This window comes from Pseudoalteromonas amylolytica (assembly GCF_001854605.1).
Taxonomy (GTDB): domain Bacteria; phylum Pseudomonadota; class Gammaproteobacteria; order Enterobacterales; family Alteromonadaceae; genus Pseudoalteromonas; species Pseudoalteromonas amylolytica.
This window is the reverse complement of sequence record NZ_MKJU01000037.1, coordinates 1-57671: the sequence shown is the minus strand read 5'-3', so window position 1 is coordinate 57671 and position 57671 is coordinate 1. Positions and strand designations below refer to the sequence as shown.

Annotated in this window: 52 protein-coding genes and 1 pseudogene (1 of these 53 running past the window's edge); 16 read left to right on the top strand and 37 right to left on the bottom strand. The window is 44.3% G+C overall.

Annotated elements, in window-relative coordinates:
- A protein-coding gene (locus BET10_RS20600; protein ID WP_070987953.1) for a hypothetical protein crosses the window boundary here: on the top strand, window positions 1–136 show its 3' portion. 68 nt of this gene lie to the left of the window's left edge; the window shows 136 of its 204 coding nt (coding positions 69–204); its start codon lies beyond the left edge, outside the window; it ends in the stop codon at window positions 134–136.
- Here BET10_RS20600 and BET10_RS20595 read toward each other — a convergent pair.
- From BET10_RS20595 to gspC, 13 genes are all read right to left on the bottom strand, one after another.
- Complete coding sequence (locus BET10_RS20595; protein ID WP_070987951.1) at window positions 133–720, bottom strand: UPF0149 family protein; 588 nt, start codon at window positions 718–720, stop codon at window positions 133–135. The two genes, BET10_RS20600 and BET10_RS20595, sit on opposite strands and share 4 nt — an antisense overlap.
- Window positions 721–728: 8 nt before the next feature.
- Window positions 729–1487, bottom strand: a complete 759-nt coding sequence (locus BET10_RS20590; RefSeq protein ID WP_070987950.1) for a type II secretion system protein N — start codon at window positions 1485–1487, stop codon at window positions 729–731.
- A 1-nt stretch (window position 1488) separates the two neighbouring features.
- Window positions 1489–1965 carry a type II secretion system protein GspM gene (gene gspM, locus BET10_RS20585; RefSeq protein WP_070987948.1) on the bottom strand — a complete coding sequence of 159 codons (477 nt, stop codon included), beginning with the start codon at window positions 1963–1965 and terminating at the stop codon, window positions 1489–1491.
- Window positions 1962–3170: a type II secretion system protein GspL gene (gene gspL / locus BET10_RS20580; RefSeq protein ID WP_070987946.1), complete on the bottom strand. Its 1209-nt coding sequence runs from the start codon at window positions 3168–3170 to the stop codon at window positions 1962–1964. Before gspL ends, gspM begins: the two co-directional genes overlap by 4 nt.
- Window positions 3167–4147 carry a type II secretion system minor pseudopilin GspK gene (gene gspK, locus BET10_RS20575; protein WP_070987944.1) on the bottom strand — a complete coding sequence of 327 codons (981 nt, stop codon included), beginning with the start codon at window positions 4145–4147 and terminating at the stop codon, window positions 3167–3169. The genes gspL and gspK overlap by 4 nt, the downstream gene beginning before the upstream one ends.
- Complete coding sequence (gene gspJ / locus BET10_RS20570) at window positions 4144–4848, bottom strand: type II secretion system minor pseudopilin GspJ (RefSeq protein WP_070987984.1); 705 nt, start codon at window positions 4846–4848, stop codon at window positions 4144–4146. Before gspJ ends, gspK begins: the two co-directional genes overlap by 4 nt.
- Window positions 4848–5258: a type II secretion system minor pseudopilin GspI gene (gene gspI, locus BET10_RS20565; RefSeq protein ID WP_420820134.1), complete on the bottom strand. Its 411-nt coding sequence runs from the start codon at window positions 5256–5258 to the stop codon at window positions 4848–4850. The genes gspJ and gspI overlap by 1 nt, the downstream gene beginning before the upstream one ends.
- Entirely contained in the window at window positions 5255–5851 is a 597-nt protein-coding gene (locus tag BET10_RS20560; protein ID WP_070987942.1) for a prepilin-type N-terminal cleavage/methylation domain-containing protein, read from the bottom strand. Before BET10_RS20560 ends, gspI begins: the two co-directional genes overlap by 4 nt.
- Window positions 5852–5857: 6 nt before the next feature.
- Window positions 5858–6283, bottom strand: a complete 426-nt coding sequence (gene gspG, locus BET10_RS20555) for a type II secretion system major pseudopilin GspG (RefSeq protein ID WP_070987940.1) — start codon at window positions 6281–6283, stop codon at window positions 5858–5860.
- Between the two features lie 68 nt (window positions 6284–6351).
- A complete protein-coding gene (gspF, locus tag BET10_RS20550; protein WP_070987938.1) occupies window positions 6352–7578 on the bottom strand; it encodes a type II secretion system inner membrane protein GspF in 1227 nt (408 codons plus the stop codon).
- 2 nt (window positions 7579–7580) lie between these two features.
- A complete protein-coding gene (gene gspE, locus BET10_RS20545) occupies window positions 7581–9092 on the bottom strand; it encodes a type II secretion system ATPase GspE (RefSeq protein WP_170829192.1) in 1512 nt (503 codons plus the stop codon).
- A gap of 55 nt (window positions 9093–9147) precedes the next feature.
- Window positions 9148–11220 carry a type II secretion system secretin GspD gene (gene gspD, locus BET10_RS20540; RefSeq protein WP_070987936.1) on the bottom strand — a complete coding sequence of 691 codons (2073 nt, stop codon included), beginning with the start codon at window positions 11218–11220 and terminating at the stop codon, window positions 9148–9150.
- Between the two features lie 27 nt (window positions 11221–11247).
- Window positions 11248–12156 carry a type II secretion system protein GspC gene (gspC, locus tag BET10_RS20535; protein ID WP_070987935.1) on the bottom strand — a complete coding sequence of 303 codons (909 nt, stop codon included), beginning with the start codon at window positions 12154–12156 and terminating at the stop codon, window positions 11248–11250.
- A 209-nt stretch (window positions 12157–12365) separates the two neighbouring features.
- Here gspC and hslR point away from each other — a divergent pair, with 209 nt between their 5' ends.
- From hslR to hemN, 5 genes are all read left to right on the top strand, one after another.
- Window positions 12366–12776 (top strand): ribosome-associated heat shock protein Hsp15, encoded by a 411-nt coding sequence (gene hslR / locus BET10_RS20530; protein ID WP_070987933.1) that lies wholly within the window; start codon window positions 12366–12368, stop codon window positions 12774–12776.
- Window positions 12777–12787: 11 nt separating this feature from the next.
- Window positions 12788–13633: an Hsp33 family molecular chaperone HslO gene (gene hslO, locus BET10_RS20525; protein ID WP_070987931.1), complete on the top strand. Its 846-nt coding sequence runs from the start codon at window positions 12788–12790 to the stop codon at window positions 13631–13633.
- Window positions 13634–13885: 252 nt separating this feature from the next.
- The gene (locus tag BET10_RS20520) at window positions 13886–15424 is read left to right on the top strand and encodes a phosphoenolpyruvate carboxykinase (RefSeq protein WP_070987929.1); all 1539 of its coding nucleotides are present in this window, start codon (window positions 13886–13888) and stop codon (window positions 15422–15424) included.
- 268 nt (window positions 15425–15692) lie between these two features.
- A complete protein-coding gene (locus BET10_RS20515; RefSeq protein ID WP_070987926.1) occupies window positions 15693–17723 on the top strand; it encodes a methyl-accepting chemotaxis protein in 2031 nt (676 codons plus the stop codon).
- A gap of 118 nt (window positions 17724–17841) precedes the next feature.
- Window positions 17842–19212, top strand: coding sequence for an oxygen-independent coproporphyrinogen III oxidase (hemN, locus tag BET10_RS20510; RefSeq protein ID WP_070987924.1), 1371 nt, complete (start codon window positions 17842–17844; stop codon window positions 19210–19212).
- A 39-nt stretch (window positions 19213–19251) separates the two neighbouring features.
- Here the strand turns inward: hemN and BET10_RS20505 are convergent, their stop codons facing one another.
- On the bottom strand, window positions 19252–19704 hold the full coding sequence (locus BET10_RS20505) for a tellurite resistance TerB family protein (RefSeq protein ID WP_070987922.1): 453 nt from the start codon (window positions 19702–19704) through the stop codon (window positions 19252–19254).
- A 60-nt stretch (window positions 19705–19764) separates the two neighbouring features.
- Between BET10_RS20505 and BET10_RS20500 the strand changes: the two genes are divergently transcribed.
- Entirely contained in the window at window positions 19765–20145 is a 381-nt protein-coding gene (locus BET10_RS20500; RefSeq protein WP_070987920.1) for a hypothetical protein, read from the top strand.
- Between the two features lie 31 nt (window positions 20146–20176).
- Here the strand turns inward: BET10_RS20500 and BET10_RS20495 are convergent, their stop codons facing one another.
- The 14 genes from BET10_RS20495 to fabR form a co-directional block, all read right to left on the bottom strand.
- Window positions 20177–20596, bottom strand: coding sequence for a globin family protein (locus BET10_RS20495; protein ID WP_070987918.1), 420 nt, complete (start codon window positions 20594–20596; stop codon window positions 20177–20179).
- 280 nt (window positions 20597–20876) lie between these two features.
- Window positions 20877–21473 (bottom strand): hypothetical protein, encoded by a 597-nt coding sequence (locus BET10_RS20490; RefSeq protein ID WP_070987916.1) that lies wholly within the window; start codon window positions 21471–21473, stop codon window positions 20877–20879.
- Window positions 21474–21565: 92 nt separating this feature from the next.
- A complete protein-coding gene (leuD, locus tag BET10_RS20485) occupies window positions 21566–22165 on the bottom strand; it encodes a 3-isopropylmalate dehydratase small subunit (protein WP_070987914.1) in 600 nt (199 codons plus the stop codon).
- Window positions 22166–22170: 5 nt separating this feature from the next.
- Window positions 22171–23565 (bottom strand): 3-isopropylmalate dehydratase large subunit, encoded by a 1395-nt coding sequence (gene leuC / locus BET10_RS20480; RefSeq protein ID WP_070987912.1) that lies wholly within the window; start codon window positions 23563–23565, stop codon window positions 22171–22173.
- 57 nt (window positions 23566–23622) lie between these two features.
- Window positions 23623–24699: a 3-isopropylmalate dehydrogenase gene (gene leuB, locus BET10_RS20475; RefSeq protein WP_070987911.1), complete on the bottom strand. Its 1077-nt coding sequence runs from the start codon at window positions 24697–24699 to the stop codon at window positions 23623–23625.
- Window positions 24696–26243, bottom strand: a complete 1548-nt coding sequence (leuA, locus tag BET10_RS20470; protein WP_070987909.1) for a 2-isopropylmalate synthase — start codon at window positions 26241–26243, stop codon at window positions 24696–24698. Before leuA ends, leuB begins: the two co-directional genes overlap by 4 nt.
- Before the next feature lie 337 nt (window positions 26244–26580).
- The gene (locus tag BET10_RS20465; RefSeq protein WP_070987907.1) at window positions 26581–27213 is read right to left on the bottom strand and encodes a PKD domain-containing protein; all 633 of its coding nucleotides are present in this window, start codon (window positions 27211–27213) and stop codon (window positions 26581–26583) included.
- Window positions 27214–27224: 11 nt separating this feature from the next.
- The gene (locus tag BET10_RS20460) at window positions 27225–28286 is read right to left on the bottom strand and encodes a hypothetical protein (RefSeq protein WP_070987905.1); all 1062 of its coding nucleotides are present in this window, start codon (window positions 28284–28286) and stop codon (window positions 27225–27227) included.
- 53 nt (window positions 28287–28339) lie between these two features.
- A complete protein-coding gene (locus BET10_RS20455; RefSeq protein ID WP_070987903.1) occupies window positions 28340–29806 on the bottom strand; it encodes an internalin in 1467 nt (488 codons plus the stop codon).
- A gap of 10 nt (window positions 29807–29816) precedes the next feature.
- Entirely contained in the window at window positions 29817–30647 is an 831-nt protein-coding gene (locus BET10_RS20450; protein ID WP_070987901.1) for a GEVED domain-containing protein, read from the bottom strand.
- A gap of 10 nt (window positions 30648–30657) precedes the next feature.
- On the bottom strand, window positions 30658–31917 hold the full coding sequence (locus tag BET10_RS20445) for a hypothetical protein (protein WP_070987899.1): 1260 nt from the start codon (window positions 31915–31917) through the stop codon (window positions 30658–30660).
- Between the two features lie 40 nt (window positions 31918–31957).
- Entirely contained in the window at window positions 31958–33982 is a 2025-nt protein-coding gene (locus BET10_RS20440) for a Hint domain-containing protein (RefSeq protein WP_070987897.1), read from the bottom strand.
- Between the two features lie 105 nt (window positions 33983–34087).
- The gene (locus BET10_RS20435) at window positions 34088–37345 is read right to left on the bottom strand and encodes a M4 family metallopeptidase (protein ID WP_070987895.1); all 3258 of its coding nucleotides are present in this window, start codon (window positions 37343–37345) and stop codon (window positions 34088–34090) included.
- Between the two features lie 292 nt (window positions 37346–37637).
- Window positions 37638–38243 (bottom strand): HTH-type transcriptional repressor FabR, encoded by a 606-nt coding sequence (fabR, locus tag BET10_RS20430; RefSeq protein ID WP_070987893.1) that lies wholly within the window; start codon window positions 38241–38243, stop codon window positions 37638–37640.
- 107 nt (window positions 38244–38350) lie between these two features.
- Here fabR and BET10_RS20425 point away from each other — a divergent pair, with 107 nt between their 5' ends.
- On the top strand, window positions 38351–39496 hold the full coding sequence (locus BET10_RS20425) for an acyl-CoA desaturase (protein WP_070987891.1): 1146 nt from the start codon (window positions 38351–38353) through the stop codon (window positions 39494–39496).
- Between the two features lie 35 nt (window positions 39497–39531).
- Window positions 39532–40977 (top strand): Si-specific NAD(P)(+) transhydrogenase, encoded by a 1446-nt coding sequence (gene sthA / locus BET10_RS20420; protein ID WP_083330634.1) that lies wholly within the window; start codon window positions 39532–39534, stop codon window positions 40975–40977.
- Window positions 40978–41010: 33 nt separating this feature from the next.
- Here the strand turns inward: sthA and BET10_RS20415 are convergent, their stop codons facing one another.
- Together BET10_RS20415 and BET10_RS20410 are read right to left on the bottom strand one after the other, a co-directional pair.
- Window positions 41011–42240, bottom strand: a complete 1230-nt coding sequence (locus tag BET10_RS20415) for a hypothetical protein (protein WP_139158533.1) — start codon at window positions 42238–42240, stop codon at window positions 41011–41013.
- Window positions 42233–42871, bottom strand: a complete 639-nt coding sequence (locus tag BET10_RS20410) for a methylamine utilization protein (protein ID WP_070987887.1) — start codon at window positions 42869–42871, stop codon at window positions 42233–42235. Before BET10_RS20410 ends, BET10_RS20415 begins: the two co-directional genes overlap by 8 nt.
- Window positions 42872–43056: 185 nt before the next feature.
- Here BET10_RS20410 and BET10_RS20405 point away from each other — a divergent pair, with 185 nt between their 5' ends.
- Together BET10_RS20405 and BET10_RS20400 are read left to right on the top strand one after the other, a co-directional pair.
- Window positions 43057–45099, top strand: coding sequence for a glycoside hydrolase family 97 protein (locus tag BET10_RS20405; protein WP_070987885.1), 2043 nt, complete (start codon window positions 43057–43059; stop codon window positions 45097–45099).
- A 229-nt stretch (window positions 45100–45328) separates the two neighbouring features.
- Window positions 45329–46000 carry a DUF1707 SHOCT-like domain-containing protein gene (locus BET10_RS20400; protein ID WP_070987883.1) on the top strand — a complete coding sequence of 224 codons (672 nt, stop codon included), beginning with the start codon at window positions 45329–45331 and terminating at the stop codon, window positions 45998–46000.
- A 40-nt stretch (window positions 46001–46040) separates the two neighbouring features.
- On the opposite strand, the gene BET10_RS20395 is transcribed toward BET10_RS20400, so the two are convergent.
- Together BET10_RS20395 and BET10_RS20390 are read right to left on the bottom strand one after the other, a co-directional pair.
- Window positions 46041–46562, bottom strand: coding sequence for a GNAT family N-acetyltransferase (locus tag BET10_RS20395; RefSeq protein ID WP_070987881.1), 522 nt, complete (start codon window positions 46560–46562; stop codon window positions 46041–46043).
- A complete protein-coding gene (locus BET10_RS20390; protein ID WP_070987879.1) occupies window positions 46562–47752 on the bottom strand; it encodes an MFS transporter in 1191 nt (396 codons plus the stop codon). Before BET10_RS20390 ends, BET10_RS20395 begins: the two co-directional genes overlap by 1 nt.
- Window positions 47753–47852: 100 nt before the next feature.
- Between BET10_RS20390 and BET10_RS20385 the strand changes: the two genes are divergently transcribed.
- Window positions 47853–48746: a LysR family transcriptional regulator gene (locus tag BET10_RS20385; RefSeq protein ID WP_070987877.1), complete on the top strand. Its 894-nt coding sequence runs from the start codon at window positions 47853–47855 to the stop codon at window positions 48744–48746.
- Window positions 48747–48770: 24 nt separating this feature from the next.
- On the opposite strand, the gene BET10_RS20380 is transcribed toward BET10_RS20385, so the two are convergent.
- Window positions 48771–49955, bottom strand: coding sequence for an MFS transporter (locus BET10_RS20380; protein ID WP_239032332.1), 1185 nt, complete (start codon window positions 49953–49955; stop codon window positions 48771–48773).
- Window positions 49956–50232: 277 nt separating this feature from the next.
- Here BET10_RS20380 and BET10_RS20375 point away from each other — a divergent pair, with 277 nt between their 5' ends.
- Window positions 50233–51042, top strand: a complete 810-nt coding sequence (locus BET10_RS20375) for an AraC family transcriptional regulator (protein WP_070987875.1) — start codon at window positions 50233–50235, stop codon at window positions 51040–51042.
- A gap of 48 nt (window positions 51043–51090) precedes the next feature.
- Here the strand turns inward: BET10_RS20375 and BET10_RS20370 are convergent, their stop codons facing one another.
- Window positions 51091–51984, bottom strand: coding sequence for a bifunctional GNAT family N-acetyltransferase/hotdog fold thioesterase (locus BET10_RS20370; RefSeq protein WP_070987873.1), 894 nt, complete (start codon window positions 51982–51984; stop codon window positions 51091–51093).
- Window positions 51985–52141: 157 nt separating this feature from the next.
- On the opposite strand from BET10_RS20370, the gene BET10_RS20365 reads away from it, so the two are divergent.
- Window positions 52142–52831 (top strand): spermidine synthase, encoded by a 690-nt coding sequence (locus BET10_RS20365; protein WP_070987973.1) that lies wholly within the window; start codon window positions 52142–52144, stop codon window positions 52829–52831.
- Here the strand turns inward: BET10_RS20365 and dtd are convergent.
- The 3 genes from dtd to BET10_RS20350 form a co-directional block, all read right to left on the bottom strand.
- Window positions 52828–53265 (bottom strand): D-aminoacyl-tRNA deacylase, encoded by a 438-nt coding sequence (dtd, locus tag BET10_RS20360; protein ID WP_070987971.1) that lies wholly within the window; start codon window positions 53263–53265, stop codon window positions 52828–52830. The genes BET10_RS20365 and dtd overlap by 4 nt on opposite strands.
- A 77-nt stretch (window positions 53266–53342) precedes the next feature.
- A complete protein-coding gene (locus BET10_RS20355; RefSeq protein ID WP_070987871.1) occupies window positions 53343–54284 on the bottom strand; it encodes an alpha/beta fold hydrolase in 942 nt (313 codons plus the stop codon).
- 15 nt (window positions 54285–54299) lie between these two features.
- Window positions 54300–55193, bottom strand: a complete 894-nt coding sequence (locus tag BET10_RS20350) for a virulence factor BrkB family protein (RefSeq protein WP_070987869.1) — start codon at window positions 55191–55193, stop codon at window positions 54300–54302.
- 85 nt (window positions 55194–55278) lie between these two features.
- Here BET10_RS20350 and BET10_RS20345 point away from each other — a divergent pair, with 85 nt between their 5' ends.
- Window positions 55279–55923, top strand: coding sequence for a DUF2959 domain-containing protein (locus tag BET10_RS20345; protein WP_070987867.1), 645 nt, complete (start codon window positions 55279–55281; stop codon window positions 55921–55923).
- A 742-nt stretch (window positions 55924–56665) separates the two neighbouring features.
- Window positions 56666–57118: pseudogene (locus tag BET10_RS22100) on the top strand (winged helix-turn-helix domain-containing protein); the annotation flags it as partial.
- Window positions 57119–57671: the final 553 nt, after the last annotated feature.

Here is a 57671-nt window from a genome sequence, read left to right as displayed (position 1 = left end):
ACTGAGTGCAGGGCAAACCATTTGCTGTGAGCAGTGCCAAAAACCACTCAAACTCAATCTTGCTGTTGATGCCGCGCAAAAAGGTCACGTCTGTTGTGATAAGGGTTGCACCTATATCGAACTAGAAATTGCTTAGAAAGCGTCCTCATCATCATACAAGCCGCTGTCCACTGCAACCACTTCTATTAACTGCGCAAAGCCTTTGGCAAACTCACCTGCCAGTTCACTTTGCTGAGTCAAAAACTCCGTTTCGTCGCAATTGATTTGTTGGCAGTACTCACTTACCTGAGACTGAGACAGAGAGAAAAAGGCCAGTTGTTCTGTTGCAACTTGCAACGCTTCTTTGAGTTCGTTACTTAGTTTTTCGGCCGTCAAAATAGCCTCAAAGTAAGGCTGTGCCGCTGTTATAAAACCAACACTCCACTGGTGACGTGACTGATAGTCACTGTGCGCCGTCCATGGTAATTGATAATTACCAGCAAAAACCTGCTCGCTGATCTGATGATGCAAAGCCATAAATGCAAACACTACAGACTCGTCCATGTTGTCATCAGCCGCGCTGATATCATGCAACCATTGCTCAACCTCAACCGCGTTTGGACCACAGATTAAAGCAAATAAGTATCCTTTGGTCATCGCCAGCGACATAGCCTCGCTACGCGCAGCCAAATAATCCGCTAGCAGTTTTTCATGTTCAACTGTAAAACTAAAATCAAGCATAGTTATCTTTATAAATTAACCGGATAACGACCGTCAGCATCTGGACGACCCAAGAACTTAACCGCATCATGAACTTCTTTGGGTAATGAGGCATCAGGCTTAATGTTACCCGCTACGCGAAACTGGAAGTTCTCTGCCAATACAGCATCTGCTTGTAACCCTAAACGATTTTCAGGGTCTACTAACACAGAGATATCACCTGACTTGCAGCTCAAGCCTCCGGCTAACTGGCCAATATCAAACCAGCCCGTTATCCCTTCAACGGTAATACCTGGACTGCGGATCTCTCCCACTAAGGATTCACAGTACGGCATACCACTTTGGTACTGATCGATATCGAGCAGTACGCGCCCCTTAGCATTAACAGGAAGCGGCAGAGTAACCTGTGACATAGCCTGTTCAACACTAAAACGGATAGACGCATCAGACAGGCTCACTGAATGATCGAAAAGCCCTAATGTGAAATCTCCCATGCCTGATATCTCAGTTTTTTCACGCGCATTACCAAAGCGAACATTACCTTGCATATCCCCCATCAGTAAAGCCGACGCATCAATGCGCCAACGCACGTTGTTCAACTGTAAATTACTGACTCGTACTTCACTCACTTGCCCTTGCCACAAAGTGCCTGACACCGCACCTATCTGTAGACTCGGTGGAATTTGCTTATTAGCTAGCTGTAAAGCAACTGAAGCGGGCATGTTATACAAAGTAAACAGGCTAAAAGCGACGATAAAAATAAGTATTAAGCTAACTGTCTTTTTCATATTAATTCTCTAACAACAAGCGGCTAACGCGTACGTATCCGGGTGAACTATCTTGTGCCAGATCGAGGCTCTCAATTTTTACACCATATTTATTAGTCAACTCGTCCAACCAAGCAACCAACTTATTGAACTCCACTGAATCTATGGTCAATCTAAGTGCTTGGTCACTTGGTTGCATTTTGCTTATATTAATCTGATATTGATTGCGAGTACGGTTTACTAACACTGATAAGTTGCCAGATTGCATAGGCTTAGCACCGGATGCGCTACTTTTTAGTGTACCCACACTACTGCTAACCCAAGCGGCGAGCTCTTGCTGGCGCAATTTATCACGCTCTGCTTTTTCTACCGCCGCATTAAGTGGTCTGAAAACCCCCATCACTAATACAAATATGGCGAATATGACCGCAGCAACAATCAGTAGTTTCTGTTCTTGCTCCTTAAGCGAGTGCCAGTATTTTAATGCTTGCTGCTTCATGCATCACCTCTTAGTCGGATCTCACCGATCACCACATCACCATCGTTATTTAATGAACCTTGCTGTACACTCAAGCCTCTTTGTTCAAGAATTGCTTTCACTTGACCGAACACTTGGAACCCATCCGCTCTTGCACGAATGCGAAGTTCGTTACGGCGACGGTCATAACGTAGCGTCTCTGGGGTAAAGTTTTCAACCTCCCTGTATACCGCCACAAGATGATTGGTCAGCTCCAAAAAGCCACCGTGCTCTGTACCGCTTAGGCTATCCAGCTCATTCTTGATCTGGTTTCTTAGCAGGTGTGGGCGAACAACCTTACCTGGGAATGCTTGTTGGTAAGTAGCCACCGCTTGAGCTTTAAAATCATCAGCTTGTTTTTGTAACATGACCAGCTGAGTGCCTTTGACTAACACAAAGCACCCTACCGCAATGCTTGCTGCCAACAGGCCACTGCGCCAATCTTTCCACCACTGAGGCTGCTTCTTCTTCGCCGCAAAGGTACCTTGTCTTAAGTTAAACGACACTTTATCTAGCTGTTTTGCAAACAGCGCCAGTGGTAAATCGTACTCTGCTTGTTTAGCTTCTTTTGGCGCTATCTCTGGTAATGCATCCGCAGGGCTGTAATGAACAATTTTGCTCGGCTGTAACGCATAAAGGTAATCCGCGCCCCAGGTTTTTTCGATGGCACTGATATGCCATTGTCCAAAACGGCACAACCACTGTTGACCTAACTCAATTACCGATAACTCTTTTTCCTGCTGCTCTGGTAGCAACAGCGCATCAGGCAACACTCGAGCAGGTTCAATATTATGTTCATTAAACAAGGCTAACCAATCTTGTAGCCACTGCTTATTACAAATGGCTACCTCAATACTGTGTTGCTCACCTTGTAGCCCCGGTTGGCCAACCGCGATAAATAATTCATCAATATCACAAGCGACCTGCTCTTCGAGCATAAACGGCAAAGCTTGCTCTAGCTTGCGATTCCATTTTGCTGGAAGTAGCACATTCTTTAATTGCACTTGAGATGCGCTCAGTAGCAGCGTCACTTCTCTATTAACTGCCTTTTCAGCTAACTGTGGCAACTGCTCTGCGCTGTCTAATTCTCCACTGGCAATAATTTGCTCATCTATTGATGAGAAAATCAGCCAATGTATTGGGTTATTATGTGACTGACCCACTCGGATCATTAATTTTTCTGTCACTGTACGCCTCCAAATTTTCGCGCCAGTATGGTTGCTTGACCTTGATTTATTTGAATAATTGAGGTCATTGAAAAGCGTCTTTCATCAAACAATGCTTTTGCGCGTAACTTAAAATAATTACTATCTACGGTAAATAATTCTTCACTGGTTTTATCTACTTTTGCACCTTGGTTTCTCGCCTCAATGAAAAAGTCTTCAACACTATCAAACCCCTTTTCTGGACGAGCGGAAATTACTGCTTGTGCACCAGACTCACTCAGTCCATCCAATAAAGCACTGAGCAACAAGGCTTGATCGGCTATAACTGTATTGACGTTAACCTTAAGCTCGGTATTTCCTGGGATCACACACACATAAGGCTTTATCTTTTCCATCACTAGAGGATTAAAACCCTTTATCACCCGTAACTCAGACTCTGACGCAAACAGGTTATTAGCACTGAGATAAGGAGTTGTACGCGACATATATTCATCTTCTTCCGCACCTGAACGAAAGGTAATGCTGTCCTCGTCCAGCCAGTCGTACACGCTATCAGCCAGTGCTTCTTCGCTTTCGTCCAGCGGTAAGTCTTCAATATTTGTTAGCAACGACAACAACGCTTTATGCGCGGGATTCGTATCAGTACTTGAAGACCCTTGTTTTTTGGGCGCTCTTAATGCGTTCAAATTGAGGCAAGCCTGTAAGTCACTCACTTCGCCACTTAAAGTACCATGATCAACAGGGTAAGGGACCTCACTCAGCGCCCAAGGCTGATCTAGGTGGACCTTTTCTGGCTCATCTTTTTTACTCTCAAGCAGTACTTTTTTCACTAACTCTTCAGCGCCGTAGCTATACCACTTGGCTTGCTGGTGAGTTTGAATATTCTGCGCTCTTTGTACTTGTACCATCAAATCGGCTGCCATCTGTGCAGCCAATGTCGCAGCCAGTGCGACAATGAATAGAACGATGATAAGCGCTGCACCACGCTGTTGGCTCATCCTCGCCCTCCCCTATTTCTCTCATTTTGAGTGCTATCTTGCTCTCGTCGTTGGCTTTGCCCCGTTGAGTTACTATTTCGACTGCTCGATGCTTGCTGCTCTTTGCCATCTCCCGGCGTTAAAAACAAACGTCTGATTGGGGGCGTATCTTTTAGTTGCAAGGTAACCGCAACAGCCAACGGCAGCGCCTTTTTATTCCACTCTTCTTGCCATTTTTGCTTATCATCAAGAAACTCAAACTTGAGCTCCTCAACATTTTTTATTACCACTTGTGAGCGAGGCTCTGCACCGTCCAGCTCATCAACGTAAATTCGATAAATTCGTTCTAAATTGTCATCAATTACACGATAACCAACCGCTTGTAGCTCTGAACGTGGTAACAGGCTGATTGGATTCGTCCAACCATCTCGTACGAAGGCAATACCATCATATTGACTTTGCAATTCGAAGCGGCCATGCAGCACATAGCTTGGATTGGTATCGCCCGCCTCATTACGCACTTCGCGCTTGGTCATTTGGCTAAAATCTTGGTCCATCAATCGAAACGTGGTCTGCAAAGATTCCAGCTCTGCAATGGTTTCTTCAGATGCTTCTTTTGCTTTGATGGTTGAATCGAGGATCTGATGTGTTGCCATCACGACAAAAGCCAGTATTCCCAATGCAACCATTACTTCAAGCAACGTAAAACCACGCTGGCGCATCATGACTTATCCTTGAGCATGAAAGTTGTTAGGTCATACACTGAGTATTTAAGACCTTCATCGCTAAAAATCTCTATATTAACTTTCACAAAACTGGGATCCGCAGTTGCCGTTACCTTTTGCTGCCAATACCAGACTCGCTCTGCTAATTCTTCTTCGCCTTTGAGGCCATTTTTGCCTTGCCAGTCGCTGCCTCCGGAGCGCATTTCGACCAGTCGGTTCTCTGCAACCCAAGAAGCATATGTTTGCTCCTCAAGTGTTGAGATATGGGTAATGTGCTCCCCCGTCACCTGCATCGCTGCGATTCCGGCCATGGCGCAGATGCTCATTGCCACCATCACTTCCAGTAACGTAAACCCTTTCGCTGCGTTACCCGCTATATTTTTTACCAGCCCAGTTACGCGCATCATTCTTCAGGTTCCTTGCGCAGCTTAACCGGCGCCATAAACTCGCCTTCAATGAAATAAACCGGTTCGCTTTGCTGTGCCAACTCTATTGTCAATTGAAACGCACTTACTTCACCAGAAGATAAAATAAGCACTTGAGGCACTTTGAGTTTTTTCAGTTCCAGTAAACTTTCCTCGTCACTGGTCCCCATTAACTCGCGCCAATTTGATTGCTCTAATAAGTTATCTTGCGCCCACGCCAAATCTTCAATGTTGAGGGCAACTCGGTATTCTTCGCCAAATTCTATTGGTTTGTATAATTCTTCAGCTTCAAACGTTGCCCATTTATCACCATCAAATACCAACATCTCAAGTACATTTTTATCAAGGTGAAAACCCAGCTCCACCTGATTCAAAACTGCAAACTCCGATGCCATATTGATCACACCATGCGTTTTGAGTGCTTGTTTTTCCAGCTCTTCCTCGATATCGCCACCAAAGCTATAGGTCACCATTTTGGTAGCAAATGCGATGATCACGATCACCACGAGAATTTCTATTAAGCTAAACCCTCGTGGTTGAACCAAAGCGGTATGTCGACGTGATAAAGACTTCATATAGGTTTAACGCTGTGTCTCGTCGTCCCAGTTACCAATGTCGTCATCGGTACCTACTTCGCCGTCTGGACCCATTGAGAAGATGTCGATTTTACCCATTTCTCCTGGGCTCACTAGTTGGTATGGATTGCCCCATGGATCTTCCGGAAGCTTAGAGATAAAGCCACCATCAGGGAAACGTTTTGGTACTGGGTCAATGGTTGTCTGATTGACCAGTGCTTCTAACCCCTGCTCAGTAGTTGGGAAGGCCTTGTTTTTTAGCTTGTACATATTCATTGCATCTTCTAATTGCTGAATATCTAACTTAGCTTTATCCAAAGCTGCTTCTTCTTGTTGGCCCATAATGTTTGGTGCCACGATAGACATGATCATACCAATGATCACCAGTACTACCATTACTTCTAGTAATGAAAAACCTGCTTGCTTTTTCACGATATTTTCCCTCAAAAGTTAAACTCTGTGCAGCATGAGTAAGACATGCTGAAATGTTTGTTATGGGCTTATAAGCCCACTGCCTTATTCATCGCCATGATTGGCTGTAATATTGCCATTACAATGAACAACACGATTACCGCCATGCTTGCTATCATAGCGGGTTCCAGTAACTTTAACGATACGTTGACCATGCTTTCAAACTCACGATCTTGGTTATTGGCGGCACGCTCTAGCATTTGTTCCAATTCACCCGATTTTTCACCACTGGCTATCATGTGCAGCATCATAGGTGGAAACAACTTGGTTTGATGCAACGCGGCTCGTAAACTTGCCCCTTCACTGACTCGTGTTGCAGCCTCAGCGACAGCGGCTTTGATTTTTTCATTCTCAAGCACCTGTCCTGAGATTTTCATCCCTTCAAGTAATGGCACTGAACTGGATGATAGGATACTCAATGTGCGTGCAAACCTCGCGGTATTAATGCCTCGGCTAACTTTACCAATGCCAGGCAGCATCAACATTTTGCTATCAAACCAAAAACGGAATTTGGGTTGCGTTAACGCGCGTTTGAACAGCACCATACTGCTGGTTAACACCACTAAGGTGATCAACCAATAATCCTGCACAAAATTACTCGCAGCCATCACCCACTCTGTGGTCCATGGCAAAACCTGCTTTGATTTCTCAAATGTTTTCAATATCTTTGGCACAACCGTGCCGAGCAAAACCGATACGATTGCAATCGCAAAAATTACCAAAATGGTGGGGTAAACCATCGCCTGCGTAATTTGGCTACGCATATGCTGGCGCTGTTCGGTGTAATCGGCAAGTCGGTTCAGTACCTCATCAAGGTGTCCTGACTTTTCACCCGCCGCCACCATTGAGCGATACAAGTTATCGAAAACATGTGGAAACTCAGACATACCGTCGGCTAGGGTATAACCTTCTACAACCTTTGAGCGCACCGACATCAGCATTCGCTTCAGTCTTGGTTTTTCGCACTGCTCCGCAACGGCCATCACTGCCGCTTCTACAGGTAAAGAAGACTGGATCAAAGTCGCCAATTGACGTGTGATCAAAGCAAGATCTGCCACCGACGGCTTGTAGCCTTGAAACAACTTAAAGCCCCCACCACTTTGCTGCTTGTCTTTTTCAGCAGCAGGCGAGACTTCCAGCGGCATCATCGCCTTTTCACGCAGCATTTGCCTGACTTGCTTGGCGGTATCAGCTTCTAAAATCCCTGATTTTTCTTTGCCTTTTCCATCTAAGGCTCGATACTCAAACGCCGCCATAACTAACCTTCCTCACGTGTTACACGCAATACTTCTTCCAAGGTAGTTTGACCTTTGAGTACCCTTGCAATACCGTCTTGGCGAATGCTTGGGCTGTTTTTGCGAATGTACTTTTCTACTGCCTGTTCACCTTTACCGTTGTGAATAAGCTCACGAATGGTTTCATCCACCACCAGTAGTTCATGAATACCTGTACGGCCTTTATAACCATTAAAGTTACACTCTTCACAACCTACCGCGCGATAAATCATGACCGGTTCGTCTTGCGATACGCCAAGCAACTCGCACTCACGTGCATCAGCCTGATGTGCTTCTTTACAGCTTGGGCATAATGTTCTAACTAAGCGCTGTGATAACACACCCAATAGTGATGATGACAATAAGAATGGCTCAACACCCATGTCTTCCATCCGCGTAATGGCACCCGCTGCCGTGTTGGTATGCAGGGTAGACATTACCAAGTGACCAGTTAGTGATGCTTGTACCGCAATTTGTCCGGTTTCTAAATCTCGGATCTCACCGACCATCACCACATCCGGATCCTGACGTAAAATCGCACGTAAACCTCGTGCAAATGTCATGTCGACCTTAGTGTTTACCTGAGTTTGACCGATGCCAGGGATCTCATATTCAATCGGGTCTTCAACCGTCAAAATGTTGCGATCTTTTGAGTTGATCTGGCTCATGCCCGCGTACAAGGTGGTACTTTTACCTGAACCCGTTGGACCTGTCACAAGAATAATACCATGAGGCTTGTTGATGATGTCTGCGAACAACTCACGGTTGCGCTCCGTCATACCTAAGTCTTCTAGGTTTAGACGAGCATTGTTTTTATCAAGTAGACGCAGCACCACACGCTCACCAAAGCTTGAAGGCATGGTTGATACACGCACATCAACCGCACGTCCCGCAATACGTAGGCTAATACGGCCATCTTGCGGAATACGCTTTTCCGCGATATCCAGTTTTGCCATAACCTTGATACGAGAGACCAATAGTGATGCCAGTTTTCGGTTTGGTTTTAGAACTTCTTTTAGCACGCCATCAACACGGAAACGGATCACCAAAGATTGCTCAAAGGTCTCAATGTGAATATCCGACGCCCCTTCTTTGATGGCTTCACTGAGCATGGCGTTGATCAGCTTAATAATTGGTGCATCGTCATCCGCCGCCAACAAGTCTTCGGTTTGTGGCAACTCTTCAGCAAGCGAGAATAAATCTACCTCGTTGCCGATGTCTTCCATCATCTGTTGGGTTTCAGAGCTATCTCTTTGATATGACGCCTCAAGTAATAACTCAAACTTATCGTCATCTAGTTGCTCTAAAGTAAATGCTTCGCCCGCAACGCGTCTCACCTCAAGTAAGGTGGTCACATCCAGTTCACCGCGATAGTAAACAACCAGACCATCCGGTTGTTTACTCAATAGCATTCCTTCTCGACGTGCATACGCAAATGGCAGTCGCAGAGGCGAGTGCGCCACATGCTCAGAGTGCTCTAGCACGTCCGCTGGCATTTCTTGTGTAGATAACTCACTAACAGGCACTTCAGTAACTGCCTCTACCTTGCTATCAGTCATCATTGCTACGCTCATTATTATTTTGCTTGTCTAGGTACTCTTCGTAAGTAGGTGGCAATACCAGCGCATCATTCCACTCAGGTAGCACAGGTGTTTGCTCAAATGGCATAAGCTCGATGCCATCTTCTTGCTGGATCTGCTGCTCAGTACGAATAAAGTTGTACTTAGAGTGGCTTAGTTTGTTCATACTGCGGCTATCACGAATGATAGTCGGACGGATGAACACCAATAAATTACGCTTACGTTTGGTGGTGCCCGTTGATTTGAACAAGTGACCTAATACTGGAATATCACCAAGTAGTGGCACCTTAGAAACACTTTCTTGTACGTCTTCATCAATCAAACCACCTAAAATTACCATGCCGCCATCGTCGGCAATTACCGTGGTATTAATCGCACGTTTGTTTACTGCAATATCCACCGCCGTGGCACCACTGACGCTTGACACTTCTTGTTCAATGGTAAGCTGTACCGCCGAACCATCGTTAATTTGTGGCGTGACTTTTAATTTAATACCCACTTCTTGACGGTCTACCGTTTGGAATGGGTTAGAGTTGTTATCACCTGAGGTAGAGCCAGTGATCACAGGTACTTCCTGACCGACAATCATAGACGCTTCTTCGTTGTCCATGGTGGTTACAGAAGGCGTAGCAAGAATGTTTGATTTGGTATCACTAGAGATGGCTTGAACAATCGCGCCCCAGTCGTTTTTGATAATCCCCATGGCCAAACCATTTACACCGCCGAGTAACTGGCCGAGAGGCCCTAAGTCACCTTCAACGGTTTCAGTATATGCCGTTGCCTTGCCACTTTCTTGACCAATGACATTTTTAGTAATTTCTTTGTCTCTCGCCTGCTCCGCCGCAACCGCCAATGAACCAATGGGTACAGCACTGCCGTTGTTAAACTGCAACATGCCACCCTTTTCTGAGATCCACTGCAAGCCAAAGTTAATACCATCGCTCTCCAGTACTTCCACCACGATGGCCTCAACCAATACCTGCGCACGACGAATATCAAGCTGTTCAATCACCTGTGATAGCGAACGCATGGTGTCAGGTTGGGCAGTAATCACTAGTGAGTTTGAATCTTGGTGCGCTTCAATGCTGGTTTCATTTTTATTAGTACGGCTGCTACGGGTATTATTGGCGCCGCCCTGTGCATCTTCTTGCAGGGTTTTGCTCACACCTTGAAGTACTTTTACTAAGTCTTCAGCTTTGGCGTAGTTAAGGTAGAACACCTTGGTGTTACCTTGGTTTTCCAACTCATTATCAAGGCGTTTGATTAAATCTGTTGCACGGCTACGCGCCTGAGACTCACCACTGACGATCACACTGTTGGTACGGCTATCAGCCACCACTTTGGGGATCAAAAAGTCAGGAATTGCACCCTTGCCGCTATCTTTATAGATATTTTCAACAACCGATACCACGTCATCGGCGGTCGCATGGTTAAGTTTTACGATATCAACACGCTTGTCGCCGGCTTGGTCAACCGACTTGATGATATCAACTAAGCGGTTTACTGACGCTGCGTGCCCGGTCAACATCATCACGTTTGCTGAGTTTAAGTTAGTAACATGACCACCGTCTTTTTGGTCACTGAATTGACGAATAAGCGGGCCAAGTTCTTGTACGCTTACATTCTTTACGCGTACCACTCGGGTGATCATCACATCTCCGTTGCCCATTTCTTCGCCTTCAACCAGCGGTACGTTACCTTTTTTACCGTCAGAGCTACGTACAACCTTAAGCACGCCACTTTGCATCTCAGTAACCGAGTAGCCATAGACTTCAAGAACGTTTAAAAAGAACTGGTAATACAGCGACTCATCCATCAACTCGTAACTACGCACATTAATGTTGCCACGCACGTTCGGGTCAATAATGATGGTTTTATTCAAGTTCTTGCCAACGATATTAATAAACTCGTTAATATCGGTTCCTTTGAAGTTGGCAGCATACTCAACAGCAGATACAGAAAGCGACAATCCAGCTGCTAACATCAGAGCCGCATATCTAGCTAACCCTTTTTTGATTTTTGTGAGGTGTAGCTTTTTACCCATTATTTTTAAACTCCAAATTTACTATTGTTACAGGCTAAATTGTACGCTCATGACTTGGCCATCACGCTCTATGGTAATGGTTGCATCTGTGCTGTTTCTTAGCTCATTCATGGCTGACATAGCCTGTTTCATATCCGTGAGTTGATAGCCATTGATAGCAACAGCTAAATCATTATTTTTTAGACCCATTTTGCTGAACAAGGCAGGGTCTTTGCCAGGGCTCAAGCGGTAGCCTAATAACTGGCCTGCGCTGCGATGTGGCGTGATGCGAATATAATCGAGTAGTTTGCCTGGGTCTTTCAACAGCTCATCTTTTTTCTGTTCTAGTTCACTTGGAACCTCACGACGAACTAATTGAGAACCGCCACTTCGAGATGGACGCTCCTGCACTGAAGATTTAGGCGCCACAGGCATCGCTACATTCGTGGAGTATTCAAGCCCATCGAGCATGAGCGTTTCAAAACGGCCACTCACATCTAGAATAACGCGATCCGGTAACACTTGGGCCAATTTAGCACGCGTGCCTTCAATCGCTTCTTGAACTTCGTAAGTGGTTTGTCGACCTTGAGATTCAATAATGGCAAGGCCTGCTCTGTCATTTAAACTCACTGCGACTATCCCCGTTAAACGCACATTGAGTGCAGTTTGAGGCGCATCAGAAACAATAGCTTTGGGTTGTTCTTTAGGCTTACTACCAGCATCACCAAATAAGTTTTGTTGAATGATTGATTGGCTATTCACAGCTGAACTGGTTGAGGCATAAACCGAAGACATTGAAGGTAATGGCTGCGTGACAGGCTGAGGCCAAACCAACCAAAAAAGCTGAGACATTAAATAAGCGATATAAACAACAGCTAAATAAACCACTAAACGACTGAGTTTTGCATGGGGTAGCCCAAGCAATACTTTTTGTAACTGTTGTATTTGTAATTCCATATCCGTCTTTTCTTATTCTATTGAGCTTCCCAGTGTACCTTTTCAGTGTAAATTCAACAAGCGCACTAATATGACAGTTTGTCTGCACTGAGTGGTCAGCGGGCATCCCTTTGAACACAATACATCGCGAGAGTTCCACGACCTTTTTTTGAACATTGAAATATGCTAAATTTGTCGCATTATTCCACATTCTTTATGGTTAATAAATTGTGACTAAAAAAACCCTTGAACAACCACAGCAAAATGGTGCCGTCAGGCTAGACAAATGGCTATGGGCTGCACGATTTTACAAGACTCGAGCGATCGCTCGAGAAATGGTCCAAGGGGGTAAAGTACACTATAACGGGCAACGCTGTAAACCCAGTAAGTTAGTTGAACTTGGTGCCACCATTAAGCTAGCACAAGGGTTTGATGAAAAAGAAGTGACTGTTTTGGTGTTACTCGACAAACGTCAATCAGCGCCAATTGCCCAGCAATCTTACCGAGAATCGGAACAAAGTGTTAAAAAGCGCGAACAAAACGCAATAGCGCGCAAGAACAACAGCTTTTTTGCACCACATCCTGTTAACAAACCGGACAAAAAGCAAAGACGCGAATTACTCAAATTGAAATCAAGCTAGGATTTAAATAAATGCAACCTGATTTACTCCACCGCTATATTTTCGAAAAACTCGATGTACGCGGCGAACTGGTACAAATAGATCATACCTTTAATGAGATCATTGCTGGACATGACTATCCCCAAGCAGTGCAAGCATTACTGGGTGAGCTATTAGTTGCGACCAGTTTATTGACGGCCACTTTGAAGTTTGAAGGTGACATCGCCGTACAGTTACAAGGCGACGGCCCAGTAAAGTATGCGGTTATCAATGGTGATCACCAGCAAAACATGCGTGGTGTTGCGCGCTTACAAAGCGAAGTTGCTGGGACCACAATCTCAGAGCTAATGGGTAAAGGGTATATGGTCATTACCATTACACCAACCAAAGGCGAGCGTTATCAAGGTATCGTGCCTCTCACCTCTGATTCTTTGGCTGAGTGTCTAGAAGATTACTTTACGCAATCAGAACAACTTAAAACTCGCCTATGGTTTGCAACCAGCACCGAAGGGGAACGTGTTAAAGCTGCGGGTCTATTCTTACAGGTACTGCCAGTTGATAAAGAAAAGTCACAAGAAGACTTTGTACATCTTGAAGCGCTGAGCAACACCATTAAAGATGAAGAGCTGTTGGATTTAGACGCGCAAACCGTACTGACACGTTTATATCACGAAGATAATCCGCAATTGTTTGAGCCACAGGAGATTAACTTCGTGTGTGGTTGTAGTCGCGAAAAAACAATTAATGCTTTGGTGAATGTAGGTCAAGAAGCACTGCTTGCGGATATTGAAAAGCAAGGTGAGATCAACATCAGCTGTCATTACTGCTTGAAAAACTACGTTTTCAGCAAAGACGATATTAAGGCAATATTTAACTAAATCTACCTTAGCGAATGTTTCCATAATAAAGCCGTCAAAACGACGGCTTTATTGTTAGGAAAAAATGACACCGGTATCACAAATTTAGTAATTTTCATGACACCGGTATCATTGAAATTATTTAAGTTTTTTGACGTTTTTATGCCTTTTTAGCGCCTCCAAAAGCTCGAATATCTCAAAACCATCTGGTACTATAAATTCAGCTTAAGAACTCAGAGCTATCCCGTTCAATTCTCACATTTAGGTAATAACATGACTTCAAGCGCTACTCGTTTTGTCGATTTAACTGCAGCCGAACTTGTCGAACACGCCATTAGCCGTGGTGAAGGCACTTTAGCCGCAAATGGGGCTTTCGTAGCTAAAACTGGCCGTCGTACAGGCCGTTCACCAAGTGATCGTTTTATCGTAAAAGAGCCAAGCACTGAAAACGACATCCAATGGGGCAACGTTAACCGCCCATTCGATGCGGAAAAATTTAATGCACTATGGGCTCGTGTTGAAGCACACGTACAAAGCAATGACCACTTCGTCTCTCACCTTGAAGTGGGTGCAGATCCAGAGCACTATTTACCAGTTGTAGTAACTACTGAAACTGCTTGGCACCATATTTTTGCTAAAAACATGTTTATTGAACCTGAGCGTTATAATGCAGCTGACTTACCTCAGTGGCATGTAATGAATGTACCTTCATTTGTTTGTGACCCAGAGCGCGATGGCACCAACAGTGATGGTACCGTGATCATCAACTTTGCAGAGCGTAAAGTACTGCTTGCTGGTATGCATTATGCTGGTGAAATGAAAAAATCAATGTTCTCGGTACAGAACTTCCTACTTCCAGCCAAAGGCGTATTGCCAATGCACTGTAGTGCAAACGTGGGCGAAGCGGGCGACACTGCGCTGTTCTTCGGTTTATCTGGTACAGGTAAAACAACCCTATCAGCTGACCCTACTCGCTTCCTAATCGGTGATGACGAGCACGGCTGGGCACCTGGCAGTGTATTTAACATTGAAGGGGGTTGTTACGCTAAGTGTATCGACCTATCACAAAAGAATGAACCTGTGATCTGGAACGCTATCAAGTTCGGTACCATCTTAGAAAACGTCGTACTTGACGAAAACCGTGTACCTGATTTCAACGACACGAGCCTAACGCAAAACACTCGCGCAGCTTACCCGCTTGAGCACGTAGAAAAGCGCAAAGTAGAAAACCGCGCTGGCGAGCCAAAGGCTGTAGTATTCTTAACCTGTGACGTAAGCGGCGTATTGCCTCCGGTATCTGTACTGTCTGAAGAAGCTGCGGCTTACCACTTCCTAAGTGGTTACACAGCTAAAGTAGGTTCAACTGAAATCGGTTCAACCGCTGACATCGAGTCAACGTTCTCGACTTGTTTTGGCGCACCTTTCTTCCCGCGTCCAGCAGGCGTTTACGCAGAACTTCTTATGAAACGCGTACGTGAGTTTGGCGCAAAAGTTTACTTAGTAAATACTGGCTGGACTGGTGGTCCTTACGGTATTGGTAAGCGTTTTGATATTCCAACCACGCGTGCCGTTGTAGATGCTATCGTATCAGGCAAATTGGCTGACGTTGAAACCACTCACATTGAGTCGCTAAACTTAGACGTACCAGTCGCGGTACCTGGTGTAGACAGCGCCTTACTTAACCCAATTAATACTTGGGAAGACAAAGGTAAATACGCTGAATATGCCGCTAAACTGGCTGCGGACTTTAAAGAAAACTTCGAAAAATACGATGTTTCTGACGCCATCAAACAGGCGGGTCCTCGCGGCTAATTACCGACTCGGTAAACCATTCGGTATACCAATTCCTTTATCAAAAGCGCCCCTCGTTGGGCGTTTTTTTGTTGTCTTATCTATTGTGTTACACCTGCCTGCCTTCTTTAATTACGCATATACGAACCTTACCTACATAGCGCTTTTGTGTGAAATAATCCTGACAATCAGCCATACTGAAAATACATCGCTCAGCGCAAATGGTAGCAAAGCAGAAACAGATATGGTTTGATTATAGTTTGCGCATTACCAAGAAAAAGAACATACCATGCTTGAAAATTTATCTCTGAGGAAAAAGATCCTCCTGCTTATAGGCGGCACAATTTCAGTGTTGTTGATTATTGCATCGGGCTATTTTGTGAATCACATTGCGACTTTGTCGCGACAAGGTGTGGAGCGCGAGGCTCAAAGCTACTTACATGGCGAAAAACTTTCGATGGAGTCATTTTTCGCACAATACGGTAAACTGGTTAAGTCATTTATTACCAGCCCGCATATGATTGCCTTTTTTGAGCAATACGATACCCGAGAAAGCGACCTAGCCTCATTTGCAGGCTATGAAAATATCAATAAAGATTTCATTCGCATCAGTAGCGACGATGAAAATGTGCTATCAGCTTTCTTTGGCTCTGCCAAAACAGGCGAGTACTTCAAAGAAAATGAACGCACGTCAAAATTCGCCGATGGTAAGCCTTATTACACCTACAAACGAGGGTGGTGGCAAGACGCACTAAGCAACAATGGCTTGTACGTAGGTACACCTACGGTTGATATTAATACCGGTGCCGTATCTGCGGTAGTACAACAGCCGGTGCGTAATAGCCGAGGTGAATTGGTGGGTATTGGCGGTGTGGATTTACAAATTAACCGTATCAGTGCACTGGTAGAAGACATTCGCTTTAATAATCAAGGCTATGGCTTTTTGCTAGACAGCAACTTTAAAGTCGTTCACCTGTCGAAGCGAACCGGTCATGATCTATCAATTACCGACGAAGGCCCAAATGGTAAAGAAGGCCTAGAGGCGCTGGAGCAGCGCTTTGCCGATACTCACGGTTTTAGCCAGCTTAATCAGAAAATGAAAACTAACAAGTCGGGCACCGCCCTTGTTACCCTCAAAGGTAAAGAATACTACGCGCTATTTAATAGGGTAGAGCTGGAAACCCCAATTTTAGATTGGCATTTGGGCATTCTCATTCCAGTCAGTTTAATTGAAGAACCGGTAGAGCAAGCGGTAATGACCACCATCACCGCAGTGATCATTATTCTTGCTATCGTTGTCGCCATGATCTGGTGGGCGACACATATGATAGCTAAACCGATTACTATGTTAACCATGACCATGCGCGATATCGCCTCGGGCGATGGTGACTTGACCCAGCGTATTAATATCACCAGCCAAGATGAAGTGGGTCAGCTGGCTCATCACATGAATACCTTCATCGATAAACTACGTGCCATGATGTTAGACACCGCAGCGCAGGCATCACAATTAGGTAATGCCGCAGCGCAATTGAGTGAGGTATCATCTAGTACCAACTCTGAAATTCAACAAGAAAAAGAGCAGGTAGACAGCGTGAGTGCAGCGGTTACTGAAATGGCTGCCACGGTAACGGAGATTTCCCGCAATGCTCAAGAAACCAACCAAGCGGCCGAAACTGTACAGCGCATGACCCAAGATGGGGCTACTCGCTCAAACCAAGCACAACAAGTGATGACCGAGCTATCGGCGCACATTGGAGAAGCAGCCAAAGTGGTTTCTGGCTTAGAGCAAGAAACCAGTAACATCGGCGCGGTTATTGATGTGATCAATGGTATTGCCGAGCAAACTAACCTGCTGGCATTGAATGCCGCAATTGAAGCAGCACGAGCGGGTGAGCAAGGCCGAGGCTTTGCAGTGGTTGCCGATGAAGTGCGTTCTCTGGCGAGTCGTACACAAGAGTCTACCGATGATATTCGCAACATGATCTCACGCTTACAACAAATTGCTCAGCAAGCGTCCGGCATGATGCAACAAGGTCAGGAGCAGGCACAAAGTACCGTAGAACAAACGCAAGGGGTACTTGACTCATTAAGAGAGATTGCAGACTCAGTGACAACGGTACAAGATCAAAGCCATCAAATCGCAACCTCAACCGAAGAACAAACCGTGGTCGCCGAAGACATCAACAACAGTCTTAATACCATTAATGATTTGGTCAACAGTACGGCACACCATGCGCATACACTGGCCGGTGAAGCCAAAGAGTTAAATGACCTAGCAAAAGCACTCAATAGCACGGTTAATCAATTTAAGCTTTAACCCCCGTGTGATGTGCTCTAAGGAGCACATCACAACCTTGCGGCAGATCAATAACCTGCTACCCCCTTCGTTTTATACTCACACTCCCGACTTATACGTGAAAAAGTGAGTGCTTAACGTGATTAATCTACCAACTTGGGATGACTCCCTGATCAAAAAGTATAATGTGTCTGGTCCAAGGTATACCTCGTACCCAACGGCGCTGTCTTTACAATCTGGCTATGATGACACAGCGCTGCGTGCTGCGGTTCAATCTTCAAAAAGTCGCTCACTTTCACTGTATATTCACATCCCGTTTTGTCATCAGCTTTGCTACTACTGTGGCTGCAACAAGATAGTGACCCGCCATCAACACAAAGCAGACACCTATTTAGATAACCTGGAGTTAGAAATTCAGGCACAAGCGCCATTATTTGCTCACTATGGTGTTGAACAATTACATCTAGGGGGAGGGACGCCCACCTTTCTAAGTTCAAAGCAAATGAGTCGCTTAATCACTATGCTAGAGCAACATTTTGCTTTTACACCTAAGGCGCAGCGCAGCATTGAGATAGATCCGCGCTCATTGGCAGAAGGTATGCTAGAACACTTGAAACAACTTGGTTTTAATCGCATCTCCTTTGGCGTACAAGATTTTAACGACCAAGTACAAGAAGCGGTTAACCGCCCCCAACACATGGAAGACGTGATAGCATTATTAACGCATGCCCGTGAGTTGGGCTTTAAGTCCATTAATGCTGATATGATCTATGGGCTTCCTCATCAAACACCTGAAAGCTTTGCAAACAGCATCGCTAAACTCATCGAGCTAAGCCCTGATAGAGTCTCTGTGTTTAACTATGCCCACCTGCCCGATAAGTTTGCCGCTCAGCGTAAATTGAAAGAAGCTGATATGCCCACTCCTGCGCAAAAGCTCACGATGTTTAAAAACACGCTCGCGCAAATGACAGAGGCGGGTTATCAATTTATTGGTATGGACCATTTTGCCAAAAAGACCGATGAGCTGGCCGTTGCGCAGCAATTCGGCAAGCTTCACCGTAATTTTCAAGGCTATACAACCCATGGGGAGTGCGACTTGCTGGGTCTGGGGGTGTCATCTATTTCACAAATAGGTGATGCTATTTTGCAAAACGAAAAGGATCTTAAAGCCTATTATGAAGCTGTAAACCTAGCGGGATTTGCTATTGCCAAAGGCATGAAATTAGATGAGGAAGACAAGCTTAGAGCAGCAGTGATCAAACAGCTTATCTGCCACTTTGAACTGGATATTCCGCAGTTTGAAGCCATATACAACCTAGACTTTAACACCCACTTTTCTGAGGCGTTGTGTGCACTCACACCACTGGCTGAGGATGGCTTAGTAGAGATAACCCCAGAGAAAATTACGGTGACCAGCAAAGGTAATCTGTTTATTCGGATCATCTGTATGTGCTTTGACGCTTACTTGCAACAACAATTGAAAACAACACGCTTCTCTCGCGTTATCTGATCAAGTGCTATCGCCTCACTTGAACGTCTTCAGCTGAGGCTAGCCTTGCAAAGCATCTTGTGCGGCTATTTTTGCGCCAATAAAATCAACGTGCGCCACATATAATAGCCCAGATATTTTACGTATTATGTGATCTTCATGACTGTCTAAATGACCGTCGGCAAACGCCACATGCCACAGTAGCTCAATGATCTCAATGCGTTCAACATCAGAGGTTTGACGATTTATTTGCTTAACAAACGCGTATAAATCTATGGCCTGATCAACCTGTTGCTGTGCCTGCTCAAGTAGCGTCTCAACCTGCTCCCCCTCCAACTGACACCGACTTATGAGTATATTACGAATTTTATTCAACTCACTTTCTAATGTTTTACCATCAGAGCGCATCACTTCAACCATTAATGCTGCTAGTGCCGTATTAAACTCCAGTTCTAGTGGCTTCGGAGCGGATGCCGTGGCGTTTTGCAATAACTTCTTTAGATGATTTAACAACGGGATACCCCTGTCTATGTTAGACTTAATATGGTTTAAAAATTTAAGGACCAAGCATACATGGAGTCAAAAAGATTAAGTAGTTATAACAACCAATGTTTAGCCAGTATATTGGTTATATTAAGTATACTGCTGCTGAGTGCTTGTCAGAATATCAAAGCCGTGCCAGGCAAACCCGAAAAGCACTATGACTTTGATCATAAAGTTCATTATGAACAAACCAAGTATAATAATGCCCACTACTTATTGCAGATAAAATCGGATAGTTATCGACATTTTTTGCAACAAAGTGTGTTTTTGCTGCGCCACAGCCAACGCTTGTGCCAAGGGAGCACCCCGCAGATCACTTTACAGCAAGGCGTGCAAGGCTTTGAAAAGCTACCCACTTCTCCCAGACCGTACCAACCAGATCTTGTCGCACAAGTGCGCTGTATCAAGTAACTTTAAAGCGCCTAGCGAGCGCTTTTCAATGTCACGACTCATTGAAGGAATGGGCTTTCATGACATCAGCCACCAAATGAATTGTATCAACCCAAGCCTGGCGCAGTTCACTATCCCACTCATCTCCAAGCCCGACTTTTAGGGTATGTAATAAGGCATTACCTACCGGTGTAAAGTCTTTAGCTTCAACACCATAACCAACATGACGTTCAGCAAGGCTCTGGAGTACGGGTACTAGCTTTTCTAGATCATCCAGCCCTGCGACTGCCAGTTTCAGTGTTGCCATGAGCTTTTGGCCTTGAGCCTTGATACTTGTTTTGAATAGTGGTTTTAGCGAAGGGTCGTATTCGAATAAGGTTTTGTAGAAAATATCCGCGGCTTGCTCAGAAATGGGTTCCACTTTTGCAAAGCTACTTTGTACCAGCTGTTTTTGTCGTTCTGTTATTGCCATAGCGCTTCCTTTAACATGTAGCGCCGAACCTGATCGGCGCATGAGTGACCATCTAAAAAATAGCCACTAAAATCCAGAAGCGCGAATAAAAACCTAATTAACCTCAGCTGTTGATAAGGGTTTTGATAAAAGAAGAAATTAACCTCTTGCGATTTTAGCATCCAATAATGATATTTCGCTCAATATCAAGGCATTTTTGCGAAGTAATAGCGCGCTATTACAAGTAAAAATAACGAAGAAAGTGTGCAAAATAGCTTTATTGGGCTAATTCGCTTGTTAACTATTGGTCTTTGTTGCCCCAAGGCGCTGCTGGGGGTTTAATAGGTTGGGTCAAATCAAAATCTACCCGAAACTCTCTGCCCTCACGGACCATGCGGTAGCTAAAGGTTTCCTCGTAAATAAACATTTGCCAAGTGTTGCCAGCAGATTGCGGAATACCTTGGCGCACGAATAACTCTTTGGAATACTGATCGGCTGGAAATGATTGTACATTGTTATACCCTGCATCAACTGTATGTCCTCCGTACATAGTTGAAGCATCATCGCTGCCGTCCTGATGACGATGATCATGCTTTAAACTCAAACCGCTGCCAGTTTTGCTAATGATCCACGTTCGTGAAGCGTCATCTCCCACGTGAAAAGGCACTTGCAATTGCTGCTCTGTACAGTGGCGCACATGCATAACAAGCTTTTTATCCGCAAAACTACTGGGACCTTGTGCATTGTCTACAGACACCTCGCCTTCAAATGCCTTACCACAATGCTGGGCAATCTGATTGAAAAATGCATCATGAGTCGCAATTGACACCAATGGCGCAGGACGAGAAAAAGCGGCTATGCTGGTCAAAGCCAACGTGCTAAGAGCAATATATTTCATTATCTAAATGCCTAAAATAAAAAACCAAAGAGTAACCAGCTCTTTGGTCTGTTGCAATCAAATACGTTTAAACTGGCGATAGGTGATGGTTATTACTGCCACGGACGCTGCGTTGCTAGTTGCTGCTCAAACGCGTTAATCTGCCCATTGAGCTGCTCCGTTTCGCCGATAAAATCAAGACCACTGAGTAATCGAGCTTTAATATCCGAACGTACGTCAAAGTCAATAACATCGAAATACTGACTGCGTAACTGCTGTTGCTCTAAATCCACTTCCACTTGAATATCTTCATGTTTTTGAGTCAGTTCAAAAAGCATATCCAAGGTATTGGCCGGTAGGGCAATGCATAGCATCTGGTTATTACCACAATTATTAAAGAAAATATCAGCAAAACTCTGCGCCAAAATCACACTAAAGCCATACTGCTTAAGTGCCCATGGCGCATGCTCTCGTGAAGAGCCACAACCAAAATTATCACGTGTTAACAGTACTGATGCTCCCTGATAACACGTGCGGTTTAACACAAAATCTGGATTCGCTAAGCCGTTGTCTAAATAACGCCAGTCATAAAACAACGCCTTATCAAAACCATCTCGACTGGTCGATGTGAGAAACTGCTTAGGAATGATCTGATCCGTATCTACATTATTTTTGTCTAGCGGAGCCAACAGCCCCTGATGATAACAACTCATTAAACTTACCCTCGAATATCGGTAAAATAGCCCGTAATTGCAGCCGCCGCCGCCATTGCCGGACTGACCAGATGCGTTCGACCACCGCGCCCTTGGCGGCCTTCAAAGTTTCTGTTAGATGTTGATGCGCAACGTTTGCCAGCCTCAAGACGATCGTCATTCATTGCCAAACACATTGAGCAGCCCGGTTCACGCCATTCAAAACCCGCGGCTTTAAAAATATCAGCTAACCCTTCTTGCTCTGCTTGCTGTTTCACTAGGCCTGAGCCTGGCACGATCAGCGCTTCCACTCCTTGAACAACCTGTTTGCCCTTTACAATTTCAGCTGCCGCACGTAAGTCTTCGATACGACTGTTGGTACAAGAGCCAATAAAGACGGTGTCTACTTTGGCATCCGACAGCCTCTGCCCTGCTTCAAGACCCATATATTTCAACGCACTGCGAATAGCATCAGCTTTAATCAAATCTGGCTCAGCGTCTGGGTCTGGCACCAACTCATCGATGCCAATCACTTGCTCTGGACTAGTTCCCCATGTCACCTGAGGTTGAATTTCTTGTGCATTCATTTCAACCACTAAATCAAATTGTGCGTCTTCGTCTGATTGCAGAGTTTTCCAATACTCAACGGCCGAGATAAAGTCTTCCCCTTGTGGCGCAAAAGGACGCCCTTTTAAGTATTGGAATGTGGTTTCATCTGGTGCGATTAACCCAGCCTTGGCTCCCATTTCAATACTCATGTTACACAGCGTCATACGCGCTTCCATCGACAGGGCCTCTATTGCGCTGCCACAAAACTCTGCAACATACCCCGTTCCTCCTGCCGTGCCCAATTTGCCAATCACCGCCATAATAAGATCTTTGGCTGTGACAGTGGGCCGAAGCTGTCCATTTATTTGAATTTTCAATGACTTTGCTTTTTTCTGTTGCAGTGTTTGAGTTGCCAGCACGTGTTCAACTTCTGAAGTACCAATACCGTGTGCCAATGCTCCAAAAGCGCCATGCGTTGAGGTATGGCTATCACCACACACTATGGTTGTGCCGGGTAAGGTGATCCCCTGCTCCGGGCCTATAACATGTACAATTCCCTGATTAATCGAGTTTAAGTCATACAAGACAATGCCAAACTCTTCACAGTTTTGTGCCAACGCTAGCAGTTGATTTTTAGATACTTCACTTGCGGCATCTAACGAGCGGCTTTTGGTTGATACGTTGTGATCCATCGTCGCAAAAGTTTTGTCAGGGCAACGTACCGTGCGGTTTTTCTCACGCAGTCCAGCAAAAGCCTGAGGCGATGTTACCTCATGGACCAAGTGCCTATCGATATAAAGTAAGTCGGTTTGTTCATTAATTTTTGCAACCACATGTGATTGCCAAATTTTGTCGTATAAGGTTTGTGCCACTTGCTACATCCTCAGCTTTGTCGGTAGCCTGACGAAGACTACCCACTCAAATTAACATTAAATTCTTGCGACGATTGCCTGCGCTACATCTTGAGTCGTGTAAGCCGCATTTGGGAAAATATCAGGAGTACCAATACCTGATGCCACCGCCTCCGCCACCGCTTTTTCTATACTACGAGCAGCTTCATCCTGACCAAGAGAATATCTGAGCATCAGCGCTGCACTGAGTATTTGCGCGATAGGATTTGCAATTCCCTTACCTGCGATGTCAGGTGCCGAGCCACCAGCTGGTTCATACAAACCAAAGCCCGATTGGTTCAAACTCGCTGAAGGCAGTAATCCCATAGAGCCTGTGATCATGGCGCATTCATCAGATAGGATGTCACCAAATAAGTTGTCACATAACAGCACATCAAATTGTTGTGGCTGCTTCACCAATTGCATTGCGGCGTTATCGACGTATATGTAATCAAGTGTCACTTCAGGATAATCTTTACTAACCTCAGTAACCACCTCTCGCCACAACACACTGGAAGCCAACACATTGGCTTTGTCTACAGATGTAACATGGTTGCTGCGCAGCTTAGCAGCTTCAAATGCAAAGCGTGCTATGCGCTCAATTTCCGCTCTTGAATAACGCTGAGTGTCGTACGCAGATTCTTCCAACCCTGTACCCTCTCGGCCTTTTTCACCGAAATAGATCCCCCCAGTCAGCTCACGCACACACAAAATATCGAAGCCTCGCTCACTAATATCGGCGCGCAGTGGCGAAGCCTTACTTAAAGCAGGAAGTAGCTGCGCTGGGCGTAAATTACAGAATAAGCCAAAGTGTTTGCGAAGCGGTAACAGTGATGCACGTTCAGGTTGTTGATCGGGTGGTAAACTTTCCCACTTTGGTCCACCAACCGAGCCAAATAAAATTGCATCAGCCGCTTCACACGCAGCTAATGTGGACGGTGGTAAAGCTTGACCATATTGGTCAATTGCCGCGCCGCCAATGGCGTGATGCTCACGCTCTAATGTGAACTTAAATTTGTCGCTGACCGCATCGAGTACGCTCAATGCTGCCGACATCACTTCAGGGCCAATGCCATCTCCTGCGAGTACGGCAACTTGGTAACTTGCTTGGCTCATCCTGCTTTCCTTTGTTGTTTTAAACTTGAGACTTTCTGTGCTCTGTCTATTAGATTGTAAACGCGGACCATTGCTCGTACTGACGCTTCGACGATATCTGCAGCAAGACCCGCACCGTGATACTGGCGACCATTATACTTAGCTATGATGTCCACTTGACCAAGAGAACTTGCCCCCTGCCCCGTAGCATCCAAATTATATTCAATGACTTCTACTGCCATACCTGTAATACGCTCGATTGCCAAGAATGACGCCTCAACGGGACCATTCCCTGTGGCGGCTTCTTGCTTAGATTGCTGACCTACCGTCATGCCAATGGTAGAGCTAGCCACTGACTGGGAGTTAGAGGTAGAATTAACAAACTCTAACTTGTAGTGATCTTCTTCGTCATTGATCTGGTTGAAATAAATCATGGCTTCTAAGTCATAGTCATACACAGTGCCCTTTTGATCCGCCAATGCTAAGAAGCTTTCGTATAGGCTATCCATATCATAATCAGACTTTTGATACCCCAGCTCTGTAAGGCGGTGTTCAATGACGTGACGCCCAGAGCGTGAGGTCATATTGAGTTGATTGTTAGGCACACCTACGCTTTCAGGCGACATGATTTCATAAGTATTCTGAGCTTTTAATACTCCATCTTGGTGAATACCAGAACTGTGTGCAAAAGCATTTTCACCCACAATGGCTTTGTTCGGCTGCACCGCCATGTTACAAATCTTTGCAACCTGACGAGAGGCTCGGTAGATTTCTTCACTATGAATGTCGGTATGTACTTTTAAATGGTCTTGACGCATTTTCATGATCATCGCCACTTCTTCTAGTGAGCAGTTACCCGCCCGCTCACCAATACCGTTGATGGTACATTCTATTTGTCTTGCCCCCGCTTGTACCGCCGCAATAGAGTTGGCAACTGCCAAACCTAAATCATTGTGACAATGCACACTCAATCGTGCCTTATCGATATTTGGCACGTTGTTCATCAAATGGTGGATCATCGCGGCATATTCATCTGGCGTTACATAGCCCACGGTGTCGGGTAAATTGATGGTCGATGCGCCAGCATCAATAGCTGACTCCACAATGCGACAAAGATCACTATGTGGTGTGCGCCCTGCATCTTCACATGAAAATTCAACGTCATCAGTATACTTTCGCGCGAGCTTGATAGACTTCACTGCCATGGCTGTGGCATCGTCCAAGCTCATTCGCAGCTTATGTTCAAGGTGCAAGGGACTGGTGGCAATAAAGGTATGAATTCTGCCACGCTCTGCTGGTTTAAGGGCTTCCCCACAGGCCTCTATATCCTTACTCACCGTACGAGCTAACCCACAAATAACTGGATTTCGCACTTCAGTGGCGATGCGTTGTACCGCTCTAAAGTCTGCAGGACTAGAAACTGGAAACCCAACCTCCATTACGTCCACATTCAAGCGGCTTATGGCATGTGCTAACTGCAATTTATCATCTTCGGTTAGGCTTGCTTTTAATGCTTGCTCGCCATCACGCAACGTAGTATCAAAAATCCAGACTTTATCCTGCATTACTTGTTCCTCATCCCCAAAAATAAAAAAACCCCGCTAAGTGCGGGGTCCAAAGTAGTAGCTCAATTTACGCGCACTACACCCCACTCTCACAGTTAATCAGTAAGAGGTTAAGCAGTAGTGACAAAAGCGTGATGTTATTCATTGAGCATATTCGTCCTGTTGATGGATTGGCTATGTTTTAACATGGGAAACAAACTCAAATCAAGCATAAAAAATCCACAAAAGCACAACCCTTGAGATGAAAAAAGAAACCATAAACCAAAAAGCAACGAGAAAATAAAAAAATAATTCAACATCACATATCAAGCGCAGAAATTAACTAATGCATCAGGTATTACTGAGTAAATTTGTTAAATGAAGTTTTTCTCAAAATCACAGCAAATAAACACAAAAACAGCACAAAATATAGCGACCCACCACCGTCTGCATCATCCGCGGGGTTATTCGGCTCGGTAGTGTTGTCACTGTCATCTTGCTCAGTAATGGTTATTTGCATGTTTTGCTCAGAAATGAGGGTCTGGTCAAACTTCGCCTGCAGAGTAATTTGATACGAACCTGCTTGCTGCGGCGTAAACGCAAACTGCCTCCCTTGATGACTCTCACCGCTGGATGAGAGCCAGTAATACTGTAAATCCAGCTCAGCTTTAGCATCTAAGTCGACTTGATAGGTTAAATGTTGCTGGACAGTCCCAGTGTCTGGACCAAGGATATTCATGGCCAATACATTCGGTGTGATCAAGTCAACCATCTTAAGCTGTTCAGCTACTTGTTTGCCATTTTGATAGGTAAGCTTTCGTACCTGATAAATTCCTGGCTTTTGGTATTGATGTAATGGTTGTGCTTCATGAGAGTAGTTTCCATCTCCAAAGTCCCAAAAGTACTGTTCCGTGGCGTTCGCGATTGCACTATCATGCCAAGATAACAATACAAACACAGGGACTACTATCTTCCTTAACTGCTTAAACACTTTATTACTCCTTATCGACATTGAGGCTGGTTAGGATCAGCAAAACAAGTCGTTCGTAAAGCTTCCATTTCCTCTAAGTTAACTTTTGCCGCATCTAATTGCGCTTGTGCATCTGGCTGTTCATCCTCAGTAGCTACGGCTAAAAACGCTTCATAACGCTGTACATCACGTACCGCCTTACCATAACGTTCATCAATACTGCGCCAAATATCCTCATATTGTTCGCTACTGCTTATTCCTTGTTGCGATAACAATTCGTAATGGCCCGAGTCCTGATAGGATTCTATCATGATACTGCGAGTCACTTTTGGCAAGTTATTCAAATCCGCACTCAGTGGACCACCAAAAGTATAATCCGCCAGCTTTTGTAGGGTATCTAAACACGGTGTAATACTGCTTCCTCGGCAATGCTTTGGGTTATTCGCCATGATTTGCGTAAGCCCAGCTGGTAAATCACCATTGGAATTTACATCTATCGACAATACCGCGTTAGCTGCAAACTTTTCGATTTCTTTTATTTTGGTTTTGGTTTTCTTAAAAAACAGCACTCGGATTTTAATTTTGGTGACAAACTTTTTGTAATCTTCCTCTGTCCGAAAATGTAACCGCGCATTTAAAAACAAATCTCTGCCGTATCTAACTTGGTAAACAAAGTCATTTCCACAAGATAAATCTTCATAACCCGCAACAACTTGCCGATTTTCCAGCGTACTATATCCCTGCTCTAATTGCAGATGTAACTGCGAGGTCAAACTTAGGGTATCGGTTGCATTTCGGTGCGTCATAGATGTTGATACACTACCTGCTATGATGAACAGGTTAACTCCACCATGTAGCTCACCAAATGTCCGTCTGCGGATCTGCGTTTCATTCTGACGCTGCAAATAATCTAACTGCCCCGAGCTTACCGGCGTATGAATAACCGTGCCCGTTAAACACTTATCACCTACTTTATGAGTTTGTACAGCAAATGATTTTCCCAAATCCTGCTCGGAAAATTGCTCACTGTAATATCGCTGTGCCGATGCACCCACACTGAAACAGACCAACACCCCATACAGTATCGTTCTCATATTCACTCCTTGAAATGAGCCAAAACGCATGCACGTTTTGGCTCATAATGGTATTAACCCGCGTTAAACGCGCTGCCGTATGTGCTCAATGCAGCTTCACATAAACGCCAGTTCAGAACGCCTCTAGCCGGTGCACTTGCATCAATAAATGTAGGTGCCCATCTCATGTTGCGATATTTCACACTTTCGTCTTCAATCACCGCGCCTGAGCGCACTGCTTCTTGACGCGCTATTTCGCACTGTTTCCAGTCTAGACGATCCGATTGCGGTAACTGTAGCTGGGTCGCATCATAGTTTGCAGGACATGTTTTACCACGACGTGTACAGTCATCTTTCATCTTTTGAAGTTCGTCTTCACATGATGTACCGAATGGATTATCTCTACAGAACTTGGCTGCATTGTAGAGGAACCAAGCATTGTCATAGGCAAGATCTTTAATTTGCTCTACAGATGTGCGCTGCTCTTCTGGTAGATACGCGTAGTAGCTAGTGAGTAAGTTAGTCGCACGCTGTTCATCAAGTACTGCTTGCTTGAATTCATCTTCAAGTTCAGTGATCAGCCATTTAGTTGCGTTACGAATCGTTAGGTACTCAGGTACCAATGGACGTAATGCTAACGAAGAGCTGTCATAACGCGTGGTGTAATAACGCACTACGTTGTAATCGCTTAACGTGTTCAACTGACTTCTAAAGCCATCTTTGGCATATTTAACCGCTTCATAAAACATATCGAAACACGGCGTAGGGTTATCCAAAGAACAGGTAATAATGTTGTTTGGAATAATCGTCAGCAACTGCTTCGGATCACCACCGTGCTGAATCGCGCGTACGGTGATTTTTACGGATGACTTAGTATCATCTTGTAGATATTTAAGTTGACCACCAACATTAAATACACCACCGTATAGGTCAACATCCAAGTAACCACCAATTTCTGATTTATCACGGTTGCTACCGTAATCAATCTTAAGGTTAACCATAATGTTTGCACCGTATTCGATAGCCGATACAAATTCATCGCCCGCTAGTTGCTGAATTTTTGCCTGATGATTCGTTGCAATCTCTTGACCCGCTTGCGATAGGGTATAACCCACATTGCTGTCTTGAGGTAAAAAGAGTCGCTTTTTCGGCGTGCTACTTGCACTAAAAGTATATGAACTTGAGTAAGTACTTGATGCCATTTCCTTTGCTAGGCTCGCGCCCGCAGACACTCGCACAACAGGGAAATTCACATCAATATCAACACTACCATTTAAGGTACTCAGTAGGTCATCATAGCTCATATCAATGCCGGTTTTAAATTTCAGCTCAGTATTACCAAACGTTTCATCAATACGTCCCGCAACAGGTTGTACATTTAAAAATCGCTTTAACTGACTGTCGTAAGCTGTACCAATCGCAACGTGATCGTTGATTAAGCCAGATATTGTTGAACCAGTAGTTGCCGTGCTAATGTCATTCGCTACTGCCGCTGAGCTGCTAAGTCCAAGCAGTAACATGTATGAGTAAATAGGTTTCATTGCTTTGTCCTTAACGAATTGTCACCAAATAATCTTCCACTTCACCGTACAAGGTGCGCTTACAGGCATCATCTGAGCCACCACCAGCATCGCTGGCAACACGCATCAGAGTTACCCCATCTGCGGCATCTGTCGGTACATCAAAAGTGAATTGAAACGGCGCATCAGAAGCCGACTTATAGACGATTTCATTTGCGGCAAGTTGACCATCTTGGTTCCAATCAATCCACACGCGTAGCGCAACATAAGATGGGTATTGAGGATCTTTGTTGCCAGGTGTTACTGACATTTTGACTGTGCGCCCCGCAGGTAAGGTAATTACTTTACCTGACACCGCCGTGTAGTCATGACTAAGAGACTCATGTACAAAGTCTTCTACTGTCACTTTTTCTATCCATTCCCACTCGTTATCAAAGCTCTTATTGGCACAATACTCGTGAGTCAGCTGCGTAGTTTGTAATGCAACAGGAACATATTCAGGCGGCATAGTGCTACAAGCTTGCGCGTCACTGTTGCCAGCTTGCCAACCATACGGATTGGTGAAATCACTATTTGCGAACGTCAAATATTGCGCTTTATCAGGCGTTAGCCACAAGGCTTTTAATTGGTTAAGCTTTTGCTCTTTTGGCACAATCTCTGTGGTGTTATACATCTGCTCCCAGATTTCCACCAATAGACCGTCATAACATTTTGCAAGCCAGTCAAAGCGACCTTGTGCTTGAGATACCGTGAGTAAATCACCTAATTCATTATAATTTGCTTGCTGTGCGATATCTTCGTTAGCATGTCCATGCATTGCAACCCCCATCATTGAGGCTGCGACGAATACGAATTTATTCATTGTTCTATCCTTACTTTAATACATCACTGTAGACGCTGTAATCACGGTAATAAGCCATGTTGGCAGCTTCATAATCGATACAGTAGTTCCCTTCTGGGTTTGCCTCACAGTAATCCACCATGTCTGCAAACAGGTTGGCATTATTGCGGCTGAAAGATTCGATTTCACTCAATTGATCTAACTGCTCAGTAGTAAACTGCGCTGCATAATAACGCTGTAGATTTTTTGCTCTACGATACGTTAAGCGCTCTTCAATCCAACGAGCTGTAAGCTCCTTGACCACTAGCTTAGTTAAATAATTTGCCTGTACGTAGCCCGTGTCTGGTACTAATTGTTGAAGGCCTGGACCTGCGTCCACATAATCGCTGATGTAAGCTTCTGTTACGTTATAATCATCCAGTGAGTCAAACTGGTTGATGTAATCTTGCTTCAGGTAGTTAACGGCTGCCTCAAACAAGTTGAAGCATGGCTCAGGGTTAAGTAATGTACACTGCATAATGCCGTTTGGAATGATGCTTAATAAACGGTTAGGATCTCCCCCGCTTTGATAGCCACTGATGGTGATTTTCACCGATTGACGCTTTTCTTCATCAATCTTCTGCAATTGACCATCCACTTTAACTTTACCAATCCAATCAACGCTCAGATAACCGCCTATTGAACGCTTATCTTGCTCATCTCGGTAATCAATTTTCATATTGATGACCACATTTGAGCCATACGCAAAGCCAGAAACAAAGCCTTCACCTAGATTGTTTGCTTTGTTGCCAGGTTGTGCGGTTGCTAAGTCAATGGCCGCTTGGGTAGGCTGAAAACCACTGGCTGATGTGGGCATTAGCACTCTAGATTTTGGTTTTACCGATGAGTACACGGTATAGGTGCCCGTGTATTTGTCGGCACTAATATCTTTGGCATAGTTTGCCCCCGCATCGACACGAACCGCTGGGAATTTAAAGCCAATGTCCACTTTACCATCAATCAATTTCAGTGCTTGCTCGTAGGCCAAGTCTACACCGACACGAAAGTCGATATTGGTGTTACCCAAATGCTCCGCTTGCGTACCCACCACTGATTGTAAACCTAGATAAGAATCACCCGCTCGCTTATAGGCAGTGCCTAAAGGAACAGCGTCAATCATTTCCGCCATTTGCACATCTTGCTTGCTTTGCGGTTCACCTTGCTTGTCTAAGAAGTCGTAGGGGTTTTGCGCTGCATGACTTGATGTCGCAAACAATGCACACATAATGCCGCTATAAATAAAAGTTTTCATATTTTCACTCCGTGATATGGCCCCGAAGGGCCAGTCCAACTTATCGTTTACTATTTAGGTAATCTTTGTGCCAACTTTCTGGCAGACGGATAAGTACATCCTGCTCAGTTTCAACAACTTCTTTGAACTCATTAGCACTTTGTGTTGCTAAGTCACCAACTTGAACGCTGTTCGCGAACATGCTGAATGTTTCATTCACACGGTGCTTCGGATCATCCTTAGTACGACCTAGTTTCAGGTTGTAAACCGCATCATTGTATTTCACGCGTTCAACCTTAGTGATGAATCCAAACCCACCATGCATCTGAATTTGATCAGCTACTTTGATGTCTTTCGCCCATACAGGCTGACCCGCCTGAGTGATCACAGGGTGAGACTCTGTTAACAACAACGTTTTACCTTCACGTGTTGTTAGTTTCACCATAGGAATGGCTTCAACACCAATAGAGATGTCTTTGATTTCAAGCGGTAAACGAATGTTAGGGCTGTATTGACTTGCGCCCAATACCGTGTCACCTACGCTCAATTTCTCGATTGGCATTTCAGAGCCATCAGGTAGCAAGATCATGCTGCCTTTCGCCAAACAGCTGTAAACGATTTGCATTGGAGGATGGTCTAAGTCTTCCCAAGTGCCCATGCCTGTTGAGCCGATAACAATAGTTTCAAGCCTTGGCGCTGAGCCTGGACGCGGTTCGTTAGCTACTGCAATGTTCATGATCCAGTTAGCATCTTGATAACGGCCATACAGAGTCGCATCGCCAAATACACCTTCGTTACGTGTGATATTCCAATGCAACCTAGTCAATGTACGTGTGCGATATGGGATATATTCCACTTCGATGCGGTCCGCGAAGAAATTCTCGATTTCGCTATAAGGGTTACCTGCAATTTCTGTTGCACCACCGCCTTCTTTGGTTTGAATAAAGATGTTAGAACCACGCTCTGCCTCAGCAGGTTTAGTGATTTTTTCACCCACTTCTAGCGATAAACTACCATCTGTATTTTCAACGACGTTTAGTTCTGTCCAGTCTGGGCGATAAATCGTCTTAACTTTACCCATGATCACGTATTCACCAATGAATGGAACTTTTAACTTCATATCGCCATTAGGTGTATTTGATGGATAAATATTTTCATAGTCACAGTCACCATAGTTTCTGTTCAAACATACGATGATCTTGGGTTCTGTCTCGGTACCTGTCGCAATATCAGCAGGGTGAGTAACATTTGATCCAATTGGAATAGTAGGCGCTGGCATTTCAGCGAATGTGCTCGCACCGATACTCGCTGTCGACATTAAACCTGGTTCTGTTTGCAAGGTTTCGTCAGGCTCAATGTAACCTAAAATCGCAAGTAATGTTTCGCGTGGGTACTCCACTTTAGAGTTTCTATCTTCAATGACTTCATTGCCGTTAGCATCTTCATATACCACCGTCACCCAAGCATCAGCGTAAATGCGCTCTGCATTTTTAATGGTCTCAATAGCACTGTCTACTTTAACCGCTGAGTAGATAGATTTACGCTTTTGTTCTGTACCATCACCGAAGAACTCAGCATAACGAGGTAAAGTGATCGAGCGGCCATTTTGGTCTACCAGCGTCAGGTCAATAAACGTATAATTAGTGGGTACTCGCTCACTATTAAGTGCAGATACGACCAAGTATTTTTCTGTTGTACCAGGTAATGTTGCTACTTCAAAACCCATATGTTTGAAGAATGAACAAACATTCGACGGGTGGGTTTCGCAGTTCTCTGTCGTGGTCGTTCCATAACTTTGCGCTACGACGCCTGACTCTGATTGCTTGTCTTGTTGATAAAGCTGATTATCAATCAAGTTATATAGGTGCGGACGATTTTTTTTCGTCAAACCATATTTAGCCAAGCGTGCTTTTAAGCGAGCATTTTGCGATTTATTCACCAAGTTTGAACGCACGTAAGATGCAGGCTCAATTTGTATATTCGGCTGCTCCACATTGATCGGATTAGCTGAGTGAGGTACAGAGGTCTGAGCTAGCGCGGAACTTGCCCCCAGCGCTAAAGCTATTGATAAGCTTAAGATTTTCATCGGTATTCCTTTTGTTTATATTTGTTGATCATATTTTTTGAGCGCACGCTCAGGAGTCCCATGTATCCTATACATGGGAACCCTTACTGCGATTTATAAAAATGACTACTGAATAAACAGTTTTAGATCGGTAACTTCGCCATACCGGAAGTCCTTGCATCCGTCAGAGCCCAATGTATAACTCGGTAACTCTTCTAGTTTTGCTCGCAATACCGTGTCACCACTTTCAACCTCACTTGCATTAAGTGGAAGCGATTGGCTGGCCTTGATACGACACTTACCCGTCACATAGGAGCAGGTCTTAGCATAGTTCCATGTTGGGTTAGATTGGTTATTTTCACCCGCTTCGAAAATGCCATTTTGGTTTTTATCAAGCCAGATGGTAAAGCGTAGTCGGTCATTCACATCTCTCAAATACCAGTTGGCTGTGCTCCAAGCTATCTCATTACTATGGATATCAATATTTAGCTCATTACCGGTATTGAATCTCAAGTTAGTGTTGAATTCATCATAGCCCTGTGTGGTATATCCAGAGGCTGGGTTATCAAAACTATAACTTAACCCACCGGTGCGAATTGAGAGTTTGTCTATGTAGAATGCTGAAGGATCCCCCTCTGACATAACTTGCGACGTACAACTTGGCACTGGAACAACCACCGTTTTTGTGATTTCATCCGAAGTGTTAGTTCCATCGTTATACGTAACCGTTAGTTTTACATCATAGCTTTTACCCGCTTGCGAATAGGTGATCACCCCAGGGTTTTCATTGGTAGATGTTTTACCTGCATCACCAAATTGCCAGAAGTAGCTTGGTTGGCGAGAACTGTTAACAGTCGAGGTATTAGTGAATTGTACTTGGTTGCCTTCCAAAACTTCATAGCCAAAATCCGCTGACAATGGTAGCTCAGGCGTTTCAATGTTAACTTTAACATCGAATGCTTGAGCACCTCTTGCATAACCACACGTATCGTAGAATGCGTAGTCAGTGCCCACAGCTACTCGAAGCAGGCTTACTCCATCAGAAAGCGCATCAGGCAATGAGAAGGCAACAGTCCCTGTGTTCATGGTCTGATTATCTACCAGCATTTCTTCTGCGCTGAAGATACCATTGCGATCCACATCAACCAGCACGGTCACTTTCTTGTTAATAACGCCATCACCTAAGTCGATGTTGTGCTGATTGTTACTGTTAAGTGTAATCGTGTTGTCCAATAAACTTTGATAGGCCTGATCTGCCAAGGTGAACTGCTGACCATTGATAGCTACCGATGTAGTATGAACAGTTGCAGGGCTAAACTGTGGACCACAGGACGCTTTAACCTCACGACTAAAGAAGTGATTGAAGCCATGCAACACTTCACCATTTGTTTTCTGAACCTGTAGATTCAAGCGCAATAATTTACCCGGTTGAACCTGTTTCTCTCTAAACAAAAATGGGTAAATTGCCGTGCCACTGCTTCGCTGCCATGTCTCAGTGCCGATATCTGAGTCGCCCCAGTCAACCGATATAGACTCGATGTCATCCGCTTGTGTGGCACTTAAATCATAGCCCATAGTGTCATATTTAATGTCGCTGCCAAATTCTAATGTTGTTAAATCAGAGGTTTGTGCGACGATACCTACAGAGTGCAGGGTTTCATCGATTTGCTTACGCACTTCTTGTGCATTACTCAAATGCGCAAAGCTGTCAGCCTGTTCTAATAAACAATATCCCGCATCTTCAATCTTTGCCCCAGTGAAGAAACAGTTGACGTTGGCCTTAAGAAACAGTTTGAAAGTATCTTGAATAGACCAGCCCTGTCTTTTTACCAGCTCATAAAATGCTTTTCTCAACACACCCGCAGTTGCATAGATAGACTGACCTGCCTCGTAATCCTTGAAGTGGTCAATGCTTTTTCCATCCCAAGATGGCATTTCGAAGAATCGCGTGCCAGAGCTTTGGTAGAGCACATCCCAACCATACCACCACTTTCGGTTTGCGCCGTAGCCACCGTTGTCATCTCGGGTCCAATCCAAATACGGTGTCGTTGTGGTAAAATTGCCTGAAGCATGCAGGGTTAAGTAATCTAATAACGCTACACTGGCCATATCAGAAAATGCTTCATTGATCGCCCCATCTTGGCCATTTGCACCCAGACCACTGTTCCAATATGTGATCGCATGACTCGCTTCATGGGCAACAATACTTAAAGTGGTGTGGTAGTAATGGGTCGCGCCATAGTTACCAGTCCCGTAGTTGACGAACTCATTATCCCAACTTGCCTGAACATTACCAAAACTGTTGTTACCTACTTTTTGCTTTAACTGGCGTAAACAATAGCTGCCTGACTGGCAGTTAGGGTCTTGGTTAAACAGCTCTTTGAGTAACGTATGGTAATACTGCATCACCAAGCCACCATTGAAATGCGCATCATTCACACCAGAGTAGCTAAAGTAACTCGTGTACGAATCATCAATCGCATTTTTATCGAAGTTCTCATTCCCAGTGGCGCAGTTATAGCTGGCTGTATCAGTTTGATTACTCATATAATCAATGGTTTGAACGTACGGGTTTTCCAAATAACAGGTGTCACCGGACTTTGTCACGACAAAAGGATAACCAGAAAACTCGCTAAAAATAGCACTGCCAGCAGCGTTGAACACCAATTCTTGTGGCTTATCCGTAAAACTATCATATTGGTACTGCAAACAGTTTGTCATGCTATTAGGTGAGGGCGAATAACAGATGCCACCTAACTTTTCGTTACCACCGATACCGCCACCTGCAACGAGCGTATCACCTGCTAATCCATTTAACCCATTTTCTCTTTTTAGAGTTTTTAATGTCAGCGCATCCAATACATACTGATGTATTTTATCTGCGTGCGTAGCCCGAACTTGTAATACTGGTTTGAGCTTGTCGAAGACCAGCTGGTAAGCTCTTTGCACACTGACATTCGCGTCATCTAGTTGCAATTGTGAAATCACTTGTTGTTCAAGTGCTGAGTCACTCAGTTGAAAACGTTTTGGAACCGTTATTTGCTCACTCTGCTCAGCGACGATTATTTGCCCTAAACCTTGGGTAATATTCCCCTGCTCGTCTTTAATAACGACAAAGCGGCTATCCAGTACCGGCCATTGGTCAACATACACTTGATAGTGTAAAAAGCGCTTTTTTGTACCCTTAGTGTCTAACAGCTCGTACCGTAGCTTTGGTGTGTTAGAACGTGTATCGGCTATTTGAAAGCCCTCACTGGTTGAAGACTGGAACTTAAGCAAAGGCCAGTTTTGACTTTGATTTGCGAGCGAGTGTTGCTGGGCGGCTTGAGCACTGCCTACGGCACAGACAACACCACTTACAAATAAAGCGGTAAGCTTGTTCATATCTACTCCTTGAAACAAAATGTTGTGATTTCCTTAATCACAGCATTCATAGAATTATTGTCGGGTTTAGAGTAATACATCGAACTTTACAATTAAATAACAATAAAGTGCGAAGTTATTTACCTTATTCCCACAACTTTGAAATGAATGGAATTTTTAATTCCTTTGGATTTGAGTCTTCAAAAAAAGACCTAATAAAGGAACGGTGACTTGGTTAATAAGTATGAGTTGTTTACCACACTAATGTGAAGAACCGAGCGATAGTATTATACCGCCAGTCGGTATTAATTAATTACTGACCCCCATAATGATTGGCACCGCGGGCAATATAACGTAATTGCCAGATCAGTCTTTCTGTTAATTCACCGCGCTGTTGAGCATCCTGATCAAGCGCCTCGGCACCTGCGTTAAATACTAAAGTAACCATAGCTTCTGCCTGCATATAAGCATGATGTTTATCACAGGGAGTTTCTGTTTCAAGATAGTGCGCCAACTCAAGAATAAAGTGTTTGATCTCTCGAGCAACTGCTGCACGAAATGCTTTGGATGTACCTGAGCGCTCTCTTAGCAGTAGTCTAAATTGGTTACTCGAGGTGTCTATAAACTCCATGAACGTTTCAACGGAAGTGATGATCACGCTCCCCCCACTGGCTATGCGCCTGCGAGCTTGGCGCATGAGTTGCCGTAAAGTGAGCCCCGCCTCATCAACCATCGTTAGCCCTAATTCGTTCATATCTTTAAAGTGTCTATAAAATGACGTGGGGGCAATCCCTGCCTCACGCGCCACTTCACGCAAACTAAGGTTAGAAAAACTGTGTTCTGCACTGAGTTGGTTAAAGGCAGCTTCAATTAATGCTTGCCTAGTTTTTTGCTTTTGTTGTGCGCGAACACCCGACATCCTGAACTCCAATCACGATTTTTTAAAACGATCTCAAGTCTAATACTTGACGGCGATAGAATGAAATATTATTTTAGCGTACAACTGTACGCTGAAATTAATAAATCATGAAAAAACCACCTTTAATCTGGACCAATGTATTATTTTTTAGCCTGTCATTTTTGGCGGCGATAACTTTAGTGCCTTGGTATGGCATAACCTACGGCTTTACCACCACCCACTGGATTGCCTTCGTTGCTTGTATGTTCTACGCGGGATTGTCGATCACTGCGGGCTATCACCGTCTGTGGGCACACAAAGCCTATGATGCTCACCCTGCAATACAATGGATTTTTGCGTTTGGTGGCGCCTTTGCCCTACAAAACAGTGCGCTGCATTGGAGTAGCGATCACCGTATTCACCACGGACAAGTAGATGACCCTATCAAAGACCCTTATGCGGCAACTAACGGCTTTTGGTACAGCCATATTGGCTGGATGCTGAGGGATTATCAGGGCGACAGCTATAGCGATTACAGTAACGCTCGGGATCTACAGCGTAACAAGATTGTAATGTTCCAACACCGTTATTATCTTACCCTAGTACTGCTTACCAATATTGGTATTCCTTTGCTATTAGGTGCTATTTTCTCTAATGGTTGGTTGGAGATATTAGGCATGCTGATATTAACTGGGGTGTTACGACTGGTATTGAGTCAACATTTTACCTTTTTCATCAACTCACTGGCACATATTTGGGGGACTCGACCTTACACAGAAAAAAACACCGCACGTGACAATGGCTTTTTAGCACTGTTCACCTATGGTGAGGGATACCATAATTTTCACCACATCTTTGCCAGCGACTACCGCAATGGCGTTCGTTGGTATCACTACGATCCAACCAAGTGGATGATACGCGCTCTGGCAGCTATGGGGCTTGCAACAAAGTTGAAACGCACACCCATTGAGCGAATTGAAAAAGCCAAAGCTGAAACTTTGCTATTGAAAACCAAAGTCCGTCTAGCAAAATTGCCTTTGGCGCAAGATAAGCTTACATTGTTACATCAAGAGTATGAATTGCTTCTAAAAAAGCTTCAGACCTTTTGTACTGTACAAAAACAGTTAATTGAAGCGAAAAAAGACTCTATGCTTGAACACTGTGATAAGTCAGCACTCATGAAACAATATCAAGAGTTGGAAGCGGCTTGGCAAACACAAAAACAAGCATGGTTAGCATTAAATGCGAGGCTGCTAAAACCCTCTTTTAGCTAGAAGTTGGCGGCCTCTTACAAGAATGAGGAGAGGCCGTGGCTAAGCCAAAAACTAAGTCTGCAAATAGCGCTGAAACAGCCGCAGACACATTTCAGTATGATGCAATCATAATCGGCACAGGCCCTGGAGGTGAAGGGGCCGCGATGAACTTGTCAAAAAGTCACCAAAAAGTTGCTGTAATTGAGCGCCAGCAAGCGGTTGGTGGCGGTTGTGTACACTGGGGAACCATTCCTTCTAAAGCACTTCGCCATTCCGTCAGCCGTCTTATCGAGTACAAGGCAAATCCGCTGTACCGCTTTACCGAGAAGCCACAGCGCCATACTTTTCAAGACATACTCAATCACGCCAGTACCGTTATATCAAAACAGTCGAATTTACGTAGTAGCTTTTACGAGCGAAATCGTATTCACCTCTACCAAGGTGATGCCAGCTTTGTCGATAAACACACGATAAAAGTACAACATATCGATGGCTCACAAGAGCTACTCACTGCGCGCACCATAGTGATTGCCACCGGCTCGCGCCCTTATCGGCCACCTAGTGTTGACTTCTCACATCCAAGAATTTACGACAGTGATACGATTTTAAGTTTGCAACATAACCCTCAGCGCGTTTTAATCTACGGAGCGGGTGTCATCGGCTGCGAATATGCTTCTATTTTCAAAGGGTTGGGCGCAAAAGTAGACTTGATCAATACCCGAGACAGGCTACTGGCATTTATGGATGCCGAAATATCCGATGCCTTGAGCTATCACTTTTGGAACAGTGGCATCGTGATCCGTCACAATGAAGACTTTGCAAAAGTCGAAACCCGTGATGATGGCGTGATCTTGCATCTAAAATCAGGTAAACGCGTAAAAGCGGACTGCATTTTGTTCGCTAATGGTCGCACGGGTAATACCGACGACCTCAACTTAGAAGCCATTGGCCTGCAAGCGGATGGTCGTGGCCAGCTAAAGGTCAACGAGAACTACCAAACTTCGATTGAAAATGTATACGCTGTGGGGGATGTGATTGGCTATCCAAGTCTCGCGAGCGCAGCGTTTGATCAAGGCCGAATCGCGGCCGATGCCATAGCCCATGGTGAATGCGCTGCCAAACTCATCATTGATATTCCTGCGGGGATATATACCATCCCAGAAATGAGCTCGGTAGGTAAAACGGAACAACAATTAACTGCGGCTAAGATCCCTTATGAAGTTGGCCGAGCCCAGTTTAAACACTTGGCACGTGCACAAATTACAGGAACGGAAGTGGGCAGTTTGAAACTGTTATTCCATGCTGAAACAAAAGAGTTACTGGGCGTTCACTGTTTTGGCGAACGTGCTTCTGAAATTGTGCATATCGGTCAGGCCATCATGGAACAAAAAGGGCCAGGTAATAATGTCGAATATTTTGTCAATACGACCTTTAACTACCCAACCATGGCCGAAGCATACCGAGTTGCAGCGCTAAACGGTCTAAACCGTTTATGTGACTAACTCAACAACGAAAAGCGCCAAATTGGCGCTTTTTTAAAACTGATACTGAGCACTGACACGCCAGACTTGCTCATTCAAATCTAGCGGTAGATAGGCCATAGGTCGAGATTCGGCTTCATAATCGATAAACTGAAACTCTGCGCCCACTTGCCAAGTTTCAGAGAGCGTCTTCCTCACGTTTAATGTAATCCCCTGTGTAAAACTGGCATTTGGGTCAAATGCCCAAATGTCCTTATCCATCACTTTTGACTGCTCGACTCGACCACTTATGCGATAATCATTGAATGTGTGACTCAACATGACATACCAACTGTAAAAGTCGTTATCAACTCCACGCCTAGGTCCCATCGCGGTGTTTCCATACATAGCCTGTGTAATAAACTGGGTTTGCGCACTCACTTTGGAGCGCCACGCTAAAGACCAAAACTTTGTATCCCAAGCATATTGCTTTGTGTTGTAATTAACCGCACTCGGATCACCATTATTATCATACCAATAGACCCGTAGGTTATGGCGTTTAAGGTAGCTCCAGTGCGCGCCAATGTAATACCCAAAGCGACCATCTACTTCACTAAATGGATCAACATATTGGCCTTGGAACCTAAGCTGTGGTGTATAAAGTGATTTAACCCGCGCAAAGGCAATACGCTCATTAAATACTGATTGTCTATCGTGAGGCACAAAGCCACGCCATGCGAGCAACGTCCCAGCGGGGTCATTGCCTTTAAACAATGCTCCGATAACGCTGACATCATGCTTGGAACGAAATCGTCTCGCTGCACGCTTAAGCTCAAATTCAGCGCCGAATGTACGCACTTCCTCTCCCAGCCACGCATTAAGACCTGAGTAATTGAACGTATAGGGAGATGACCAACCAAACGCCGGGTTTTCTAATGACATACGCGGGTAGAACCCGCCTATTTTTGAACTAAACTGATAGCCTTGAGCCAAAGGCTGATAGTGCATATAGGCTTCAGTGAAGCCCAGTTTGTGGTCAGGGTCAGGCACATATTGCGCTACGGCATGAGCCGACCAAGCGGAGCTGAAGTCCATTCTACCAGTTAATGCCGCTCGACTTACATTAAATACATCGCTGTCAGCATCAAATCTGGCGACCCCCCAGCCTTGTCGCAACCACGATCTATCTTCACTGGTGTTAGTCGCCGTGATCTCGACCAAACCATGAAATTTTCCTGTGATTTCCTGAGCTTGTGTTAATTGACTCAGCAAAGTGGCGACAGATATGGCTAAGACCCTACTCATATTCATCTGTATCATCCGTTAAAAACTCCAGTTTATCGAGCAGTGTTTGTTGAATTTGATAGTTCACAACTTGAGATACATGAGTGATCGTGAGCAACTGGCTTTCTGGGCTGTCTAGGTTTTCATAGCGCTCATGCCATACATTTAACTGCGCATTACCTAACTGTGAGCTATCTAACGCCAATTGCACCTTGCCTTGTTCATCACTGACACCGTATACTCCTGAATTTACTACTAAAATGTATCCTAACATCCAATCATGAATGTTACAGCCTAGCTCTACTACCCCCGGTTGAGTGAAACTTACTGGTGCCAAGGGTTTGTCCCTATAGAGCTTTAGTTCGAACGACTTCGCCTTTGAAAAAGAGTAAACGTGATGCAGTATTGAGTCGAAGTTTGGAAAATCCACCAACGTACCACTGGGAACCACCAAAGTGTGCGGTACAAAAGCACGGTCTTTTTGACCCATGCTATATACTTTGGTTTTTTGCTCACCCGTCGCCTGCCATTTGGCGCCTGTTAACCATACTGCAGCTCCCTTGATAGCATTACCTTGGTCATCACTGACAACGACTTCAAGCGCCTTGCTAGAAAAACAGATAAAACCCAACAAAATTAGTATTTTCTTCATGTGTAGTCCGTACGCATTCTTTGCTGTTAAGTATAGAGCATAGCCAGAAATAACCGCTGCCAATCAATAAGACCGATAATAGCTGCCATCCCTTTCAAAATGAATACGTATGCAGATATTTCCGCCTTCTGTACTCATCACAGTATGCTAGTAACGCATCATTCACCAACTAAATTAGGGATCCCATGCGCTTACTAAGCTATCTCACACTTTCCAGTGGCCTGTTTTGTTCTGCCATCCAAGCTGCAAGCTATTCGGTTAACTCTCCTGATGGTGCTATCAAATTCACCATCTCCGATAGCCAGTCTCAGCCTCAGTACAACGTCTCGTTTAACAACAAACCACTACTGAATACCTCTAAACTCGGTTTTGAATTCAAACATGCAGCACCGATGAAAGAGAATCTGGAAATAAGCGCTAGCGCCACCAGCAGTTACCAACAAACTTGGCAGCAGCCATGGGGTGAGGCCCGATTAGTCACCGATCATCACAACGAGCTGGCCGTCACGTTTAAGGATAAAGACAGCAAAGACACAGCCTTTACACTTAGAGTCCGAGTATTTAATGATGGCTTAGGGTTTCGTTACGAAGTCAACCAAAGCAACGCCTTGTACATAACCAAAGAGTTAACTGAATTCAACTTTGCCGACAGTCATAATAGTACAGCTTGGTGGATCCCAGCACGCGGCTGGAATCGCTATGAATACACTTACAACACAACTCCCTTACAACAGGCTGCGCACGTACATACTCCGTTCACGCTAAAAAATGCTGATGGCGTGCACGTTAGTGTGCATGAAGCTGCCTTGCTTGATTACGCAGCGATGACCCTCAATCAACGTCGCCCGGGGACGTTTGTCGCGGATCTAACCCCATGGTCAGACGGTATTCGGGTCAAAACAAACGGTAAATTTAAAACACCTTGGCGTACGCTACAAATTGGTGATGAAGCCATCGACCTCTTGAATTCTCATTTGATCCTGAACTTAAATGAGCCGAATAAATTGGGTGATGTATCATGGGTCGAACCCGGTAAATACTTGGGGATCTGGTGGGGTATGCACATTGGCAAAAATACTTGGGGTAGCGGAGAAAAACATGGTGCTACAACAGAGCAAACTAAAGCCTATTTAAGTTTTGCCGCAGAACATGGCTTTGATGGCGTACTTGTTGAAGGCTGGAATATAGGCTGGGATGGAGATTGGTTCTACAACGGTGATGTATTTAGCTTTACGCAGGCATACCCTGATTTTGATATGAAAGCCATCAGTGAGCACAGCAAACAAGTGGGCGCTCGTTTGATAGGACATCACGAGACCTCAGGCAACGTCAGCAACTATAGAAAACAAATGCATGATGCTTTTGAGCTTTATCAGAACTCGGGAGTGCGTCAGGTTAAAACAGGTTACGTTGCCGATGGCGGAAATATTAAACGTATTGATGAGCGCGGTCATCCCCGCTATGAATGGCATGATGGTCAATTCATGGTGAATGAGTACCTTGATAACGTAAAGCTGGCAGCAAAATACCAGATCAGCATAAATACTCACGAGCCTATCAAAGATACAGGGCTACGCCGAACCTATCCAAACTGGCTAAGCCGAGAAGGGGCAAGAGGTCAGGAATTTAATGCTTGGGGTACACCGCCTAATCCACCAGAACATACGCCCATGCTAGCCTTCACCCGTATGTTGGCGGGTCCTATGGACTTTACACCTGGCATTTTTGATATGAGCTTCAATGGTTTAGGAGACAAGACCAATCGTCCACAAACCACACTGGCGAAACAGCTTGCGCTTTATGTCGTACTTTACAGCCCAATCCAAATGGCTGCTGATTTGCCAGAAAATTACTTAGCAAAGCCTGACGCTTTTCAATTTATTAAAGATGTACCCACAGATTGGGAGACCAGTATCGCTTTGGCAGGTGAAGTCGGCGATTACGTTGTTTTTGCCCGCCAAGAAAGAAAGCGTGGCCAATATACGGGGAATGATTGGTACTTAGGGGCTATCACCGATGAGCATGCCCGTAGTATTGACATCAAACTAGACTTTTTAGAATCCAACAAAAAGTACGAAGCACACATCTACCAAGATGGCGAACAAGCCGAATGGAAACACAACCCTTACGACATATCGATTAACAAGCGCATTGTTAGCGCAAAAGACAAACTCACGCTAAAACTTGCCACCAGCGGTGGTACAGCCATTCGCTTTAAGGCGATTTAAATTCCCCATGAGAGGCAGTACAAATGTGCTGCCTCTCATTTTTAGCACGACAAAACGATTGCTTTAACGACATACTAATTAGTTAAATGATACGAAAATTAGTCAATCTCACTAATTTTTCTGTCTGAAAAAAACTTAACCATATGATATTTAATATATAATTTTTTTGGTTCAGTAATTGCATCCAAAGTCGTACTCTCTTAGTCAATATGCTTTAAGGACAATGACAATGCCAGTGCCAATCAATGACCGTCCTTTAGAAACGGTACGTGAAGAAGTTATCGATCAGCTGATTTTAAATTACAGCCATGGCGAGCTATCTGCAGATGCTTTTGAGCGACGGTTAGACAAAGCCTATCAAATTGATGAACAAAGTCAGTTACAAGAACTGGTTGCCGATCTTCCGCTACAATCAGACCCTCGCTACTACAGTGAGAAGCAAGCGCGTATGCAGCCAAAATTTACCGCATCACATCCACATCAAGAATCTCTGACCATCACATCGATTCTAAGCTCAGATCATCGTGGCGGGGACTGGGTGGTTCCTAAGCACATTCGCTTAAATAACTATTTCGGTAGCACAGAGTTAGATTTTAGAAATGCGGTTTTTACTCACCCTGAGGTGATCATCGAGGTCAACTGTATAATGGGCAGCGATGAAATTATCATTCCTGAAAATATTGATGTTATTACCAATACAACTAATATCATGGGTCATGTCAGCAATAACCGCTCCCAGTTATCTACCAATACTCTCACCAAACAACGTCCTCGGTTATATATTCAAGGAAAGGTAATCCTAGGCAGTGTTGATATTTACGTGAAAAAAACTATGCAAGAGAAAATGAAGCAGTTTGCCACTAGTTTAAAATCAATGTTTGACGAAAGTAAACTGGGCTAAATGCCAATGAAAAGTTGAGAGGGAAGCTTCCCCCGTTACTTTATTCACGACACAGCCCGTAGTAATAAGCATCAGCTCGTTGTGTAGTCAATTGAAAGTGACGACGTAAGTGCCCTTCTCTTTGCATACCGAGTTTTTCCATTAACTTCCATGAAGCAGTATTTTCAGTCGCACACAAAGCGGTTATTTTCATCACCTCCTGCTCGACAAAAAGGTGCTCAATAAACCCCGAGACTGCTTCATACGCATATCCTTGACCGATATAATCTTTATGTAACCTATAGCCTATTTCACCGATCAAACTCTCCTTGTTTACGTACTTAAACATTAACTCCCCAATCAAGCGTTCATTACTTTGCAACGTAATGGCTAAAGCGAGGCGTTCATTTTCCTGTGCATGCCAAGGTTTACATCCCTCAAGTAAACGTTGCTTAGCTTGCTCATAACTTGCAGGTTCGCCAATATACCGAGATGTGAGCGCACAACTTCGGTGCTCAAAGCTTGCTGCCAAATCATCGGGCGTCACAGGTCTTATTACCAATCGCTTCGTATTAAACTGCATTACATACTCCTTGCTCGTTTATCTAGTAAAAATCTATGCCATGACCACTTGCTCAAGAACAAGGTCAACCACGCCCAGCCCAATAATACCGCCATGAACCAAGTGATCCATGCCATATCGCTAGGCACATCTATAAAATAACTGTTACACGCTACAGCTAGCACAGTGAACAGCAACAACTCACATGCGCCTATTAGTGCATTCGCACTACCCGCATGTTCACAAAAGTGTTCACTGAGCATTTGAATATAAATGGCAAAATACCCGCCAAACATCACCATGACTAGCCCGTAGGCGAACAGCGCATTCAACAGCGTAAACGACATAAACATGTAGCAAACACCACTTAACACTAATAATGGCCAAAACATACCTGTTACCCACGCCATATTTAAATGCCGCTGCAGCTTGCGACTTAGCAAACTCCCCACTAGTAAACCAGCCATGGGCAACATCATGACACTACCAAATTGCGCTTCGCTCAGTGCGAATTGCTGCTGTAGAACAAATGGAAAATACAGCTGTGTCGTCATGTAGATAAATGTTGGTGTCCACTTAAACAAGGCGATGGCTACAAATTTAGGGGCGCTAAGCAACGCCAGATATTGTTTAAATATGTGATGAGGATACAACGATACCGCCACGTTACTACTTAACTCAGTAGGTAATAGCCAGTACCCGATCAAGGCGACGATCATCAAATAGGCACTCAATGCCCAGGCAACAAATTGCCAATCAGCCCAACTCGCCAATACTCCACCAAACCATGGCGCTAAAATAGCCACACAACTGGCAACCATTGCAAGGCAGCCTAATGCCTCGCGTAACTGCGAACCACGGTACACCGCCCCTAGAATGGTACGACTGATAAGTAAAGGTGCTGCTGCACCCAACCCTTGCAGCAAGCGCCCAAGCGCAAAGCACTCAGTATTCGTAGCCAAAGCACAGCAAATACTTCCTACAACAAACACTAACTGCCCAGCTAAGAAGACCTGCCTATCTCCATACTTATCTCGTAGTGGGCCCACCACGAGTTGCGATAAACCAAGGCATATAAAATAACCTGTGATCATCATTTGGCTAAGTCCCTGACTCATCTGAAGGTCTGTAGCAATCTGTGGTAATACCGGGAAAAATATTTGGCTAGCGAGCTGTGAACTAGACAGTAATAACATCGCGATGATCAACATGATTTATTTACCTGTGTAAATTCTGTGATGACTATAGGCTTTACTTTGCTGACAAAAAACCCTGTAATGGGAATAACATTATGTCCTCATAGGAATAAATATGGATTGGCTTAGTGCAGCTAAAAGTTTTATATTAACCGCTGAATACGGCAGCTTCACACAAGCTGCTGAGGAACTGAATATTTCTTCATCCGCGGTGAGTAAACGTATCGATTGGTTAGAAAAGCAAATGGGGCAAAGCTTACTGATCCGCACAACAAGGCATGTTCAACTTAGTGAAGCGGGTCATTTGTTGTTGCCTAAAGCGCAAGCACTCATCGCTCAATTTGACCATATTTTAGAGCACTCACAGGAGGTCAACAAAACCCCTTCGGGAACGCTTAAAATAGCTGCGACATTAGCGGTTGGCAATAGCCTCCTCATGCCTAGTATTCAGGCTTTTCTAGCACAATATCCGCAGATCAAGATTCAGCTCAATGTGCTAGCACCCGGTACCCTACCCGATCTACACCATGATCTCGTTATCACCCGCCATTATAATGAGTTTGATTCAGTCGCCCACAAAGGGACCTGTTTACTGGAATATCAAATGAAACTGTTTGCTTCGCCTTGCTATTTGCAACGCCATAGTGCCATTAAAAGTGTGGACGATTTAGCCGGTCACAAAATGTTGCTAAGTAGTTACTATCAAAAGAAAGGCCATATCATGCTCAGTGACAATTCTATTTTCACCTTCAAAGATTACAACTTTGTGTCCGACCACCTTGATGCCATGCTTGAGGCTGCGATACAAGGAATGGGACTGATGTTAATCTCCGCAGGGTATATTCATAAACAACTACAAGAGGGCACGCTAGTACCTGTACTACCACACGTGAAATCCGCCAATAAGCAATTATGGGCGTATTACCCTAACAGTGCATTCATTCCTATAAAAACTAGGTTATTTATCGATCACCTCAAACAGCAACTGGCCACGCAGCACACACTGTAACCGCGGGCCATATTTGATCATCGGCTAAAGAGGCGCACTCATTTGGGGTTGATGACGCCTTAAATGCCAGCCAATAAACTGACTCAACAACAATGAACAGCCCGCCAGAGCTGCACCAAAATAAAATACCAAGGCGCTATCATAGAGCCACACTACACCAAAGCTTGCAGGAATAATCACCGCCGCGATGTGATTAATGGTAAAGCTGACCCCAGCCGTCGACGCAATATCTTGAGGGCGAGCAATTTTCTGAAAGTAGGTTTTTAATGCAATAGCCATTGCAAAAAACAGATGATCTACCACGTATAAAGCGGCCGCCAATTGGGCAGACTCAACTAAAGCGTAACCGGTAAAGACTAACATCAAGCCTGTGTATTCTATGGTCAAAGCTTTTTGTTCGCCTATTTTGCCGATCATCCTACCAATAACAGGCGCTGCAAAAATGTTGATAACGTGGTTTAACATGTAGAGCATGGTAATTTGTGCCACATCAAAGCCAAACTTTTCAACCATGAGGAAGCCAGCGAACACCATAAAGATTTGCCTGCGTGCGCCGGAAAAGAACAGCAATAAGTAATATAAGCTGTACTCTTTTCGTAAGATGATCTTTTTATGTTGTGCGTTGTGCTGTTTAAAGTGAGGGAATGCGCTTATCATAAATAATGTCAGCGCTAAACCTACTCCTCCTAACACGAGATATAGCCACTCATAGCTTGCGGATAAAAATGTGACACCGAGCCAAATTACCCCAAAAGTGAGCAGCGAAGCCATAGACTTAATAGACAACAACTGACCTAGCTTTTGTGGCGCTTCATCTTTATTAAACCACTGTAAACTCAGGGACTGATTAAGCGTTTCAAAGTAATGAAACCCTATCGACATAAGAACTGTGGTGGCATACAAGCCGTAAATACTTGGAAATAAACCTGTTATAGCTACACCAATAGACAGTAAACACAGGCTGATAAGGGCAAACGTTTGCTCCTTTACAACCAGTAAGATAAACACCGCCGTAAATGCTAAAAAGCCTGGGATCTCTCGCAAAGATTGCAACATCCCCATATTTGCGCCATTAAACTGAGCAGCTTCTACTGCAAAGTTGTTTAGCAAAGCCGTCCAAGCTGCAAATGTCACCGCCATGACAATTGTTGATAATGTCAAAAAGCCAAATGGTGTCTTCCATCTTGACCGAGGTTGAATATCTTCCATTATTATTTTCCTTCAAGCACATTAAATAAGCAGTTTCATTCTACTGCCTAGTTAATGTGACCAAAATCCAATTTATAGACAGATAATTTATCAGTTCGGACAAATTGCACATTAATCTTCAGTGTTTTACTGTGGCTACTTTCATCCTTGTAAGAAATAGCAAACTGATACGTACTTGCTTTTACGCAAGGATCTTAGTAAATCTTACCCTGAGAGCAAAAATCTCTTATAGTGCCTTAAAGTCAGGTAACGTATATGCTGAAAGTAGAGGCTTAGCATGGTTAATAGCCAACCCAATGGCAGCGCTGCTCACTGGAATAGCATCGCAACACGTTTCAAATTAAAACGCTTAGGTAGGCCGGTTTACCCAAGAGCCAGTACTATGCCACCTTGGCAACATGTTCAGACACATCAGCATACCTGGGGACAGCTTGCATACACCAGCAACGGGGTTCTCAGTATTGTGACACCCGAAGGAAACTTTGTGATCCCTCCAGACCAAGCGCTATGGCTTCCCCCTAATTTACCCCATGAAACATTTTGCAGATATGGCGGACATTTTAGAAGTGTTTATATCGACGAAAAATATGCGCCACTGTTGGGTAACACTGCAAAATTGCTACATGTAGATGAACTCTTAAAAGCAATGATATTGGAAATATGCGCTTGGGAGACAGACTATGCACTTGATGACAAAACACTGCGCTTTATCCAAGTATTTGTAGATAGGCTTGAATCAGCACCAACCAGCTCATTTTTCATGCCTACTGCGCAAGATGACAGGCTTCTACCAATCATCAGTGAATTACACGCCAATCCAGGATGCCACAAAACTTTGCAACAATGGGGTGAAGAAATTGGTGCATCGACGCGAACGCTTAATCGCTTGTTTACGAAAAGCTTTGCAATGAACTTCAGTCAGTGGAAACAAAAATTAAGGGCATTAAGAGCAGTAGAAATGATAGAAGCTGGTCATAACCAGCAGCATATTGCTGAACAACTTGGGTTTGAGTCTAGCTCAGCTTTCAATACATCTTTTAAAAAAGTGTTTAATTGTACACCGGGCCAATACTTAAAACGCCCTTAGAATATTTTTTCAGGCCTTGAACACACAAGGCCATCGCAAGCTTGCGTGTTAATTTAGTACTACAAATGTTCCTTCAAACTTAGCAACCAATACATCACCATCATGAACCCTTACAGGTACAATATACTTTGCTTTGCCGTCTGTTTTAAGGTCTTCAAAGTTGCCCTGACAATCTGCAATTGAGACTGAAGCACTTGGCGCAGTCGTGAGCGGCTTCAAGTACTTTATATTAGCGTCTGCCAGCACTATGTTCCCTTCTAAGTTTTTTTCCTTTAATGCCAAATAAGTCGCACCCCAGCCCGTTAATGTTGCCATGCTATATATTGAGCCTGCAAACATTGAGTTGTGAAGATTCAAATTCGCTTTTAGATCTGCACGAGTTGAAAACTGCCAGTTGGTATAGCTCTCAACCTTGATCCCCATCGCATCACTAATAGGTATCGACTCTCTCCAAGTATCTTGTAACACTTGCGTCCATTCTGGATGGCGAAACCAGCCTGGTTCAGTGGGCCGTTGTTTAACCATTTTCCAATGCTGGATATCGTTGTAAGCCAAATGCGCTTTTTCAACCATCTGATAGCCATGGTTCTCATAAAACGCCAACGCTCTTTCTCTGGCAAATAAAACCAACTCTTCTGCGTTTTGCTGCCAAGCAATTTTCTCTAACTCATGTAATAATCGGCTGCCTAGGTTCTGACTTCGATGAGCTTCTGAAACAGCCATATAGCGCACTTGTGCTTGTTGTTGTGTATTAAAGTGTAACCTAGCTACTGCAAGCACTTTGCCTTCATTATCTTTGATGTATAAATGTTCAGACTCTTGCTCTAAGTCGTCTTGCTCAGAGCCTCTAGGCTGACCCCAAGGCTCGCGTAAAACTTGCCAGCGTAGTTGGTAATAGGCCTGCCAATCTTCACTGCTTTGTGGTGAGCTAACCTTAAACATAAATACTCCTGTTATTCATTTTTCTTGGCTATGAGCAATAGACCATACTAGAAATCACAGAAACTGAACATACTCTATTGGTAGAATGCCATTGCCAAGTGTAAAAATTACCGAACAAAGTGGCATTACGACGATCGTGAGCTATGCTGATGTTACTATGCATAATTTTGTGACTGCCCAAGGCACGATCGCCAACCAATTTGTGCAACAGAGCCACCAACTAGGTCATTTACTTTATTGGCACAAGCATGGCAATGTCAGCATACAAGTTCGGCAAGACAAAACCTTGCGCTGGTTGTTGATCAACGACACCTTACAATCTGTAGTGGAGAAAGACCACCCAGAGCAGCTCCTTTTTCCTCATTTACAAACTCTTGCAGCGATATGGCAAGATTTACCCACCCCCAATAAGGTATTAGAACTAGGGTTAGGTGGAGGTGCAATCAGAGATTATCTACATGCCATTTACCCTGAATGTAAGGTACTTTCCGTAGATAACAATCCAGACATAGTACATTGCTATAAAAAGTACTTCCGTGGCGAGCAAGGGTGTAGTGTAGCTTGTATGGATGCCGATACGGCGTTATCTGGAGGCAAGCGGTATGATTGGATTATTCTTGATTTATTCAGTGAAATGGATGCGCCACTATTTTTGTTTCAGCACCCATTTTACAGACAGTTACGTGCAGCACTCAATGATGATGGTTGGCTATTTATCAACTTTCTTTCCGAACATCCATCTCAACGCCAGCGACTAGAACATTTACTGATCACTAATTTTGGTAAAAAACCAAAAGTAGAAACCGTCGATGACTACGCTAACCACATCATCGCGATTAAACGCTAAACCGCAAGGTTGAAGGTTACTGGCCCATCATTGCACAAAGTCACTTGCATATCCGCAGCAAATTGCCCTGTTGCAACCTTTAAACCCAACTCTCTAGCTTGCTGCACAAATAACTCATATAACGCGTTTGCATGTTCTGGAACCGCTGCCGATGAAAAACTGGGTCTCATTCCTTTTCGTGTATCAGCCGCAAGTGTAAATTGAGATACAACGAGCAGCTCTCCGGCTATATCTTTCAGGCTAAGATTCATCTTGCCATCATTATCTGTAAATACTCGGTAATTAGTTACTTTATGTAATAGCTTGGCAACGTGTGCTTGTGTGTCTTCTTTCTCCACCCCCAACAGTAGTACTAAACCCGTTTTAATTTCACCAATGACCTCGCCATCCACCTCAACTTTGGCACACGATACTCTTTGAATTAAGCCTTGCACAGACGCCCCTTTTACAATATCGACAAAGTGCATCACTATAAGCCAATCGATATACAATCACCAGAGTCGTTCTAGTGTTATGCGTGCAGCTTACAGGCTAAAAGATCTGCAGCTCGGCGTATTGCTTCAAAATAGGCTTGGCTGGCACCACTGTGCCCTAAACCGTCCAAGATATACAATTGGGCATTGAGCTCATCAGCTAAGCGCTGAACAGGCGCAAAGCGACATACAAGATCGTGCCTGCCATGTACAAACCAAATAGGGAGCGCTTTAAGTACCTGTGGCGCTGTATCTAAATCCTGTAACTGGGCGAATATTTCGGAACTGAAATAATGACACATTATTTTTGCCTGTTGTGTAATACAATTAGCATGTTCTAAGTGATATCTGCTCAAAGAAGCCGCTAGGGTTACCTGTCTATCCCATTCGTGCCAATGATGAGCTGCCTTATGCTGCAATAACTCATCATCACTGTGTAAAGCATCACTGTAATAAGCTAATACATCTTCTGCACTTTGCAGACCCTGACTGAACGCATTATAGCTTTCAGGGTAGAACTGTGCTCCAGCTCCTTGCGGGGAATATAACCACTGTAAATCTTGCTCCGTAGCTAAAAAAGACGCCCATAACACTAGGCCCTTAACACGCTCAGGGTGCTTATGCGCAAAAAGAAGGCTCAATGTTGCCCCCCAAGAACCACCAACCATCACTGTCTTGTTGATTTCGAGGTGATCTAGCAGCTTAAGCATGTCATGAACGAGGTGGTTAGGTGTATTATGGTGCAACTCATGAGGGGTTGAACCACCGCACCCGCGCTGGCTATACAAAATGATTCGATAGCGTTCTGGGTTAAAATATTGTGTTGATTCTGGGTTTAGACCACACCCAGGGCCCCCGTGATTGACAAGTACAGGTAACCCATCCGGTTTGCCATACTCTTCAACATAAATCTGATGCCCATCGCCAACAGCCAAATGGAAACTGCGCAATGCCTCTCCAACGATATAGCCCTGTGCCATAGTTCACCTCGTTACTTAATATGTGCTTTCTTCCTCCATCTGTTTATCGTCGTGTTTAAACCAAGGCTCATGCTCGCCTAAACAAACTGTAAATTCAGCACCTAACAGTACTACAATCCACGATAGATAAACCCATACAAACAGAATCGGAACCGTCGCTAACGCGCCGTAAATCACTTCATAAGAAGGAAAGTGGCTGATATATGCAGCAAACCCTTTCTTTGATAACTCAAACAATAGTGCCGCAAACAACGCCCCTGGAACCGCTGCTCGAAATGATACACGCGTGTTAGGCACTAAAGTATAGAGCATAATGAAACCGGCCATTGAAATCACATAGGGTAATAGCTTTAGCAAAAAACCGCTAAAGCCTGGGATCCCTTGGTCTGCAAAAGACACAAGAGAAACAATGTAGGAGGTCACACCTATGCTTGCGCCAAGTAACACTGGTCCAAGCGTCAAAACCATCCAATAAATTGCAAAAGAAATCATGAGCGGGCGTTTTTTCTCAACCCGCCATATTCTGTTCAGCGCTGCATCTACATTTCTTATCAGTAACAGCGCTATAGCTGCTAAAAAGCCAATACCTACAGCTGTCATCTGATTTGCATTGCCTGTAAATGCACTAATATGAGACTTAATACTATCTGTTGAAGTAGGCACGAAATTATTAAAGATAAAATTTTCTATCGCGATTCGGGTATCTTCAAAGCCTGGGAATGCAGAAAATATTGCTACACCGACAGCGATTAGAGGCACTAAAGACAGCAATGTTACATATGCAAGATAGCCAGCATTAACCGTGATCTGATCCTCAGCACAGCGTTTTAAGTAGTCTCGCCACCACTTCGGTTGCATCAAAATAAGTTGCTTCACCTTCACCACCAATTGTTCAACCCTAACCTTCATAGCCGTCTAATTCTTGGAAACTCTTTGCACATCATAGCAATCAGTTACATAATTTACAGCAAGATTAATAGCAAACTGGTTTAATATGAAACGTATCACATTGATCACCGCACTCGTCCTAGGTCTTACAGGGTGTCAGAGCGCATACTACTCCGCCATGGAAAAGGTAGGGATTCATAAGCGTGAAATTCTTGTAGATAGAGTTGAAAATACCAAAGAGTCGCAACAAGAATCACAACAAGAGTTTCAATCTGCACTCGAACGCCTCAGCACATTGATAAATTTTGATGGTAAAGAATTACAGGCTGTTTATGAGCAACTAAACGATGATTACGAGTCAAGTCTTGCGTCTGCGCAGAAAGTCAGTGCCAATATCGACAAAGTAGAAGACGTGGCCGAAGCTTTGTTTGATGAATGGCAAGATGAGCTAGAGCAATATTCTAGCGAAAAGCTAAAAAGAGAAAGTGATAAAAAGCTCAAACAAACACAGAGACAATTTGATAGATTGCTTCGCTCAATGCGTAGCAGCGAAAGAAAAATGCAACCTGTGTTAGCATCACTCAAAGATAATGTTTTGTATCTAAAACACAATCTAAATGCGCAAGCTATTGCCGCCATTCGAGGTGAGTTCAAAAGCTTACAAACGGATATTCAGTCATTAATTAATGATATGAACCGCTCTATTGAAAATTCGAACAAGTTTATAGAGCAGATGAATACAACGAATTAAAACGCAAAATTACCGACGCAGTCCTTGGTTTTCGCGCAAGCTGGGGTGCAAAGGATTAACGACAGCGAACGCAGTGAGTGCGTTTCCTTTGTGCAAGGTGAGATGAGCCAATTTAACAGTTGCTGAGGGGCTATGGCTTAGCACCTGTGAAGGTTGCTTACTTCACCTTGCGCAGAACTCTCTGTGTCGCCACTTCGTGGTCACAAAGATTCTGCACGAAAAAACCCGACTCTTTCAAGTCGGGCTTCTCTTGTTAAGACTTATCTCTCTACGAAGTAGCTCCCTATCAAGTAGGATATTCTACTCTCGCACAACTTAGCCTTGCCCTGGACTTGGTGGTTCAATCCCACCCCCAGCACCAGCGCTGCCAGCGCCTCCAGTTATTAACTTTAAAAGACTTGTAGGAATAATTTTCATGCACACACTCCTTTGGAAAAATTGACAAAAGCGAGACCTCAATGCTTACCGATCCCCTTATTTACCCTATCACAATGATGAAAATTTAAAGCCTTTTCAGGTACAAAATGTACTAATACCGATCCGCTTAAATATCTGCTCTAATATAGCCTATATAAAATCACAGCTTAAATAACGTGAACTCAAACATATCAGAACAGCTTTTAACGCTTTCTCGAAAAGAACCAACCGCACAAAAACACATGCGCTTGCTCGCGGTGTCATTATTTTATGAGGAGAATAGCAGAACCGATATTGCAAAACGTCTCAAAACACTGAATTTGGGGTTCATTACCACTTAAATCATGTCTATAAAATACTAAAGCAGCTTGGTTTTAGTTGGATCATAAGTCGCTCGAAACATCCAAAACAATCATTACAAAGCCAAGAAGTTTTTAAAAAAACTTCCAACTGGAAACGAGCCTTCACACACCAGAACACCTTCCTCTTTGACCGTATCAACGCATGGTTTCAGGATGAAGCTCAATTTGGCCAGCAAAATCCAACTACGCGCATTTGGGCTGGAACAGTCACTCGGCCAAGGATTGTAAAACAACAGCAGTTTGAGTATGGGTACTTATTTGCTGCAGTATGCCCTGCCATAGGCTACACAAAAACGTTAGTAAGTCTATTCGTAAATAAAGAAGCGATGAGGCTGCACATGAGTCAGATATCACAAGCTACACCAGTAGGAAGACATGCTGTTGTGATAATCGATGGTACAAGTTGGCACACATAAGTGGCTACCCCCACATGGCAGCTAAAGTACAAATGTTTAATGACAGAACGCGAAGCTAGGGTGCAAAAGGTTAGCGACTGTGAGCGAAGCGAATACGCTCTTTTTGCGCAAGCTGGGGTGCAAAATTACGGACGAAGTCCGTAGCTTTTGCGCAAGGTGAAGTGAGCCATTTTATAGAATGCTGAGGGTTATAGAATGCCGAGGGACTCTCTTAAACGTCGGATGGCGCTACGCTTATCACGACCTACAGACCCAAAAACGCAAAAAGCCCATCACAATGGATGGGCTTTTTACTTAAATAGGACCTGGCGATGTTCTACTTTCACATGGCAGCTGCCACACTATCATCGACGCTACAGTGCAAAATTACGGACGAAGTCCGTAGCTTTTGCGCAAGGTGAAATGAGCTGCTTTAACCGCTGCTAAGGGACTATCTTTTAAAACCCCAAAAAGCAAAAAGCCCGACTCTTTCGAATCGGGCTTTCTATAATTAGGTGCTTGGCGATGTTCTACTTTCACATGGCAGCTGCCACACTATCATCGACGCTGTTTC

What these genes read in the sequence shown, in the direction of transcription:
- BET10_RS20400 (WP_070987883.1), top strand. Translation starts at nt 45,329, where the DNA reads ATGCCAGTGCCAATCAATGACCGTCCTTTAGAAACGGTACGTGAAGAA.
- gspF (WP_070987938.1), bottom strand. Translation starts at nt 7,578, where the DNA reads ATGGCGGCGTTTGAGTATCGAGCCTTAGATGGAAAAGGCAAAGAAAAA.
- BET10_RS20520 (WP_070987929.1), top strand. Translation starts at nt 13,886, where the DNA reads ATGACTTCAAGCGCTACTCGTTTTGTCGATTTAACTGCAGCCGAACTT.
- BET10_RS20415 (WP_139158533.1), bottom strand. Translation starts at nt 42,240, where the DNA reads ATGAGTAGGGTCTTAGCCATATCTGTCGCCACTTTGCTGAGTCAATTA.
- BET10_RS20355 (WP_070987871.1), bottom strand. Translation starts at nt 54,284, where the DNA reads ATGGCACAGGGCTATATCGTTGGAGAGGCATTGCGCAGTTTCCATTTG.
- BET10_RS20460 (WP_070987905.1), bottom strand. Translation starts at nt 28,286, where the DNA reads ATGAGAACGATACTGTATGGGGTGTTGGTCTGTTTCAGTGTGGGTGCA.
- BET10_RS20345 (WP_070987867.1), top strand. Translation starts at nt 55,279, where the DNA reads ATGAAACGTATCACATTGATCACCGCACTCGTCCTAGGTCTTACAGGG.
- BET10_RS20515 (WP_070987926.1), top strand. Translation starts at nt 15,693, where the DNA reads ATGCTTGAAAATTTATCTCTGAGGAAAAAGATCCTCCTGCTTATAGGC.
- BET10_RS20365 (WP_070987973.1), top strand. Translation starts at nt 52,142, where the DNA reads ATGCATAATTTTGTGACTGCCCAAGGCACGATCGCCAACCAATTTGTG.
- BET10_RS20500 (WP_070987920.1), top strand. Translation starts at nt 19,765, where the DNA reads ATGGAGTCAAAAAGATTAAGTAGTTATAACAACCAATGTTTAGCCAGT.
- BET10_RS20560 (WP_070987942.1), bottom strand. Translation starts at nt 5,851, where the DNA reads ATGAAGTCTTTATCACGTCGACATACCGCTTTGGTTCAACCACGAGGG.
- gspJ (WP_070987984.1), bottom strand. Translation starts at nt 4,848, where the DNA reads ATGCGCCAGCGTGGTTTTACGTTGCTTGAAGTAATGGTTGCATTGGGA.
- gspE (WP_170829192.1), bottom strand. Translation starts at nt 9,092, where the DNA reads ATGCCAGCGGACGTGCTAGAGCACTCTGAGCATGTGGCGCACTCGCCT.
- BET10_RS20405 (WP_070987885.1), top strand. Translation starts at nt 43,057, where the DNA reads ATGCGCTTACTAAGCTATCTCACACTTTCCAGTGGCCTGTTTTGTTCT.
- BET10_RS20410 (WP_070987887.1), bottom strand. Translation starts at nt 42,871, where the DNA reads ATGAAGAAAATACTAATTTTGTTGGGTTTTATCTGTTTTTCTAGCAAG.
- gspM (WP_070987948.1), bottom strand. Translation starts at nt 1,965, where the DNA reads ATGAAGCAGCAAGCATTAAAATACTGGCACTCGCTTAAGGAGCAAGAA.
- gspD (WP_070987936.1), bottom strand. Translation starts at nt 11,220, where the DNA reads ATGGGTAAAAAGCTACACCTCACAAAAATCAAAAAAGGGTTAGCTAGA.
- BET10_RS20440 (WP_070987897.1), bottom strand. Translation starts at nt 33,982, where the DNA reads ATGAAAATCTTAAGCTTATCAATAGCTTTAGCGCTGGGGGCAAGTTCC.
- fabR (WP_070987893.1), bottom strand. Translation starts at nt 38,243, where the DNA reads ATGTCGGGTGTTCGCGCACAACAAAAGCAAAAAACTAGGCAAGCATTA.
- gspK (WP_070987944.1), bottom strand. Translation starts at nt 4,147, where the DNA reads ATGAGCCAACAGCGTGGTGCAGCGCTTATCATCGTTCTATTCATTGTC.
- gspI (WP_420820134.1), bottom strand. Translation starts at nt 5,258, where the DNA reads ATGATGCGCGTAACTGGGCTGGTAAAAAATATAGCGGGTAACGCAGCG.
- BET10_RS20435 (WP_070987895.1), bottom strand. Translation starts at nt 37,345, where the DNA reads ATGAACAAGCTTACCGCTTTATTTGTAAGTGGTGTTGTCTGTGCCGTA.
- leuD (WP_070987914.1), bottom strand. Translation starts at nt 22,165, where the DNA reads ATGAGTTGTTATCATCAGGGGCTGTTGGCTCCGCTAGACAAAAATAAT.
- BET10_RS20455 (WP_070987903.1), bottom strand. Translation starts at nt 29,806, where the DNA reads ATGAAACCTATTTACTCATACATGTTACTGCTTGGACTTAGCAGCTCA.
- BET10_RS20375 (WP_070987875.1), top strand. Translation starts at nt 50,233, where the DNA reads ATGGTTAATAGCCAACCCAATGGCAGCGCTGCTCACTGGAATAGCATC.
- BET10_RS20495 (WP_070987918.1), bottom strand. Translation starts at nt 20,596, where the DNA reads ATGGCAATAACAGAACGACAAAAACAGCTGGTACAAAGTAGCTTTGCA.
- BET10_RS20370 (WP_070987873.1), bottom strand. Translation starts at nt 51,984, where the DNA reads ATGTTTAAGGTTAGCTCACCACAAAGCAGTGAAGATTGGCAGGCCTAT.
- BET10_RS20380 (WP_239032332.1), bottom strand. Translation starts at nt 49,955, where the DNA reads ATGGAAGATATTCAACCTCGGTCAAGATGGAAGACACCATTTGGCTTT.
- leuA (WP_070987909.1), bottom strand. Translation starts at nt 26,243, where the DNA reads ATGCAGGATAAAGTCTGGATTTTTGATACTACGTTGCGTGATGGCGAG.
- BET10_RS20350 (WP_070987869.1), bottom strand. Translation starts at nt 55,193, where the DNA reads ATGAAGGTTAGGGTTGAACAATTGGTGGTGAAGGTGAAGCAACTTATT.
- gspC (WP_070987935.1), bottom strand. Translation starts at nt 12,156, where the DNA reads ATGGAATTACAAATACAACAGTTACAAAAAGTATTGCTTGGGCTACCC.
- BET10_RS20595 (WP_070987951.1), bottom strand. Translation starts at nt 720, where the DNA reads ATGCTTGATTTTAGTTTTACAGTTGAACATGAAAAACTGCTAGCGGAT.
- BET10_RS20490 (WP_070987916.1), bottom strand. Translation starts at nt 21,473, where the DNA reads ATGAAATATATTGCTCTTAGCACGTTGGCTTTGACCAGCATAGCCGCT.
- BET10_RS20445 (WP_070987899.1), bottom strand. Translation starts at nt 31,917, where the DNA reads ATGAAAACTTTTATTTATAGCGGCATTATGTGTGCATTGTTTGCGACA.
- BET10_RS20590 (WP_070987950.1), bottom strand. Translation starts at nt 1,487, where the DNA reads ATGAAAAAGACAGTTAGCTTAATACTTATTTTTATCGTCGCTTTTAGC.
- BET10_RS20425 (WP_070987891.1), top strand. Translation starts at nt 38,351, where the DNA reads ATGAAAAAACCACCTTTAATCTGGACCAATGTATTATTTTTTAGCCTG.
- BET10_RS20385 (WP_070987877.1), top strand. Translation starts at nt 47,853, where the DNA reads ATGGATTGGCTTAGTGCAGCTAAAAGTTTTATATTAACCGCTGAATAC.
- BET10_RS20390 (WP_070987879.1), bottom strand. Translation starts at nt 47,752, where the DNA reads ATGTTGATCATCGCGATGTTATTACTGTCTAGTTCACAGCTCGCTAGC.
- leuB (WP_070987911.1), bottom strand. Translation starts at nt 24,699, where the DNA reads ATGAGCCAAGCAAGTTACCAAGTTGCCGTACTCGCAGGAGATGGCATT.
- BET10_RS20395 (WP_070987881.1), bottom strand. Translation starts at nt 46,562, where the DNA reads ATGCAGTTTAATACGAAGCGATTGGTAATAAGACCTGTGACGCCCGAT.
- hslO (WP_070987931.1), top strand. Translation starts at nt 12,788, where the DNA reads ATGCAACCTGATTTACTCCACCGCTATATTTTCGAAAAACTCGATGTA.
- BET10_RS20450 (WP_070987901.1), bottom strand. Translation starts at nt 30,647, where the DNA reads ATGAATAAATTCGTATTCGTCGCAGCCTCAATGATGGGGGTTGCAATG.